The sequence below is a fragment of the Prescottella soli genome (assembly GCF_040024445.1).
Taxonomy (GTDB): domain Bacteria; phylum Actinomycetota; class Actinomycetes; order Mycobacteriales; family Mycobacteriaceae; genus Prescottella; species Prescottella soli.
In genome coordinates this window covers 4,001,926-4,058,493 of sequence record NZ_CP157276.1, presented here as the reverse complement: position 1 = coordinate 4,058,493, position 56,568 = coordinate 4,001,926, and the positions used below count along the sequence as shown (strand labels likewise).

At 68.9% G+C, this 56,568-nt stretch carries 56 protein-coding genes (2 of these 56 cut by a window edge); 30 read left to right on the top strand and 26 right to left on the bottom strand.

Annotated features, from left to right (window positions below; translation table 11 throughout):
* Window positions 1–90, bottom strand: partial view of a hypothetical protein gene (locus ABI214_RS18805; protein WP_348604027.1) — the 5' end (the start) only. The gene continues 720 nt to the left of window position 1, outside the view; the window shows 90 of its 810 coding nt (coding positions 1–90); it begins with the start codon at window positions 88–90; its stop codon lies off the left edge, out of view.
* 369 nt (window positions 91–459) lie between these two features.
* A complete protein-coding gene (locus ABI214_RS18800; RefSeq protein WP_348604026.1) occupies window positions 460–1,098 on the bottom strand; it encodes a vWA domain-containing protein in 639 nt (212 codons plus the stop codon).
* A gap of 187 nt (window positions 1,099–1,285) precedes the next feature.
* On the opposite strand from ABI214_RS18800, the gene ramB reads away from it, so the two are divergent.
* Window positions 1,286–2,695, top strand: a complete 1,410-nt coding sequence (gene ramB / locus ABI214_RS18795) for an acetate metabolism transcriptional regulator RamB (RefSeq protein ID WP_348604025.1) — start codon at window positions 1,286–1,288, stop codon at window positions 2,693–2,695.
* 11 nt (window positions 2,696–2,706) lie between these two features.
* Here the strand turns inward: ramB and ABI214_RS18790 are convergent, their stop codons facing one another.
* Complete coding sequence (locus tag ABI214_RS18790; protein WP_348604024.1) at window positions 2,707–3,558, bottom strand: patatin-like phospholipase family protein; 852 nt, start codon at window positions 3,556–3,558, stop codon at window positions 2,707–2,709.
* A gap of 282 nt (window positions 3,559–3,840) precedes the next feature.
* Between ABI214_RS18790 and urtA the strand changes: the two genes are divergently transcribed.
* The 6 genes from urtA to uca are packed head-to-tail and all read left to right on the top strand — an operon-like array spanning window position 3,841 to window position 12,250.
* The gene (urtA, locus tag ABI214_RS18785; RefSeq protein ID WP_348604023.1) at window positions 3,841–5,109 is read left to right on the top strand and encodes an urea ABC transporter substrate-binding protein; all 1,269 of its coding nucleotides are present in this window, start codon (window positions 3,841–3,843) and stop codon (window positions 5,107–5,109) included.
* A 33-nt stretch (window positions 5,110–5,142) separates the two neighbouring features.
* On the top strand, window positions 5,143–6,027 hold the full coding sequence (urtB, locus tag ABI214_RS18780) for an urea ABC transporter permease subunit UrtB (protein ID WP_348604022.1): 885 nt from the start codon (window positions 5,143–5,145) through the stop codon (window positions 6,025–6,027).
* Window positions 6,024–7,115 carry an urea ABC transporter permease subunit UrtC gene (gene urtC / locus ABI214_RS18775; RefSeq protein WP_348604021.1) on the top strand — a complete coding sequence of 364 codons (1,092 nt, stop codon included), beginning with the start codon at window positions 6,024–6,026 and terminating at the stop codon, window positions 7,113–7,115. The genes urtB and urtC overlap by 4 nt, the downstream gene beginning before the upstream one ends.
* On the top strand, window positions 7,112–7,915 hold the full coding sequence (gene urtD, locus ABI214_RS18770; protein ID WP_348604020.1) for an urea ABC transporter ATP-binding protein UrtD: 804 nt from the start codon (window positions 7,112–7,114) through the stop codon (window positions 7,913–7,915). Before urtC ends, urtD begins: the two co-directional genes overlap by 4 nt.
* Window positions 7,916–7,917: 2 nt before the next feature.
* Window positions 7,918–8,610 (top strand): urea ABC transporter ATP-binding subunit UrtE, encoded by a 693-nt coding sequence (gene urtE / locus ABI214_RS18765; protein WP_348604019.1) that lies wholly within the window; start codon window positions 7,918–7,920, stop codon window positions 8,608–8,610.
* Window positions 8,611–8,650: 40 nt separating this feature from the next.
* Complete coding sequence (gene uca, locus ABI214_RS18760; protein ID WP_348604018.1) at window positions 8,651–12,250, top strand: urea carboxylase; 3,600 nt, start codon at window positions 8,651–8,653, stop codon at window positions 12,248–12,250.
* Here the strand turns inward: uca and ABI214_RS18755 are convergent.
* Both ABI214_RS18755 and ABI214_RS18750 read right to left on the bottom strand, forming a co-directional pair.
* Window positions 12,240–13,886, bottom strand: coding sequence for a class I adenylate-forming enzyme family protein (locus ABI214_RS18755; RefSeq protein ID WP_348604017.1), 1,647 nt, complete (start codon window positions 13,884–13,886; stop codon window positions 12,240–12,242). The two genes, uca and ABI214_RS18755, sit on opposite strands and share 11 nt — an antisense overlap.
* 132 nt (window positions 13,887–14,018) lie before the next feature.
* The gene (locus tag ABI214_RS18750) at window positions 14,019–14,756 is read right to left on the bottom strand and encodes a TetR/AcrR family transcriptional regulator (protein WP_348604016.1); all 738 of its coding nucleotides are present in this window, start codon (window positions 14,754–14,756) and stop codon (window positions 14,019–14,021) included.
* A 187-nt stretch (window positions 14,757–14,943) separates the two neighbouring features.
* Between ABI214_RS18750 and ABI214_RS18745 the strand changes: the two genes are divergently transcribed.
* Window positions 14,944–15,513: a carboxymuconolactone decarboxylase family protein gene (locus tag ABI214_RS18745; protein WP_348611763.1), complete on the top strand. Its 570-nt coding sequence runs from the start codon at window positions 14,944–14,946 to the stop codon at window positions 15,511–15,513.
* A 66-nt stretch (window positions 15,514–15,579) separates the two neighbouring features.
* Complete coding sequence (locus ABI214_RS18740) at window positions 15,580–16,242, top strand: GTP pyrophosphokinase (protein ID WP_348611760.1); 663 nt, start codon at window positions 15,580–15,582, stop codon at window positions 16,240–16,242.
* Window positions 16,243–16,517: 275 nt separating this feature from the next.
* Here the strand turns inward: ABI214_RS18740 and ABI214_RS18735 are convergent, their stop codons facing one another.
* Window positions 16,518–17,375, bottom strand: a complete 858-nt coding sequence (locus tag ABI214_RS18735) for an SDR family oxidoreductase (RefSeq protein WP_348604015.1) — start codon at window positions 17,373–17,375, stop codon at window positions 16,518–16,520.
* 46 nt (window positions 17,376–17,421) lie between these two features.
* Between ABI214_RS18735 and ABI214_RS18730 the strand changes: the two genes are divergently transcribed.
* Window positions 17,422–17,883, top strand: a complete 462-nt coding sequence (locus tag ABI214_RS18730) for a winged helix-turn-helix transcriptional regulator (protein ID WP_408587160.1) — start codon at window positions 17,422–17,424, stop codon at window positions 17,881–17,883.
* A gap of 42 nt (window positions 17,884–17,925) precedes the next feature.
* On the top strand, window positions 17,926–18,792 hold the full coding sequence (locus tag ABI214_RS18725; protein WP_348604013.1) for an alpha/beta hydrolase: 867 nt from the start codon (window positions 17,926–17,928) through the stop codon (window positions 18,790–18,792).
* 19 nt (window positions 18,793–18,811) lie between these two features.
* Here ABI214_RS18725 and lpdA read toward each other — a convergent pair whose 3' ends face one another.
* Window positions 18,812–20,212, bottom strand: a complete 1,401-nt coding sequence (gene lpdA, locus ABI214_RS18720) for a dihydrolipoyl dehydrogenase (protein ID WP_348604012.1) — start codon at window positions 20,210–20,212, stop codon at window positions 18,812–18,814.
* 830 nt (window positions 20,213–21,042) lie between these two features.
* On the opposite strand from lpdA, the gene ABI214_RS18715 reads away from it, so the two are divergent.
* Both ABI214_RS18715 and ABI214_RS18710 read left to right on the top strand, forming a co-directional pair.
* Window positions 21,043–23,088 carry a prolyl oligopeptidase family serine peptidase gene (locus tag ABI214_RS18715; RefSeq protein WP_348604011.1) on the top strand — a complete coding sequence of 682 codons (2,046 nt, stop codon included), beginning with the start codon at window positions 21,043–21,045 and terminating at the stop codon, window positions 23,086–23,088.
* Window positions 23,089–23,153: 65 nt separating this feature from the next.
* Window positions 23,154–24,197 (top strand): alpha/beta hydrolase, encoded by a 1,044-nt coding sequence (locus ABI214_RS18710; RefSeq protein ID WP_348604010.1) that lies wholly within the window; start codon window positions 23,154–23,156, stop codon window positions 24,195–24,197.
* 83 nt (window positions 24,198–24,280) lie between these two features.
* Here the strand turns inward: ABI214_RS18710 and ABI214_RS18705 are convergent, their stop codons facing one another.
* A complete protein-coding gene (locus ABI214_RS18705) occupies window positions 24,281–24,406 on the bottom strand; it encodes a hypothetical protein (RefSeq protein WP_348604009.1) in 126 nt (41 codons plus the stop codon).
* A gap of 126 nt (window positions 24,407–24,532) precedes the next feature.
* Complete coding sequence (locus ABI214_RS18700) at window positions 24,533–25,366, bottom strand: alpha/beta hydrolase family protein (protein WP_348611757.1); 834 nt, start codon at window positions 25,364–25,366, stop codon at window positions 24,533–24,535.
* Between the two features lie 189 nt (window positions 25,367–25,555).
* Here ABI214_RS18700 and ABI214_RS18695 point away from each other — a divergent pair, with 189 nt between their 5' ends.
* Window positions 25,556–25,756, top strand: a complete 201-nt coding sequence (locus ABI214_RS18695; protein ID WP_348604008.1) for a PspC domain-containing protein — start codon at window positions 25,556–25,558, stop codon at window positions 25,754–25,756.
* 85 nt (window positions 25,757–25,841) lie between these two features.
* Here ABI214_RS18695 and groL read toward each other — a convergent pair whose 3' ends face one another.
* The 3 genes from groL to ABI214_RS18680 all read right to left on the bottom strand — a co-directional run bounded on the left by groL (window position 25,842) and on the right by ABI214_RS18680 (window position 29,138).
* Window positions 25,842–27,467 carry a chaperonin GroEL gene (gene groL, locus ABI214_RS18690; RefSeq protein WP_280758290.1) on the bottom strand — a complete coding sequence of 542 codons (1,626 nt, stop codon included), beginning with the start codon at window positions 27,465–27,467 and terminating at the stop codon, window positions 25,842–25,844.
* Window positions 27,468–27,726: 259 nt separating this feature from the next.
* Window positions 27,727–28,248 carry a DUF6764 family protein gene (locus tag ABI214_RS18685; RefSeq protein ID WP_348604007.1) on the bottom strand — a complete coding sequence of 174 codons (522 nt, stop codon included), beginning with the start codon at window positions 28,246–28,248 and terminating at the stop codon, window positions 27,727–27,729.
* 110 nt (window positions 28,249–28,358) lie between these two features.
* Window positions 28,359–29,138 (bottom strand): HAD-IIA family hydrolase, encoded by a 780-nt coding sequence (locus tag ABI214_RS18680; protein WP_348604006.1) that lies wholly within the window; start codon window positions 29,136–29,138, stop codon window positions 28,359–28,361.
* Between the two features lie 205 nt (window positions 29,139–29,343).
* Here ABI214_RS18680 and ABI214_RS18675 point away from each other — a divergent pair, with 205 nt between their 5' ends.
* From ABI214_RS18675 to ABI214_RS18665, 3 genes are all read left to right on the top strand, one after another.
* Entirely contained in the window at window positions 29,344–29,811 is a 468-nt protein-coding gene (locus ABI214_RS18675; RefSeq protein WP_348604005.1) for an SRPBCC family protein, read from the top strand.
* A 93-nt stretch (window positions 29,812–29,904) separates the two neighbouring features.
* On the top strand, window positions 29,905–30,618 hold the full coding sequence (locus ABI214_RS18670) for a phosphatidylserine decarboxylase (protein ID WP_348604004.1): 714 nt from the start codon (window positions 29,905–29,907) through the stop codon (window positions 30,616–30,618).
* 47 nt (window positions 30,619–30,665) lie between these two features.
* On the top strand, window positions 30,666–31,457 hold the full coding sequence (locus ABI214_RS18665; protein WP_348604003.1) for a CDP-alcohol phosphatidyltransferase family protein: 792 nt from the start codon (window positions 30,666–30,668) through the stop codon (window positions 31,455–31,457).
* A 158-nt stretch (window positions 31,458–31,615) separates the two neighbouring features.
* Here the strand turns inward: ABI214_RS18665 and ABI214_RS18660 are convergent, their stop codons facing one another.
* Window positions 31,616–32,503, bottom strand: a complete 888-nt coding sequence (locus tag ABI214_RS18660) for an endonuclease domain-containing protein (protein WP_348604002.1) — start codon at window positions 32,501–32,503, stop codon at window positions 31,616–31,618.
* A 227-nt stretch (window positions 32,504–32,730) separates the two neighbouring features.
* Between ABI214_RS18660 and ABI214_RS18655 the strand changes: the two genes are divergently transcribed.
* The 3 genes from ABI214_RS18655 to ABI214_RS18645 all read left to right on the top strand — a co-directional run bounded on the left by ABI214_RS18655 (window position 32,731) and on the right by ABI214_RS18645 (window position 37,638).
* Entirely contained in the window at window positions 32,731–34,905 is a 2,175-nt protein-coding gene (locus ABI214_RS18655) for an AAA family ATPase (RefSeq protein WP_348604001.1), read from the top strand.
* A 17-nt stretch (window positions 34,906–34,922) separates the two neighbouring features.
* On the top strand, window positions 34,923–36,239 hold the full coding sequence (locus ABI214_RS18650) for a hypothetical protein (protein ID WP_348604000.1): 1,317 nt from the start codon (window positions 34,923–34,925) through the stop codon (window positions 36,237–36,239).
* Between the two features lie 76 nt (window positions 36,240–36,315).
* Entirely contained in the window at window positions 36,316–37,638 is a 1,323-nt protein-coding gene (locus ABI214_RS18645; RefSeq protein WP_348603999.1) for a hypothetical protein, read from the top strand.
* Window positions 37,639–37,684: 46 nt separating this feature from the next.
* Here ABI214_RS18645 and ABI214_RS18640 read toward each other — a convergent pair whose 3' ends face one another.
* Window positions 37,685–38,107: an NUDIX hydrolase gene (locus tag ABI214_RS18640; protein WP_348603998.1), complete on the bottom strand. Its 423-nt coding sequence runs from the start codon at window positions 38,105–38,107 to the stop codon at window positions 37,685–37,687.
* Window positions 38,108–38,305: 198 nt separating this feature from the next.
* Between ABI214_RS18640 and ABI214_RS18635 the strand changes: the two genes are divergently transcribed.
* From ABI214_RS18635 to mnhG, 6 genes are read left to right on the top strand one after another with little or no spacing between them, the layout of a single operon-like run.
* A complete protein-coding gene (locus ABI214_RS18635) occupies window positions 38,306–41,140 on the top strand; it encodes a Na+/H+ antiporter subunit A (protein ID WP_348603997.1) in 2,835 nt (944 codons plus the stop codon).
* Window positions 41,140–41,697 (top strand): Na(+)/H(+) antiporter subunit C, encoded by a 558-nt coding sequence (locus ABI214_RS18630; protein ID WP_348603996.1) that lies wholly within the window; start codon window positions 41,140–41,142, stop codon window positions 41,695–41,697. Before ABI214_RS18635 ends, ABI214_RS18630 begins: the two co-directional genes overlap by 1 nt.
* A complete protein-coding gene (locus tag ABI214_RS18625; protein WP_348603995.1) occupies window positions 41,694–43,295 on the top strand; it encodes a Na+/H+ antiporter subunit D in 1,602 nt (533 codons plus the stop codon). The genes ABI214_RS18630 and ABI214_RS18625 overlap by 4 nt, the downstream gene beginning before the upstream one ends.
* On the top strand, window positions 43,292–43,864 hold the full coding sequence (locus ABI214_RS18620) for a Na+/H+ antiporter subunit E (protein WP_348603994.1): 573 nt from the start codon (window positions 43,292–43,294) through the stop codon (window positions 43,862–43,864). Before ABI214_RS18625 ends, ABI214_RS18620 begins: the two co-directional genes overlap by 4 nt.
* Window positions 43,861–44,121 (top strand): monovalent cation/H+ antiporter complex subunit F, encoded by a 261-nt coding sequence (locus ABI214_RS18615; RefSeq protein ID WP_280758276.1) that lies wholly within the window; start codon window positions 43,861–43,863, stop codon window positions 44,119–44,121. Before ABI214_RS18620 ends, ABI214_RS18615 begins: the two co-directional genes overlap by 4 nt.
* Window positions 44,118–44,459: a monovalent cation/H(+) antiporter subunit G gene (mnhG, locus tag ABI214_RS18610; protein ID WP_348603993.1), complete on the top strand. Its 342-nt coding sequence runs from the start codon at window positions 44,118–44,120 to the stop codon at window positions 44,457–44,459. The genes ABI214_RS18615 and mnhG overlap by 4 nt, the downstream gene beginning before the upstream one ends.
* 28 nt (window positions 44,460–44,487) lie before the next feature.
* On the opposite strand, the gene ABI214_RS18605 is transcribed toward mnhG, so the two are convergent.
* The 5 genes from ABI214_RS18605 to ABI214_RS18585 all read right to left on the bottom strand — a co-directional run bounded on the left by ABI214_RS18605 (window position 44,488) and on the right by ABI214_RS18585 (window position 48,843).
* Window positions 44,488–45,816: a phosphatase PAP2 family protein gene (locus ABI214_RS18605; RefSeq protein ID WP_348603992.1), complete on the bottom strand. Its 1,329-nt coding sequence runs from the start codon at window positions 45,814–45,816 to the stop codon at window positions 44,488–44,490.
* A 24-nt stretch (window positions 45,817–45,840) separates the two neighbouring features.
* Window positions 45,841–46,959 carry a glutamate--cysteine ligase gene (locus tag ABI214_RS18600; protein ID WP_348603991.1) on the bottom strand — a complete coding sequence of 373 codons (1,119 nt, stop codon included), beginning with the start codon at window positions 46,957–46,959 and terminating at the stop codon, window positions 45,841–45,843.
* Window positions 46,960–47,086: 127 nt separating this feature from the next.
* Window positions 47,087–47,797, bottom strand: a complete 711-nt coding sequence (sodC, locus tag ABI214_RS18595) for a superoxide dismutase[Cu-Zn] (RefSeq protein WP_348603990.1) — start codon at window positions 47,795–47,797, stop codon at window positions 47,087–47,089.
* A gap of 62 nt (window positions 47,798–47,859) precedes the next feature.
* On the bottom strand, window positions 47,860–48,432 hold the full coding sequence (locus ABI214_RS18590) for a LytR C-terminal domain-containing protein (RefSeq protein WP_348603989.1): 573 nt from the start codon (window positions 48,430–48,432) through the stop codon (window positions 47,860–47,862).
* An 84-nt stretch (window positions 48,433–48,516) separates the two neighbouring features.
* Entirely contained in the window at window positions 48,517–48,843 is a 327-nt protein-coding gene (locus ABI214_RS18585) for a DUF3263 domain-containing protein (protein ID WP_348603988.1), read from the bottom strand.
* Between the two features lie 236 nt (window positions 48,844–49,079).
* Between ABI214_RS18585 and ABI214_RS18580 the strand changes: the two genes are divergently transcribed.
* From ABI214_RS18580 to ABI214_RS18570, 3 genes are read left to right on the top strand one after another with little or no spacing between them, the layout of a single operon-like run.
* Complete coding sequence (locus ABI214_RS18580) at window positions 49,080–49,685, top strand: peptide deformylase (RefSeq protein ID WP_348603987.1); 606 nt, start codon at window positions 49,080–49,082, stop codon at window positions 49,683–49,685.
* On the top strand, window positions 49,672–49,917 hold the full coding sequence (locus ABI214_RS18575; RefSeq protein ID WP_408587168.1) for a GNAT family acetyltransferase: 246 nt from the start codon (window positions 49,672–49,674) through the stop codon (window positions 49,915–49,917). The genes ABI214_RS18580 and ABI214_RS18575 overlap by 14 nt, the downstream gene beginning before the upstream one ends.
* A gap of 14 nt (window positions 49,918–49,931) precedes the next feature.
* Entirely contained in the window at window positions 49,932–50,732 is an 801-nt protein-coding gene (locus tag ABI214_RS18570; RefSeq protein WP_348603986.1) for an exodeoxyribonuclease III, read from the top strand.
* Window positions 50,733–50,744: 12 nt separating this feature from the next.
* Here ABI214_RS18570 and ABI214_RS18565 read toward each other — a convergent pair whose 3' ends face one another.
* The 3 genes from ABI214_RS18565 to ABI214_RS18555 form a co-directional block, all read right to left on the bottom strand.
* On the bottom strand, window positions 50,745–51,089 hold the full coding sequence (locus ABI214_RS18565; protein ID WP_348603985.1) for a GNAT family N-acetyltransferase: 345 nt from the start codon (window positions 51,087–51,089) through the stop codon (window positions 50,745–50,747).
* A 90-nt stretch (window positions 51,090–51,179) separates the two neighbouring features.
* The gene (locus ABI214_RS18560) at window positions 51,180–51,539 is read right to left on the bottom strand and encodes a GNAT family N-acetyltransferase (protein ID WP_348603984.1); all 360 of its coding nucleotides are present in this window, start codon (window positions 51,537–51,539) and stop codon (window positions 51,180–51,182) included.
* A gap of 438 nt (window positions 51,540–51,977) precedes the next feature.
* Window positions 51,978–52,496 (bottom strand): GNAT family N-acetyltransferase, encoded by a 519-nt coding sequence (locus tag ABI214_RS18555; protein ID WP_348603983.1) that lies wholly within the window; start codon window positions 52,494–52,496, stop codon window positions 51,978–51,980.
* Between the two features lie 67 nt (window positions 52,497–52,563).
* Here ABI214_RS18555 and thiD point away from each other — a divergent pair, with 67 nt between their 5' ends.
* Complete coding sequence (thiD, locus tag ABI214_RS18550; RefSeq protein WP_348603982.1) at window positions 52,564–53,424, top strand: bifunctional hydroxymethylpyrimidine kinase/phosphomethylpyrimidine kinase; 861 nt, start codon at window positions 52,564–52,566, stop codon at window positions 53,422–53,424.
* 9 nt (window positions 53,425–53,433) lie between these two features.
* Here the strand turns inward: thiD and ABI214_RS18545 are convergent, their stop codons facing one another.
* From ABI214_RS18545 to ABI214_RS18530, 4 genes are all read right to left on the bottom strand, one after another.
* Window positions 53,434–53,619, bottom strand: coding sequence for a hypothetical protein (locus ABI214_RS18545; protein WP_348603981.1), 186 nt, complete (start codon window positions 53,617–53,619; stop codon window positions 53,434–53,436).
* A 71-nt stretch (window positions 53,620–53,690) separates the two neighbouring features.
* Window positions 53,691–54,560 (bottom strand): adenylate/guanylate cyclase domain-containing protein, encoded by an 870-nt coding sequence (locus tag ABI214_RS18540; protein WP_348603980.1) that lies wholly within the window; start codon window positions 54,558–54,560, stop codon window positions 53,691–53,693.
* 52 nt (window positions 54,561–54,612) lie between these two features.
* The gene (locus ABI214_RS18535) at window positions 54,613–56,070 is read right to left on the bottom strand and encodes a M20/M25/M40 family metallo-hydrolase (protein WP_348603979.1); all 1,458 of its coding nucleotides are present in this window, start codon (window positions 56,068–56,070) and stop codon (window positions 54,613–54,615) included.
* 104 nt (window positions 56,071–56,174) lie between these two features.
* A protein-coding gene (locus ABI214_RS18530; protein ID WP_348603978.1) for an ABC transporter permease crosses the window boundary here: on the bottom strand, window positions 56,175–56,568 show its 3' portion. It continues 359 nt past the right edge of the window; 394 of the gene's 753 nt are visible here — the last part of the coding sequence; the start codon falls outside the window, past its right edge; it ends in the stop codon at window positions 56,175–56,177.

Here is a 56,568-nt window from a genome sequence, read left to right as displayed (position 1 = left end):
CTCACCGGCTGGGGGCTCACCGGCGCGCGCCGTCGCGACGCCGGACTGTGTGGCCGTCCGGTCCGCCGTCGGGGCGGACGGAAAGAGCATCGGAGGCTGGAGGCCGCTACGGGAGCGACGCTTCGAGGTGAAGATCATCGTGACCTCTGACGAACCTGGTCTAGTACCGACCGCCGTCACCTGGACGACGAGCGACCACTGGGACTGGGGACGGACCACGCCCTGGTCAGGGGGGCGAGCGTGGGCCGGGAACTCCCGCCCGCCGGCGGGCGTCCACTTCTGTTCGCCCGGAGCGCGCGAGCCCTCGCCGCGCGCTCCAAACTGCCTCGCAATCAATGCTTTACACATATGAGCACTGACAGTTGCCAAGCTTTTGCCACCGTCACCGAGATGTCAAGACTTGTTCCGAAAACGTCATAATCGGTCTACTCGAGGCCGGTGTTCTGTCTGTTTACGCGATCATTCCGTCGTCGCCGAGCGTTGCGCATCGGTGAAGCCGTGGACCGGAGCGCCCACCACCGCTCGACGCTTCCTACTCACGTAGTCGGAGGTGACGAAGTACGCGGCCTCGACGTACTCGCCCTTGGCGTCGTAGGTGATGGACTTGTCGGCCGCGAACCCCATGTGCCGGCCCACGGAGACGGCGTCCATGTTGGCGCCGAGGAACACGTAGTCCCACCCGTAGACCTGTTCCTGGCGAGCGATCGCGTCCTTCACCGCAGCGAGCGTCCATTCGGTGCTCGAGTTCTCGTGACCGTCGGTGACGACCACCACGATGACGTGCCCGGGCCGCTCGGATTCCGGCCGCGCCGCCAGCTCCTCCCCGATCTCCGTGGTGAACCTTCCGATGCCGTCGAGCAGTGCGGTGCTTCCACGGGGACGCAGTTCCAGCGGCGGCACCTCCGCGATGGGCACGGCCGTGTAGACGCGCTCGTACTCGCGGTCGAACTGTGCGAGCGTGACTTCCGCGGCGCCGGGCTGCGCACGCTGCTCGGCGATGAACGCGTCGAAACCGCCCTCGGTGTCCGATTTGATCGAGTGCATCGAACCCGAGCGATCCAGCAGTACGGCGATGAGCGTGAGATCCGAATTGGTCATGCGAACTCCAACTGGTGCGTGAAGGGCGTTCTGCACGAACGCCGCCGACCGGTGGTCAGCATCGCAGTATGCGGAAAGGTACCGACAAGTTCGGATGTGCCGATCACCGCGGAACTTCATGGGCACGAGAACCCGAGTGCTAACGGAACCCTTTGCACGGTTAGCAACACGCTCGTACCCTGACTTCATGTCCAAGACCTTCGTCGGCGCCCGGCTACGACAGCTGCGGACCGAGCGCGGCCTGAGCCAGGCGGCCCTCGCGAAGACGCTGGAGATCTCCGCCAGCTATCTCAACCAGATCGAGCACGACGTGCGCCCGCTGACGGTGCCGGTGCTGCTGCGGATCAGCGAGGTGTTCGGGGTCGACACGACGTTCTTCTCGTCGCAGGACGACACCCGGTTGATCGCCGAGCTGCGCGAGGTCGCGCTCGACAAGGACATGGGCATCGACGCGGACGCGCAGGAGATCGCGGAGATGGTGTCGTCGCATCCGGGTCTGGCGAAGGCGCTGGTCAACATGCACCGCCGCTACCGCAACACCTCCGCGCAGTTGGCCGCGGCCACCGAGGACCGGTACAGCGACGGCAGCGGCAGCGGGTCGATCACGATGCCGCACGAGGAGGTTCGCGACTACTTCTACCAGCGGCAGAACTACATCCACGATCTCGATACCGCGGCCGAGGAACTCACCGCGCGCCTGCGGTTCCACCGCGGCGACATCGCGGACGGGATCGCGCGCCGGCTGGAGAACCTGCACGACGTCCAGATCGTGCGCCGCATCGACCTGGGCGAGAACGTGCTGCACCGGTACGACCCCGAGACCCGGGTGCTGGAGATCTCGCCCGCACTGTCCGGTGGCCAGCAGGTGTTCAAGTTCGCGACCGAGCTCGCCTATCTCGAGTGCGGCGACCTGCTGCGCAAGCTGGTGGACGAGGGCAACTTCACGTCCGACGAGGCCCGCTCACTCGCAATGCTCGGTCTCGCCAACTACTTCGCCGCCGCGACGGTGCTGCCCTACGGCCAGTTCCACGAGATCGCGGAGGACTTCCGCTACGACATCGAGCGGCTGTCGGCGTTCTACGCCATCAGCTACGAGACGATCTGTCACCGCCTGTCGACGCTGCAACGCCCGAAGCAGCGCGGGGTGCCGTGGTCGTTCGTCCGCGTGGACCGCGCGGGCAACATGTCGAAGCGCCAGTCCGCCACGGGGTTCCACTTCTCGTCGAGCGGCGGCACGTGCCCGCTGTGGAACGTGTACGAGACGTTCGCCTACCCGGGCAAGATCATGACCCAGATCGCGCAGATGCCCGACGGCCGCAACTACCTATGGGTCGCGCGGACCGTGGAGCGGCGTGCGCAGCGCTACGGCCAGCCGGGCAAGACGTTCGCGATCGGCCTGGGTTGCGAACTGCGCCACGCGCCTCGCGTCGTGTACGCGGACGGCCTGGATCTCGGCGGCAGCACCGCCACCCCGATCGGTGCCGGCTGCCGCGTGTGCGAGCGGATGAACTGCCCGCAGCGCGCGTTCCCGCCCCTCGGCAAGGACCTCGACATCAACGAGCACCGCAGCTCGGTGTCGCCCTACACGATTCGCTGAGCGCCGACGGTTCAGCCGGCCGCGTCCGGCCAGGCCTGTTCGAGGCGGTCGGCTTCGGCCCGCGCCTGCCGCTCGCCTGCCTCGAAGGCCGGCGTCCAGTTCGCGCGGCTGTGCAGATCACCGCCGAACACCGCGATGGACGGTTCATCCGGGGAGATCAGAATCGATTCTCCGGGTTGCGCCACCCCGAGTTCGGACTCGAGCTCTGCCGCCGGAAAGAGGTGAGCGAGAGGGTGAACGGCGACCAGGAGCCGCGCCCCGGCCGCCAGGTCCGCATTGGTCGACGAGTGCATGCCGCCGTCCATGAAGCGACGACCCCCGATGGTCATCGGCGGGTAGAAGCCCGGCATGGCGCGGCTCGCGACGACGGCGTCGGCCAGGGCAGCCCCTCCGTGCCTGTCGAAGACTTCGCGCCGACCTGAGAGGGCATCGACGGCCACGACCAGCAATGCGGTGTCCGGCCATTGCCGCGATCCGATCATTCTCTGCATCCGCTCGACATGCACCGGCTCATGCTCTGCGCTCATCTCGAGCGCGATCTGTCCGACACGTTGTCGCGCGACGTCCGGCTCGAGTTCCTTGTCCCCCAGTTCCGCGAAGACTCTGCCGATCGAACGGGGGTCCGGCGGTGGCAGCTGTACGTCGGTAGAAGCCGGCCGGGGTGGCTGCGCCAACTCGGCCGGATCCTGCCCGGTGGCGAGTACAGCGCCGACGATCGCGCCGGCCGATGTTCCGACGATCAGATCGGCCTCCGCCAGGTCGACCCCGAGACGCCGCAGGCCGGTCGCCAGGCCGGCCATCCAAGAAGTACCGACGACGCCGCCCGCACCGAGTACGACAGATCTATCCGGAAACTGTTGCATGTCAGCAACATTACGGCCTCCGATCGATGCATCCGCGCGGATCGCCGGGAAGACCCCAACAGGCTCGACGGCGCGAATCGATCGGAAACTCCCTTCATCGAGCCTCGTCCTCAGAGGTCGTGTGAGCTCCCGTTCACGCGTGCGTAACGCGCGACACGAACTCGTGATCCACAGACATTCCGGCGCAACAACTTCCGCCTACAGTCTCGGATCACGGATACAGCGTCGTATACGTACCTCTCCGCAGCTCAGCGTCATTCCTCTCGACGGAAAGGCTCGTTCATGCCCACGTTCTCGAAGCGTGCCCTCACCGCCCCCGCCACACTCGCGGTGATCGGCCTGGTCCTCACCGCCTGCGGCAGCAAGGCGTCGGACACCTCGGCCGCCGGTACGACGGCCGCCGCCTCCTGCGTCGACACGTCCGGCGACACCGTCAAGGTCGGCTCGCTCAACTCGCTGTCCGGCACGATGGCGATCAGCGAGGTCACCGTCCGCGATTCGATCGCGCTGGCGGTCCAGGAGATCAACGACGCGGGCGGCGTGCTCGGCAAGAAGATCCGGATCGTCGCCGAGGACGGCGCCTCGGAACCCACGGTCTTCGCCGAGAAGGCCGAGAAACTCATCAGCAGCGACTGTGTCGCAGCCGTTTTCGGTGGATGGACGTCGTCTAGCCGCAAGGCGATGCTGCCGGTGTTCGAGGACAACAACGCGCTGCTGTACTACCCCGTCCAGTACGAGGGCCTCGAGGACTCGCCCAACATCTTCTACACCGGCGCGACCACGAACCAGCAGATCGTGCCGGCCCTCGACTATCTGAAGGAGAAGGGCGTCAAGTCGCTGTACCTGGTGGGCAGCGACTACGTCTTCCCGCAGACCGCGAACCGCATCATCAAGGCGTACGCCGCGGCCAACGGCATCGAGATCAAGGGCGAGGACTACACCCCGCTCGGGTCCACGGACTTCTCGACGATCGTCAACAAGGTCCGCGCCGCCGACGCCGACGCCGTGTTCAACACGCTCAACGGCGACTCCAACGTCGCGTTCTTCCGGGAGTATTCGAACGTCGGACTGAAAGCCGCTGACATGCCCGTGGTCTCGGTGTCGATCGCCGAGGAGGAGGTGGGCGGCATCGGTGTTCAGAACGTCGAGGGCCAGCTCACCGCGTGGAACTACTACCAGACCGTCGACAATCCGGAGAACAAGAAGTTCGTCGAGGCGTACAAGGCGAAGTACGGCGCAGACAAGCCGACGTCGGATCCGATGGAGGCCGCGTACACGTCCGTCTACCTGTGGAAGAACACTGTGGAGAAGGCGAATTCGTTCGCCGTCCCGGACATCCAGGCCGCGGCCGACGGCGTCACCTTCCAGGCCCCCGAGGGTCTGGTCACGATCGACGGCGACAACCACCACATCACCAAGACCGCCCGCATCGGTGAGATCCGCAGCGACGGATTGATCTACACGATCTGGGAGTCCGACGGCCCGATCCAGCCGGACCCGTATCTCGAGAACTACGACTGGGCGAAGGGCCTGTCCGGCTCGGGTAGCTAGCCGATCGAGTACAACGAGGGAGGGCGGGTACCGATGGATGTCGTGATCGGGCAGCTGTTCACCGGCCTGAGTATCGGGTCGATCCTGTTGTTGGCGGCACTGGGCCTGTCGCTGACATTCGGGCAGATGGGTGTGATCAACATGGCCCACGGCGAGTTCATCATGGCGGGCTCGTACACCGCCTACGTGGTGCAGCAGGTGGTGTCGAGCACAGGTGCGTCGCTGCTCATCTCGCTCGTGGCAGGCTTCGTGGTGGGCGGTCTCCTGGGGGCCGCACTCGAGTCCACACTGATCCGGCGGATGTACCACCGGCCGCTCGACACCCTACTGGTGACGTTCGGAGTGGGTCTGGTGCTGCAGCAGTTGGCCCGCGACATCTTCGGCGCCCCAGCCGTCAACGTCGTCGCGCCGTCGTGGCTCTCGGGCGGCGTCGAGATCCTTGGTGCCGTCGTACCCCGGACCCGGATCTTCATCCTGGTCCTCGCGATCGCGGCGGTGGCGGCGCTGTCGTTCGCGCTGGCGAAGACGCCGATGGGCCGCCGTATCCGGGCCGTCGTGCAGAACCGCGACCTCGCCGAGACCAGCGGAATCTCCTCGCGGCGAAGCGATGTCACGACGTTCTTCGTCGGCTCCGGTCTGGCCGGCGTCGCCGGGGTGGCGCTGACGCTCATCGGGTCCACGAGCCCGACCGTCGGGCAGTCGTACCTGATCGACGCGTTCCTGGTGGTCGTCATCGGTGGCCTCGGCCGGCTCTCGGGTGCGGTGGTCGCGGCGTTCGCGCTCGGCATCCTCAACGCGTTCATCGAGTACTCGACCACCGCCTCGATCGCGAAGGTGATCGTGTTCGTGCTCATCGTCATCTTCCTGCAGGTCCGCCCGCAGGGACTGTTCGTCGCCAAGACAAGGAGCCTGGTATGACCGTGCTCAGTCGCTACCGGGCGTGGGTGGGGTTCGCTGTCGCCGCGGTCGTGCTGTTCGGGCTCGCCCCGGCCCTGTTGTCGGACTTCCGGCTCAATCTCCTGGCGAAGTTCCTGTGCTTCGCGATCGTCGCGGTCGGTATCGGATTGGCCTGGGGCCGAGGCGGAATGCTCACGCTCGGCCAGGGTGTGTTCTTCGGTCTCGGCGCCTACATCATGGCGATACACCTCAAGATCGCCGACGCGGAGCTCCGTGGCGACGCGGTACCGGACTTCATGCAGATCGCCGGCATCCGGGAGTTGCCCGCCTACTGGACCTCGTTCACCAACCCGGTCACGACCATCGTCGCGATCCTCGTCGTCCCCGCGCTGGTCGCGTTCCTGCTCGGCCTCGGCGTGTTCAAGCGGCGCGTCAAGGGCGCGTACTTCGCGATCCTGTCGCAGGCGCTCGCGGCGGCGTTCGCGATCCTACTCATCGGCCAGCAGTCGATCGGTGGATCCAACGGCCTCAACCGGTTCCGCACGTTCTTCGGGTTCAATCTGTCCGATCCGGCCAACAAGCGGATGCTCTTCTTCATCGCCGCCGCGGTGCTTCTGTTCGTCGTCGCCGCGACCCGGCAGTTGATGAACTCCCGCTACGGCGAACTCCTCGTCGCGGTCCGCGACCAGGAGGAGCGGGTCCGGTTCCTGGGCTACGACCCCGCGAACATCAAGGTCGTCGCCTACACGGTCGCCGCCTTCTTCGCCGGCATCGCGGGCGCACTGTTCGTTCCGATCGTCGGCATCATCTCCCCCGCCGACGTCGGCATCGTTCCCTCGATCGCGTTCCTCATCGGGGTCGCGATCGGCGGCCGCACGACACTGCTCGGCCCGGTGCTCGGCGCCATCGGCGTCGCATGGGCGCAGACGACGCTGTCGGAGAACTTCCCGTCGGCGTGGACCTACGCGCAGGGGCTGCTGTTCATCGTCGTGATCGGCTTCTTCCCCGCCGGCATCGCGGGACTCGCGACCCTGCTCCGACGTCGCACCCTCGTCACCCCACCCGATCCCGAACCCGAACCCGCGCGCGAAATGGAGGTGGCTCGATGAACGGTGCCCACACTCAACCGGCCATCGGCGGCAACGCCGGCATGTCGAGCGAGTACCTCGAGATCCGAGGCCTGCGGGTCACATTCGACGGATTCACCGCCGTCGACGGCGTCGATCTCACCCTGTTCCAGGGCGACCTGCGGTTTCTCATCGGCCCCAACGGGGCGGGCAAGACCACCCTGGTCGACGCCGTCACCGGCCTGGTCCCCGCGACCGGGTCCGTCACGAAGTCCGGGGCGGAACTGCTCGGTCGGAAGGTCCACCAGATCGCGCGACTCGGCGTGGGCCGCACCTTCCAGACGGCGTCGGTGTTCGAGGAGTTGACGGTGCTGCAGAACCTCGACATCGCGGCGGGCTCCGGGCGGTCCCCACTGACCATGCTGCGGCGCCGCAAGACCGTACTGCCGCAGATCGAGGAGGCACTCGAGACGATCGGGCTCGCGCACCTGCGGGACCGGCCCGCCGGGATCCTGGCGCACGGGCAGAAGCAGTGGCTCGAGATCGGCATGCTGCTGGTCCAGGACGCCGACGTGCTACTGCTCGACGAACCGGTGGCCGGGATGAGCCACGACGAGCGCGAGGAGACCGGAAACCTGTTGCGCCGCATCGGCGCCGAACGAACCGTCGTGGTCGTCGAGCACGACATGGACTTCATGCGAGCGTTCGCGACGTCGGTGACGGTGCTGGCCCGCGGCAAGGTCATCGCCGACGGCAGTGTCGAGGAGATCCAGGCCGACCCGATGGTGCAGCAGGTGTACCTGGGGACCGCCGCTGCCGTCGACGTACTCGAGGAGCACTGATCATGCTGGAACTCATCGACATCCGCACCGGGTACGGCCGCACCGAGATCATCCACGGCGCCTCGGTCGTGGTGCCCGACGAAGGCGTCGCCGCGGTCATGGGACACAACGGCGCCGGCAAGACGACACTGCTGCGGGCCGCGGTCGGGCTCGCGAAGACGACGTCCGGCACGATCCGGCTCGACGGCGAGGATGTCACGGGACTGCGCCCCAGCGCCCGCGTCGCCCGCGGTCTCGCGTACGTCCCGCAGGGACAGCAGTCGTTCGGGCAACTCACGTGCCTCGAGAACCTGCAGGTGGTTGCCGACGGACGCCGACGCGGCAAGGCCCTCGTCGACGAGCAACTCGCGCTGTTCCCGGCGCTCGAGTCGCTGCTCGACCGCCGCGCGGGACTGCTGTCCGGTGGTCAGCGTCAGCAGCTGGCGATCGCGCGGGCCCTGATCACCGAGCCGCGCGTCCTCGTGCTCGACGAGCCGACCGAGGGCATCCAGCCGTCGGTGGTCGCCGAGATCGAATCCACGATCGTCGAACTCACCCGACGCGGCAACCTCGGAGTCCTCCTCGTCGAGCAACACATCGGGTTCGCCCTGCAGTCCGCGCAGCGCTACTACGTCCTCGAATCCGGCCGCGTCACGTCGAGTGGTGCCGGAGGCCCGGACGCCGAGTCCGTCGTGCGCACCGCCCTCACCATCTGACCGGACGTCCGACACACCCTCCCATCGAAGGAGAACCCCCGTGTCCCCCGCTTTCGACTTTGCTTTCGACACCCTCCTCGTCGCCAATCGCGGCGAGATCGCCTGCCGCATCATGCGGTCCGCCCGCGCGCTCGGCCTCAAGACGGTCGCGGTGTACTCCGACGCGGACGCGTCGGCCATGCACGTCGAGATGGCCGACGCAGCCGTCCGCCTGGGCCCGGCCCCGGCGGCCGAGTCGTACCTGCGCACCGACATGGTCATCGAGGCCGCGCTCGCGACCGGTGCCGGAGCGATCCACCCGGGATACGGATTTCTTTCCGAGAACGCCGAATTCGCGACCGCCACCGAGCAGGCGCGGATCGTCTTCGTCGGCCCCACCCCGGAGCAGTTGCGGGTGTTCGGCAACAAGCACACCGCGCGTGAGGCCGCGCGGGCGGTAGGCGTGCCGCTGGTCCCCGGCAGCGGCCTGCTGACGTCGGTCGAGGAGTCGCTGGGCGAGGCCGAGCGCATCGGATATCCGGTGATGCTCAAGGCCGTCGGTGGCGGTGGCGGCATCGGCATGCAGGCGTGCTTCACTCCGGCCGCGCTGCGCGCAGCGTACGAGACGGTGCAGCGGTTGGCGGCGGCCAACTTCTCGTCGTCCGGGGTGTTCCTGGAGCGCTTCGTGGCCCGCGCCCGCCACATCGAGGTGCAGGTGTTCGGTGACGGGACCGGCCGCACCGTCAGCCTCGGGACCCGTGACTGCTCGTTGCAGCGTCGTAACCAGAAGGTGGTCGAGGAGGCGCCGGCGGCCGGACTCCCCGACGCGGTCGTCGAGCAGTTGCTCGCCGCTTCACGGAGTCTGTCGTCGTCGGTGGACTACCGGTCGGCGGGCACCGTCGAGTTCGTGTACGACGTGGACCGCGCGGAGGCGTCGTTCCTCGAGATGAACACCCGCCTGCAGGTGGAGCACCCGGTGACCGAGGAGGTCACCGGCGTCGACCTGGTGGCATGGATGCTGCGACTGGCCGGCGGGGACGCGTCGATGCTCGACGGCCTGCCCGACTCGGGCCCCGCGATCACCGGGCACGCCGTCGAGGCACGCGTGTACGCGGAGGATCCGGGCCGGGACTACCGGCCCAGCGCCGGCACCCTCACCGCCGTGCAGTTCCCGCCCGACGCGCGAGTGGAGACGTGGGTGGACACCGGCACCGAGGTGAGCGCGCACTACGATCCGATGCTCGCGAAGATCGTCACCCGCGGCGCGACCCGGGAGGAGGCGCTGGCGAGACTGGGCGGGGCGCTGGCCGACACCCATCTCTACGGTGTGCAGACCAATCTTCCTCAGCTACGGCACATCTGCGCACAACCACTCACCGAGCACACGACGTCGTCGCTCGCCGACATCCCGGCCACCGGACCGCGGATCGACGTGCTGCGGGCCGGCACGATGACGACGGTGCAGGACCTGCCGGGCCGGATCGGACTGTGGGAGGTCGGCATTCCCCCGTCCGGGCCGATGGACGACCTGTCGTTCCGGCTCGCCAACACGGCGGTCGGCAATCCCGTCGGCGCGCCCGGACTCGAGTGCACGCTGCAGGGTCCGCGGCTGGAGTTCTCGACGCTCGCGGTGGTGTGCGTAACCGGTGCCGACGTCCCCGTGACCGTCGACGGTCTCGCCGCACCGATGTGGGAGCCGATCGAGGTGGCCGCGGGCTCGGTCCTCGACATCGGTTCCCCCGCCGACGCCGGGCTGCGCACGTATCTCGCGGTGCGCGGCGGCCTGGACGTTCCCCTGTTCCACGGCAGCGCTTCGACGTTCACGCTCGGTGGGTTCGGCGGCGTCACCGGCAAGGCCGTCGCGACCGGCGACGTGCTCGGAATGCCGGCGGAGACCGAGGCGCAGGCCGATCCGGCGCCCGTCCCCGCCGACGCCCGCCCCGAGTTCACTCACACGTGGCATCTCGCGGTCGCGGAGGGCCCGCAACCGGCGCCGTCGTACTTCACCGACGCCGACATGACACAGTTCTACGACACCACGTGGACCACGGCGAGCCACGCCAACCGCACAGGCATCCGACTCGACGGGCCGAAGCCGACGTGGTCGCGTCCGGACGGCGGCGAGGCCGGACTGCACCCGTCGAACCTGCACGACAACCCGTACAGCGTGGGCGCGCTGAACGTCTCGGGCGACACCCCGATCCTGCTGGGCCCGGACGGCCCGAGTCTGGGCGGCTTCGCGTGCCCGCTGACGGTGGTGAGCGCGCACCGCTGGAAGATGGGGCAGATCCGGCCCGGTGACGCGGTCCGCTTCGTCCCCGTGCCCGACGCCGACGGCGACACGCTGCGCCGGTCCGACGCCGACCGCGCGAAGGACGTTCCGGCGGTGCGGGTCTCGCGCGGTGACGGTGGCGCGCTGGGCCGCATCGACGCCGCCGACGACCGCCCGGCGGTGGCGTACCTGCGCGGCGGCGACGACAACATCCTCGTCGAGTACGGGCCGATGGCGCTCGATCTGGGCCTGCGGATGCGGGTGCACGCCCTGTCGGAGGCGTTGACGCAGCTGAAGGTGTCGGGGCTGGTGGACGTCACCCCCGGCGTGCGGTCGCTGCACCTGCACTTCGACCCCGAGGTCCTGCCCCAGCGGCGACTGCTCGGGTTGCTGCAGGAACTCGAGCAGGACCTGCCCGCCACGCACGACCTGGTGGTCCCCAGCCGAACGATCCGGCTGCCGCTGTCGTTCGACGACCCGTCGATCGCCGATGCCCTCGACCGGTATCGCAGCGGCGTGCGCGACACCGCGCCATGGCTGCCGTCGAACACCGAGTTCATCCGCCGCATCAACGGACTGGGCAGCGTCGACGACGTCCGCGACACCGTGTTCGACGCGGAATACCTCGTCCTGGGACTGGGCGACGTGTATCTCGGTGCTCCGCTCGCGGTTCCGCTCGATCCACGGCACCGACTGGTCACCACCAAGTACAACCCGGCCCGCACGTGGACGCCGTCGGACGCGGTGGGCATCGGCGGCAAGTACCTGTGCGTGTACGGCATGGAGTCGCCCGGCGGCTACCAACTGGTGGGGCGAACGGTGCCGATCTGGTCGGGCTACCGGCAGCGACCGCCGTTCGAGACCGGTAAGCCGTGGCTGTTCCGCTTCTTCGACCGGATCGTGTGGGAGCCTGTGACCCCCGAGCAGCTCGAGGAGGCGCGGGCGGAGTCCCGCGCGGGCCGCCTCGACGTCGAGATCGGCGAGGGCACGTTCGCACTCGCCGACCACTTACGGTTCCTCGCCGAGTACGCCGACTCGATCGCGGCGTTCGAGGCGCGGCAGACCGCGGCGTTCGAGGCGGAGAAGCAGGCGTGGCACGCTGCCGGCGAATTCGACCGCACCGAGACCGCGCCGACCCTCGCGGTCCAACCCTCGGCCCTGGACGTCCCGCCGGGCGCAGTGGTGGTCGAGGCACCCATGGTCGGCAACGTGTGGCGGGTGGAACTCGAACCCGGACAGCAGGTCTCGGCCGGGGAGCCGGCGGTGATCCTGGAAGCGATGAAGCTCGAGATGCCGGTCCCCTGCCCCGGTTCGGGGACAGTGCTGCAGGTCCTCGCGGAGCCGGGCGCCAAGGTAGCGCCCGGGACCCCGTTGGCCGTCATCGGCTGAGGCGTTCCTCGGCGAGCGCCTTGACCGACCCCTTGGCGACCTTCCCGCCCGGCGCCAAGGGGAGCTCATCGACGGTCAGGACGCGCTCGGGTATGTACTCGCGGGTGACGCCCTGCGCGGTGAGCCACGCCGACAACTCGGGCGCGGTGAGCTCGCCGCCGTCGGTGGTCACGACCACGGCGCACACCTTCTCGCCGAACAGTTCGTCGTGGACGCCGACCACGGCGGCGAGGGTGACGGCCGGGTGCGTACGTACGAACTCCTCCACCTCGACCGCGGAGATGTTCTTGCCGCCGCGAATGATGATGTCCGCCTTGCGCCCCACGACGCGGACCCGTCCGGCGGCGTCGACCTCGACGATGTCGCCCAGCAGCATCCAGCCGTCGTCGGTGTACAACTCGGCGTCGGCCTCGGGGTCGTCCCAGTAGCCCCGACACATGAGCGGACCGTTCACCCCGGGCTGTCCGCGGCGCTCGTCGCCGACGACTTCGGCACCGCTGTCGTCGAACACCCGCACCCGCATGTCGTCCAGGAGATGCCCGCACGTGCGCAGTCGCGTGTCCGGGTCGTCGTCGACGGTGGTGACGCTCACCGCGCCGGTCTCGTTGGAGCCGTAGAACTGCAGCACCGCGGCACCGGTGCGCTGCTCGAACGCGAGCGCCTCCGAGTACGGCACCGCCTCGCCGCCGGTGAACATCGCCCGCAGCGCGGTCAGATCGGCCGTGCGGGCCCGCTCCGACCGCAGCAGCATCTTGAACTGCGTACTGACACAGTTCAGTACGGTCACCCGCTCACGCTCGAGCAGGTCGATCATGGTGTCGACGTCGAACCGCTCGAACACCACGACGGGGATTCCGAGGAACGCGGGCAGGAAGTGCGCGGTCCACAGCCCGAAGCCGAACGGAGCCGGTACCGCGCCGAAGAACACGTCGTCGCCGGTGATCTTCCCGGCGCAAACGGCCACCTCCGAGAAGCCGATCCAGCGCCGCTCGGTCTGTGTGACCAGCTTCGGCAGTCCGGTGGTTCCGGACGTCGAGTTGAGCATCGACACGTCGTCGATACCGAACCGAGGGCTGGTCGCGTCGAAGCACCGATCGGTGATCTGCACCAGGTCACCGGCAGCGTCCTCGACCTCGACGGAGCCGAGGTCGTCCACGTAGATCACGTGATCGGGGCCGCCGGTGCGCTCGCGCAGCTCGGCGACGAGGACCGCGGTGTCCTGGCCTCGCAGCGTCCGTGCGGTGATCAGCGTCCGGCACCCGGCACGCGTGCTCAGGTGCGCCACTTCCTTGACGCCCGAGCGTGATCCGATGCCAACCGCAATCCGCCCGGTACGGTATGCGGCGCACAGCGCGGCATGGAAGATCATCGTGTCGGGCAGGTACACCGCGACAGGATCGGGTTCGGCCCCACCGAGCGTCGCGAGCGCGGAAGCGATGCGGTCGGCGGCCGCGTCGTAACTCGCCCACGAGATGCGGGCGTCGGGGGTGATGAACGCGATCCGGTCAGGTGTGGTGAGTGCCCAGTGACGCACCATCTCGCTGACGCTCAGGTCGGTGAACTTCTCGGGTGCGGTGCTGAAGTCGCCCACTGCGATGTCGAGTGCCCCCGCCGCGGCGCTGCTTCCGATCCCCACAACCGACTCCTGTCTCGCACCGTCCGACTCGCGGTCAATCAAGCAATTGCTTGACTGACTGCGTCCGGGCCAGAGTATGCCCCCGGTCACACACCAAGTCAACGCCGGCGCCCGGCCCGTCGGCCGCGCCTATCAGCCGCCGCGGAGCGCGCGCAGTTCGCGGATCGCCTCCTTGAGTTCGCGGACGTCACGGCGCAACTCGGCGATCTCCGAAACGTCGACGGCAACGGCGCTTTCGTCGGCCGGACCCGACCCGGACGGCGACGCCGCCGGGATCGGCGCCGACGCCACCCGCCCACCGGTCGCACAGCCGTCGAGGAACACGGCGATCAGGTCGTGGCGCAGGCGTTCCGCGTCGGCGGCGAGCGTCGCGCGGTTGAAGCGCACGGTGGACCACACCGACTCGCGGAGCATGCGGTGGAACTGCCGGGGATCGAGGTCACCGCGGAACTCGCCCGATGCGACGCCGCCGTCGATCGCGTCGGCCCAGTAGTCGTTGGCGCGGCGCACCGCGTTCGCGATCCGCCCGTCCCCGAACTGAGCCCCGAGCGCACACTCGTTCTGATAGATCTCGGTCGCGAAGGGATGATCGACGGCCGCGTCGAACGCGACCGTGACCATGCGGTCGAGGCGTTCGCGGCCGGATTCCCCTGGAACCAGCGCGGCCTCGTAGCGCTCGTTGAGGTCGTCGACGTACGCGAGCACGATCTCGCAGACGATCGCATCCTTGGACCCGAAGTAGTGATAGAGACTGCCGGAGAGGATGCCGACCTCGTCGGCGATGTCCCGCACGGTGGTCCCCGCGACGCCTTTTTCGCTGAACAGCTTCGCGGCGTGGAACAGAATCTCTTCGCGCCGGGTCGATGCCACCTTGGGGCCTCCCCCTGCTCGTGCCTGTCCTGAAACCAATCTAACGCTTGCTAGAGGTGGGGATGCTACACGGACTCTCGCTTTCCCCGACAGATCCGACCGGCGATGTTAGCGTCCCTCCTACCACTCGGTAACCGAGGGTGGGGCAGTCTCGATGACCGGAACGAACGGATGGGTGGAGTCCGAGTTGGCCGCACACGACGAGAAGACCGGCGACGGCACCGCGCCGCGGATCAGGCCGGGGCGGTTGAAGGAACTCGGTCCGATCAACTGGGCTGCGTGGCGGGTGCTGTCGCTCGGTTCGCGCACGAGGGACGCACAGCTGTTCAGCACCCTCGGCCGCACCGGTGGACTGTTCCGGGGCTGGCTGCACTACTCGGGTGTGCTGATGTTGCTGCCAGGCACCAAACTGTCCCGGTTCGAGATCGAACTGGTCGTCCTGCGCGTCGCGCACCTGCGGGAATGCCGGTATGAGATGGAACACCACGTCCGTCTCGGCCGCCGCGCCGGCGTGACTGCGCATATCCTCGACCGCGTGCTGACCGGGCCCGACCATCCCGACTGGAGCCCGCGGCACCGCGCCATGATGGCGGCGACGGACCAGCTGGTCAGGACCGACGACATCGACGATGTGACGTGGTCGACACTGGCCGCGCACCTCGACGAACGTCGCCTGGTGGAGTTCTGTCTGCTGGCCACGCAGTACGACGGTCTGGCCACCACGATCGAGACCCTGAGAATCCGATCCGACTTCTGATCAGGAAGCGGTGGCACACTGGAGGCCGTGGACCCCGAGCAACTTCGAACCGATTTCTCCCGTTTCATGATGTCGTACCGGTTCGGAATCACTCAGCTGCTGACGAAGGTGAACATCCTCAAGGACGAGTTCACGCACATCAATCTCTACAGCCCGATCGAGCACGTGGCCTCCCGGCTGAAGTCACCGGAGAGCATCCTCCGCAAGGCACACCGCATCGGCTGTCCGCTCACACTCGACGACGTCAGCGAGCAGATCCTCGACATCGCCGGGGTGCGGATCACGTGCAGCTTCATCTCCGACACCTACCGCATCGCCGAGATGATCACGAGCCAGCCGGACATCGAGGTACGCGAGGTCGAGGATTACATCGCGAACCCGAAACCGAACGGCTACAAGAGCCTGCACCTGATCGTCGAGGTGCCCGTGTACCTGAGCGACCGGGTGCAGCGGGTGCCGATCGAGCTCCAGATCCGCACCATCGCAATGGATTTCTGGGCGAGCCTCGAGCACAAGATCTATTACAAGTTCAACCGGGAGGTGCCGGCCGAACTGCTGGCCGAACTCACCGAGGCCGCGGAGACCGCGCACCGGCTGGACGTGAAGATGGAGCGGCTCAACGACGAGTTCGCGAAGATCAAGGCCCGGCCGGGACTTCCCGACGACGGCGCCGAAGTAACCCTCCCGCCGCAACTGCTCGACGCGTTACGGATGCGACTGCCTGAGTAGGGCGTTCGCACGACACCGCCGGACGGGGCATACGCTCCGTCCGGCGGTGTGACGGCGTCAGCGTCCGCCGAGCGAGCCGGTGATCACCCCCGACAGCAGGCTCGACAGCGATCCCGCCCGGTCCGGTCGGGTCGGTTGGTCCGGTCAGAAAGGGCAACATGCCCGCCGAGGGCGCGGTCGGCATGCACTGATCTCCCCCTCCCCCTCGGGAAGCTGAAGGGTCCCTTCGTGCGCTGCCAGCGCGTGAAGGGACCCTTCAGCTGTTCGCGGGAGCGTCAGAGCGCGGCGCGCAGCACCGTCTCGAGCGGGGTAGACGGGCGTCCGATCAGCCGCTGCAGGTCGCCGCTGGTGACGTCGAGGACGCCGGTCGCGACACCGGCGTCGGCGTCGGCGAGGACCGCGGCCACCGGCGCGGGCAGGCCGACGGACTCGAGCACGCCCTGGTACTCCTCGACCGGCAGGTTCCGGTACTCGACGCGCTTGCCCGTGACGTTCGAGATCGCCTGGGCCAGTTCAGGATATGACACGTGCTCGTCGCCGCCCAGTTCGTACACCTTGCCCGCCTGGTCCTCGGCGGAGGTGAGGACGGCGGCGGCCGCCTCGGCGTAGTCGGCGCGGGCGGCACCCGCGACCCTGCCCTCCCCGGCGCTGCCGACGAGGACGCCGCGCTCGGCGGTGCCGGCGAGGTCGTTGGTGTAGTTCTCCCAGTACCAGCCGTTGCGGAGCAGCGTGTGGTCGATGCCGGACTCGGCGAGCAGACGCTCGGTGACCTGGTGCTCCTGCGCCAGCTGGAGCGTGTTGTTCGGGGCGTCCGGGATGGACGTGTACGCGATGAACCCGACGCCCGCGGCCTGTGCGGCGTCGATGATGTTGGTGTGCTGGGGCAGGCGGCTTCCCACCTCGCTGCCGGAGATGAGCAGCAGCTTGTCCACGCCGGCGAGCGCGGTCTCGAGCGCGCCGCGGTCGGCGTAGTCGGCGGTGCGGACCTGCACACCCTGGTCCGCAAGGTCGGCGGCCTTCTCGGGGTTGCGGACGACGGCGACGATGTCGGACGCGGGTACGCCGCGGCGCACCAGGGCGTCGACGGCCAGACGGCCGAGGTGTCCGGTGGCGCCGGTGACTGCGATGGTCATGAGAACTCCCTGTGTTGAACCTTCAACTCTTCGTTCGCCCTCCATAATGCACTTATTTTTCGTAAGTGCAATCCCTGTAGTCAGTGCTGCGCGTTCGGACGGTAGTAACCTCGACGTCGTGAGCACCTCCGACCAGCCCATCGACGACCCGACGCTCGAGGCCGACGTCTTCGCGCGCGACTGCCATTCCCGCGACGCACTGCTCAACGTCACCGGACGGTGGGGCACGCTCGCGATGGCCGCCCTGGCGGAGGGCCCTTACCGGTTCGGTGCGCTGCGCCGACGGGTGGACGGGGTGAGCGAGCGGATGCTGGCGCAGACGCTGCAGCAACTCGAGCGCGACGGCTTCGTGCATCGGGAGGTTCGCGAGACCATCCCGCCGAACGTCGAGTACAGCCTCACCCCGCTGGGCGAGGAGATCGCCGAACGTCTCGCCGGCCTGATCGACCTGCTCGAATCACGCATGCCGGACATCGCCGCGGCCCAGAATCGGTACGACGCACGCTGACCGTGACGACGACGGGGGTGGCCGATGCCGAGCCTGACCAGTATGGCCATGCCGTTGGCGATCGCACTGCTGGGCCGACGCCGACCGAGCGCCGACGACATCCGCCGGGAGATCGCGGCGCTGCAGGCCAAGCCCAAGTCGTTCGCGCCGCCGGCGTCGCTCAGGCGCACACTCGACGTCACCGCCACCACTTCGATGGCGGGCTGGCCGGTGTTCACGGTGACCCCGCGCGGGGTGACGCCGTCGTCGCGCGTGCTGTATCTGCACGGCGGCGCCTACATCCGGGAGATCACCCGGCATCACTGGAAGTTGGTGGGACAGTTGGCGTCCGCGGGTGCGGCGGTGACGGTGCCGATCTATCCGGTGGCGCCGCGCGGGACGGCGTCGCACTTGGTGGCGGCGTCGGCCGACCTCGCCGAACGGTTGGCGACGCGCGGCGAACCACTGGTGGTCGCGGGTGACTCCGCGGGCGGCGGGCTGGCCCTGGCTGTCGCGCTCGCGCTCCGCGATCGCGGTATCACCTCCCCAGCGCACACCGCGCTGATCTCGCCGTGGCTCGACGCGACCGGGTCGCACCCGGAGATCCGCGAGATCGCCCCGCGTGATCCGTGGCAGCATCCGGACAGCCTCACGGTGGCCGCGGACGCCTACCGCGGCGAGCTGGATCGGGAGCACCCGTGGGTGAGCCCGCTCAACGGCGATCTCACCGGGCTCGGCCCGATCACCCTGTTCACCGGCACCCGCGACATCCTCAACGTCGACGCCCGCCGCTTCCGGCCGCTGGCATCCGCGGCCGGGGTGTCACTCGACCTCCACGAGGAGCCCGAGATGATCCACGTCTACCCGCTGCTCCCGATCCCGGAAGGCAAGAAAGCCCGCACAATCCTGTGCGGGCTTCTTGCGGACTAGCTCTTCCGGCGGCGAACCGTCAGAAGTTGATCATGTGGCCGGCGAGACCGTGGATGGCCTCCTGCAGCGCCTCACTGAGCGTCGGGTGCGTGTGGACATTGCGCGCGAGCTCGTTGACCGTGAGATCCCACTTCTGGGCCAGGGTCAGCTCGGGCAGCAGCTCCGAGACGTCCGGACCGATGAGGTGGCCGCCGAGCAGCTCGCCGTACTTCTTGTCGGCGATCAGCTTGACGAAGCCGTTGGGGTCGTTCAGGCCGTGGGCCTTGCCGTTCGCGGTAAACGGGAAGGTGGCGACCTTGACGTCGTAGCCCTCGGCCTTGGCCTGCGCCTCGGTGAGGCCGAAGCTCGCGACCTGCGGCTGGCAGAACGTGGCGCGCGGCATCATCCGGTAGTCGCCCAGTTCCATGGTCTCGGCGCCACCGATGGTCTCGGCGGCGACGACGCCCTGCGCCTCGGCGACGTGCGCGAGCTGCAGCTTGGCGGTGACGTCACCGATCGCGTAGATGCCCGGGACGTTGGTGCGCATGCGCTCGTCGATCGCGATGGCGCCACGCTCGAGCTGGACGCCGGTGTTCTCGAGGCCGTAGCCCTCGACGCGCGGCGCGAAGCCGACGGACTGCATGACCTTGTCGACGTTGACCGTCTCGATCTCGCCGGACTTGTTGTCCTTGATCGTGACGGTGACGTCGGAATCGTTGTCCACGATCGACTGGACGGCCGCACCGGTCTTGATCTTGACGCCGAGCTTCTTGTAGTGCTTGGCGATCTCCTTCGAGACGTCCTCGTCCTCGTTGGGGAGCGCACGGTCGAGGAACTCGACGATGGTGACGTCGACACCGTAGTTGGAGAGGACGTAGCCGAACTCCATGCCGATGGCGCCGGCGCCGACGATGACGATCGAGCCCGGCAGGTCACGGGTGAGGATCTGCTCCTCGTAGGTGACGACGTTCTCGCTGAGCGAGGTGCCCGGCAGCAGCTTGGTCACGGAACCGGTCGCGATGATGACGTTGTCGAAGGTCACCGTGTCGGTGCCACCCGCGCTGAGCGCGACGGAGATGGTCTTGGCATCGACGAACGTGCCCCGACCGTCGTACTCGGTGATCTTGTTCTTCTTCATGAGGAAGTGCACGCCCTTGACGCGACCGTCTGCCACCTTGCGGCTGCGGTCGAAGGCTGCGCCGAAGTCGAACGACACGTCTCCCGACATGCCGAACGCCTTGGCCTCCTTGTGGAAGATGTGTGCCAGTTCGGCATTGCGGAGAAGCGCCTTCGAGGGGATGCAGCCCACGTTCAGGCAGACACCGCCCCAGTACTTCTCTTCGATGATGGCGGTCTTGAGGCCCAGCTGTGCCGCGCGGATAGCAGCGACGTACCCACCGGGACCGGCTCCGAGGACAACGACGTCATAGTGTGAGGTCACGAGCGCCTAGCCTAGTCCCGCCGCGATTTCGTGTCCCGGGTTGGTCCCTACTCGAAAGTAAGGTCAAGGCGCCGTCGCGACGTACTGCGGCACCCCCTGCACACACCTGTGACCCCAGCCGCAGTGCGACTGGGGTCCAGGTGCGATTGCTTAATGCTTAGCTGAACGAGATCGAGCTCCCAACGTCTCCGATGGTGCTTCCGCCGAAGACGCTGCCCCGACTGAGGCTGAGGAGAAGGTCGAGCACGCTCGACATGGAACCCGCTGCAGCCCCGGTCAATGAGCCGGCGTCGATGACGTTCGCATTCATAGCAGTCGCCTTTCTTAGTTCGCCTGAAACCTCAGAGTCAGGAGAGCTCGTTGGTCGAACCGAAGTTGATGAGCGAGCCGATGAGGATCTGGATGAGGCCCAGGATGTCGTTGTTCATTGTTTCTCCTACTTTCGTGGTGGTGTGTATTGCTCGTGATTACTGCGTGATCTCTCCCGCAGCAGGTTCCGGGAGTTTCGCCGACCGGGGGACCCCGCTACCCCGGATGCATCCGCTCCCTGTTCATCCCGTCCGCTTGGCATAGGTTGCGGTGTGACCGTGGTGTGCCACCCCGCTGCCTCCTGGCCGGGAAGCCGGTCGGGTTAATTCGACCGTGATTGGAAACATAATCTAGGTCACATCCGCTTGTCTGCGGTTTCGTAACCAAAACTGGTCGACTGTCCAGGGTCTTCGGAAATTCACCCTGGCCCTCACCCTCGAGCAGTCACGGGGACCCGATACCGAGAACCAACCAAATACGGGCACCGACGTCCTCCGCCACGACCGACCACAATGAAACCCATGACGCACACCTCCCCCTCCCCCACGCCGGCCGACGACCCGAACCTGTGGCTCGAGGACGTCACCGGCGACGAGGCGCTCACCTGGGTCCGCGAGCACAACGACAAGACGGTCGCGGAGTTCGCCGGAACCGGCGACTTCGAACAACTCGAGGCGAACGTGCGCGCGATCCTCGATACCGACGCACGCATCCCCTACTCGCGGCGACGCGGGAAGTACCTCTACAACTTTTGGCGCGACGCCCAGCACGTCCGCGGCCTGTGGCGCCGCACCACGATGGACGAATACCGTAGCGACACAACGGAATGGGAGATCCTCGTCGACGTCGACGAGCTCGCCGAGCGGGAGGGCGAGAACTGGGTGTGGTCGGGCGCGCAGGTACTGCGCCCCGAGCAGGACCTCGCACTCATCAGCCTCTCCCGGGGCGGCGCGGACGCCGTGGTCGTCCGCGAGTTCGACCTCACCACCCTCAGCTTCGACGACGGCGCCACCAGCTTCCGCGTCGAGGAGGCCAAGACCGACATCGGGTGGATCGACTCCGAAAGCATCTACATCGGAACGGATTTCGGCGACGACACCCTCACCGACTCCGGCTACCCGCGCCTGGCGAAGCGGTGGCGTCGCGGCACCCCGCTGACCGAGGCGGTCACCGTGTTCGAGGGCGAGCAGACCGATGTCGCGATCTCCGCCTGGCACGACAACACCCCGGGCTTCGAGCGCAGCTTCGTCGAACGCGCCGTCGACTTCTACACCTCGCAGCGCTTCCAGCTGCTGGGCGACGACAGCCTCGTCCGCATCGACACCCCCGAGGACGCGCGGATCTCCGTGTACAAGGAGTGGCTGCTGGTCCGCCCGCGCTCGCCGTGGACCGTCGGCGACACCACCTACCCGGCCGGCGCGCTGCTGGCCGCCAGGTACGACGACTACCTCGCCGGTTCACGCGAGCTCATCACACTGTTCCTGCCCGACGAGCACACGTCACTCGAGCAGTACTCGTGGACGCGGAACCACCTGCTGATGGTGACGCTCTCCGACGTCCAGTCCCACGTGTACGTCGCCACCCCGGGAGAGAACGGTTGGGAGACACGCCCGCTCGAGGGACTGCCCGAGCTGACGTCCACCGAGATCATCGACACCGATCCGCGTGAGAGCGACGACTTCTTCCTCAACTCCAGCGGCTACCTCACCCCCGCCACCCTGTTCTCCGGGACGGTCGGCGGTCCGCTCGAGGGGCTGAAGTCGGCGCCCGCGTTCTTCGACACGACCGGCCTCGCCGTCGCGCAACACTTCGCCGAGTCCGTCGACGGCACCCGCGTCCCGTACTTCGTGGTGCGACGCGAGGGCGTCCCGGCCGGACCGACGCTGCTGTACGGCTACGGCGGATTCGAGAACTCGCTCACCCCCGGCTACAGCGGCATCAACGGCACGGCGTGGCTGCAGCGCGGCGGCACCTACGTGGTGGCGAACATCCGCGGCGGCGGCGAGTACGGGCCGCAGTGGCACACCCAGGCCGTGCGCGAGGGCCGGCACAAGGTCCACGAGGACTTCGCCGCCGTCGCCCGGGACCTCGTCGCCCGCGGCATCACCACCCCGGCACAGCTCGGCGCGCAGGGCGGCAGCAACGGCGGCCTGCTGATGGGCATCATGCTCACCAAGTACCCGGACCTGTTCGGCGCCATCGTCTGCCAGGTGCCGCTGCTCGACATGAAGCGCTACCACCTGCTGCTCGCCGGGGCGTCGTGGATGGCCGAGTACGGCGACCCGGACAACCCCGACGACTGGGCGTTCATCTCCGAGTACTCGCCGTACCAGAACACCGACGCCGAGGCGGCATACCCGCCGATCCTCATCGCCACCTCCACCCGGGACGATCGCGTCCATCCCGGGCACGCCCGCAAGATGACGGCTCGCCTGGAGCAGGAGGGCCACACCGTCCACTACTACGAGAACATCGAGGGGGGCCACGGCGGTGCGGCCGACAACGCGCAGGCCGCGTTCAAGTCGGCTCTCACCTACACGTTCCTGTGGGATCAGCTGGCTCGATGACACCCACCGGCCCCGTCCCTGGGCTACCATGCGCCGGAAGCGAACGACCGAAAGTGAGCTGCCACATGACATCCCACGCGACCACACGCCCGTCGCTGCGCCGTCTGGGAGTGAGCGCCCTCGTCACCGCCACCACGGTGGGCGCGCTGCTGAGTGCCGCACCGATCGCGGCGGCGGGAGGCATCGCGAACTCGGCTGCGGCGCAGACGGCTCCTGCCTCGCCCGACGGCGCCTACATCACCCGCGTGGAGAACATCACCGACCGGTGGGTGCGCGTGTTCGTGTACTCCCCGGCGATGGGGGCGGAGCAGGAGGTGCAGGTGCTGCTGCCCCGCGACACCTCCGTGCCCCGCCCCACGCTGTACATGCTCGACGGCCGCTCGGCGGCGCCGGGCATGAGCAACTGGACCACCCAGGGCGGCGCCGTCGAGTTCTTCGAGGACAAGCCGGTCAACGTCGTCATGACCACCGGCGGCCGTGCCAGTTACTTCACCGACTGGGACCGGCCCGACCCGACGCTCGGCAACTACAAGTGGGAGACGTTCCTGACCAAGGAACTTCCCCCGCTGATCGAACAGCGCTTCGACGGCAACGGCATCCAGTCCATCGCCGGCCTGTCGATGGGCGCGCAGTCGGCGATGATGCTCGTGATGCGCTCGCCCGGCCTGTACCGCGGCGTGGCCGCCTACAGCGGCTGTTACGAGACGACCGGGGAGCTGGGCCAGGCCCAGATGAACGTGGTGGTGTCGAGCTACGGCGGCAACATCGAGAACATGTGGGGCCCGTCCACCGATCCGCAGTGGGCCGAGCACGACGTGCTCCTCGGCGCCGAAAAGCTACGCGGCACCGCGATGTACATCTCGACGGCCACCGGACTGCCCGGCCCCAACGAGAATCTGAACAACCCCGACCTCGTTCCGCTCGTCACCCAGGGTGGGCCGATCGAGGCCGTCACCAATTTCTGTACCCACCAACTCGACGACCGCTTGCGGTCGCTCGGCATTCCGGCGACCTTCGTCTACAACCCGGTGGGCGTCCACACGTGGGCGTACTGGCGTGCGGAGCTGCCCAAGTCGTGGCCGACGCTCGCCGCGTCCCTCGGCGTCTGAGCCGGGACAGCGCCGAACATGACAAAGGGCGGTGACGGTGCAATTGCACCGTCACCGCCCTTTGTGACGCTCCGAGGCGAGTCTCAGCTGAGCGTGCTCAGCGAGCCCGAACCGCCGGTCGCGCCCGAGCTGGCGGTGCCCAGGACGTTGAGCGCGTTGACGAGGGACGAAAGAGCACTGAGGACGGTGAGGATCTGGGAAGAACCCATGGAAAGCTCCCTGTATTCGGTGTGGTGTAGCGCCCCGAAGCGAAAGCGCCTGCGGTCAATATAACGGTGCGGACACGGCCCTGCACCGGATTGACGATCATCTCGGGATGAAAACAAGGGTGAATGTCAGGCGTGGTCGTGAATCCAGTCGGCGATCCGGTCGACCGTGCTGTCGGGTGTCCGGATCCAGCCGTTGTGCCCCAACGCCTCCGGTTGGTGCCACGTCGTCACCTCCGAACCGGACAACTTGCCCAGAAGGTTACCCGACGCACTGCGGGGCGCAAGGTCGTCGCCCTCGATCGAGATCGACAGCACCGGCAGCTTCAGCCGCCCGATGCGTTCCTCGTAGTCGATATCGGCTCCAGTCGGCTCGATGCGCCCGCTACGTGCGAACCGTGACCAGTCGGAGATCAACACCCTCGACTGCCGGCCGAATCCGCCCACGTCCAGACGATCTCCGGGCCAGAACCCGGCGACGCTCGCCGTGATCGACATCGCGGTCGAACCCAACAGCACGCCCGACGACCGCGGTCCCGGAAAACCTCGGTAGTACGGCGAACCGGACGCCACGAGGACGAGTCCACCGAGCCGACCCCGGATCCGTGCCGCGTACATCACCCCCAGCTGTCCGCCCATGCTGTGCCCCAACAGGAACGGGGTGCTCGCGTCGAACCGCTCGCGCACCACCTCGAACATCGCCGGCAGATCGACCGACACCAACTCCTGATAGCCGAACGTGCTCGCACCACTGGGCCGGGGACGGCTGTCCCCCTGCCCGCGCAGCTCGCAGGTGGCCGCACAGAAGCCATGCCCCACAATCGAATTCGCGAACCGGTCGTAGAACGCGCCGGGAATCCCGAGCCCCGGGACGATCACCACCACCGGCGCGCCCTCCGGTCCGGGGAACAGCCGCACCGGCGTCGTAGTCCCGTCGGGCATCTGGATCGGCACGGTCTCCACCACGCCATCGAGCCTATGCCCACACAGTGCGCGAAACTCGGAAATCGGCGCTCCGACTGCGGTGCCGCATTCGCGCCGGTCATCGCCGGGGTGCGGGCGCCAGAGGGGCACCCCGAGGGCAAAGATCAGGGTCGGAATCCGGGGGAATCCCGATGGTGTCGGGCGCGGCCGGAAACCAGAATCGATGTCATGACCTACAGCGACTCGCCCCGACCGTTCGTCCGTTCCCGCAACCAGCGCATGCTCTCCGGAGTGTGCGGCGGCGTCGCCGAGTACTTCGGCGTCGACGTCAACCTCGTCCGCGTCGCGGCCGTCATCGGCGCGTTCGTCTCGTTCGGCACCGTCCCGCTGATCTACCTCGCGGCCTGGATGCTCATGCCCAGCGAGTGACCCACACATGCGAGAAGCCCGGGACACCGTGAAGGTGTCCCGGGCTTCTTCGTCTTAGCTGAGCTCAGGCTTTCCGATCGTCAGATCAGAAGTCCATGCCGCCCATGCCACCGGTCGGGTCGCCCATCGGAGCAGCGGCCTTCTCCGGCTTGTCGGCGACGACAGCCTCGGTGGTCAGGAACAGAGCCGCGATGGACGCAGCGTTCTGCAGCGCCGAGCGGGTGACCTTGACCGGGTCGTTGATGCCCGCGACCAGCAGGTCCTCGTACTCACCGGTGGCGGCGTTCAGGCCGCTGCCGGCGGGCAGGTTGCGGACCTTCTCCGCGACGACGCCGGGCTCGAGGCCGGCGTTGAACGCGATCTGCTTGAGCGGAGCCTCGAGGGCAACCTTGACGATGTTGGCACCGGTGGCCTCGTCGCCCTCCAGCTTCAGGTCGTCCAGGACCGGAGCGGACTGCAGCAGAGCCACGCCACCACCGGCGACGATGCCCTCCTCGACGGCAGCCTTCGCGTTGCGGACGGCGTCCTCGATGCGGTGCTTGCGCTCCTTGAGCTCGACCTCGGTCGCAGCGCCGGCCTTGATGACGGCGACGCCACCGGCCAGCTTGGCCAGGCGCTCCTGCAGCTTCTCACGGTCGTAGTCCGAATCCGACGCCTCGATCTCGGCGCGGATCTGGTTGACGCGACCGGCGATGGCGTCGGCGTCGCCGGCACCCTCGACGATGGTGGTCTCGTCCTTGGTGACGACGACCTTGCGGGCGCGACCCAGCAGCTCGATGCCGGCGGTCTCCAGGGACAGGCCGACCTCTTCGCTGACGACCTCGCCACCGGTGAGGATGGCGATGTCGGCGAGCTGCGCCTTGCGGCGGTCACCGAAGCCCGGAGCCTTGACGGCGACGGACTTGAAGGTGCCACGGATCTTGTTGACGACCAGGGTCGAGAGGGCCTCGCCCTCGACGTCCTCGGCGATGATCAGCAGCGGCTTGCCGGCCTGGATGACCTTCTCCAGCAGCGGCAGCAGGTCCTTGACCGTCGAGATCTTGGAGCTGACCAGCAGGATGTACGGATCCTCGAGGACCGCTTCCTGACGCTCGGCGTCGGTCGCGAAGTACAGCGAGATGTAGCCCTTGTCGAAGCGCATACCCTCGGTGAGCTCGAGCTGCAGGCCGAAGGAGTTGGACTCCTCGACGGTGATGACGCCTTCCTTGCCGACCTTGTCCATGGCCTCGGCGATGAGCTCACCGATGGTGGAGTCGCCAGCCGAGATACCGGCGGTGGCAGCGATCTGCTCCTTGGTCTCGACCTCCTTGGCGGTGTCGAGCAGCTTGGCGGTGACGGCCTCGACGGCCTTCTCGATGCCGCGCTTCAGACCCAGCGGGTTGGCGCCGGCAGCGACGTTGCGCAGGCCCTCACGGACGAGCGCCTGAGCGAGGACGGTGGCGGTGGTGGTGCCGTCGCCAGCGACGTCGTCGGTCTTCTTGGCGACCTCCTTGACCAGCTCGGCGCCGATCTTCTCGTAGGGGTCCTCGAGCTCGATCTCCTTGGCGATGGAAACACCGTCGTTGGTGATCGTGGGGGCGCCCCACTTCTTCTCCAGCACGACGTTGCGACCCTTGGGTCCCAGCGTCACCTTGACGGCGTCGGCGAGGCTGTTCAGGCCACGCTCGAGGCCGCGACGTGCCTCTTCGTCGAACGCGATGATCTTGGCCATTGCGAAGTGATCCTCCGGATTGGGGGTGACACACGGAGGCGATCGCTCGTCGGATCGCCCCATTTACGCTTCCGGCCAGGCTCGGTGCCCGCGACGGACGACCAGGGGTGTCTAGGTACCCGGTCTCACCGTCCCGACCTGGCACTCACGTATCGCGAGTGCCAAGTGCCTTTTTAGCACTCGACGGGGGTGAGTGCAACGTCGCGCGGGGGTCTCCGCCCATGGCGAACACCCCCACCGCGCGACCCTGTTCCGTTCCCTAGCCGAGGCAGGTCTGGCCGGTCTTCAGATTCCACGCGAACGACAGCGGACCCATGCAGTCGACGCCGCCCTTCTCGGCCGTCGCACCCGAACCCCAGCCCGCGATCGCGAACGTCGCGTAGCCGTCGTCGGCCCACGAGTGCGCGATGCCGCCACCGATCGCCAGCGCGAGCGACTGACCGTTGCCGCGCGACGCGCTCAGTGCCGTGCCGAAACCGGTCGCGAGGCTGTTGGACGAGCCGAAGCCCTCCGCGACCGACACGGCCGTGCCACTGTCGGTTGCGGCGGACCGCGACACACCCTGCTCGAAGGCCTGCGCACCACAGCTCGCGTACTCCGAGATCTGGATGTCGTTGGGCGCAGTCGGCGACACGCACATCACCGGTGCGGCCGACGCGGCGCCCGCACCGAACAGCGAAACCCCAGCTGCCACACCAATTCCCGCCGCCGCAACCATCGCAGTCCGTGTCATCCGTCGACCGAGGCTCGAGATAGCACGCATACGGGAAATAGTCGACATTCGGACTCCTTCACGGACAAAAGGGAGAAGTAGGGAGAGCGCCCGCGAGGTTACCCGTTCACGGCTTCGGAACGAGGCATTTCGATAGGTATCCGAAGTAGCTCGGCGCGTCACCCTCGATCGGCCAACAACCCGGGCAGATCGGCCACCGAATCGAGCACGTGATCGGGCCGGTCCACCGCGAGATCGAGGATGGGCTGACGGAACTTCCCCGTCCGCACCAGCACCCCCGTCATGCCCACCCGCTGCGCCGGCAGCACGTCGCCGCGGAAGTCGTCGCCGACCATCACCGTCGCCGCCGGATCGACACCCATCAACTCGGCCGCCGTGAGGAACCCCGCGAGCGACGGCTTGCCCACCGACACGATTCGCGAACCCGACGCATCCTCGAGACCCGGAAGATACGCACCCGTGTCCAGCCGCAACCCGTCGGACTCCGACCACATCAACGCCCGGTGCATCGCGACCGCCGGCACCCCCGCCACCATCAGGTCCAGGACCCGGCTGAGCGCGTCGTGCGTGAACTCCGGACCCGCGCCCCCGATCACGATCACCTCGGGGTCGACGGCGTCGAACTGGATGCCCTCCATGTCGGCGCGGACGTCGCCGTGATTGAGCAGCATCACCCGAGCGCCCGGATACGTCGAACGCAGGTACTCGGTGGTGAGCCGCACCGCGGTGACGATCTCCTCGGGCCGGATGTCGAATCCCGCGGCCCTCAGCACCGACGCGATCGCGTCGCACGTCCGGGATGTCGTGTTGGTCAGGAACCCCCGCACGCCCCCGCGGCGGCGCATCTCGTCGAGCGCCTCCACGGCCCCGGGGACCGGCCGCCACGACGTGACCAGCACCCCGTCGATGTCGTACAGCACACCCTCGACCCGGGTCATGGGTTCGAGGGTATCCGCCGCCACGTGCCGCTGTCGGGCTATCCGAGCGGAAGCACCGGGGTACCCGGCGAAGTCGACGATTCCCGGGAGTGCGCCGTCCGGGTCCCGAATCGTGACCTGCCGCACACGGATCGGGAGGGCGGGCCTACGATGACCCGGTACGCGTGACCTCCTGTACCACCTAATTCGAACCGGAGAGCCGACCGTGACCAACACCCTCGAAGCCAGCATCGAGATCGCAGCCACCCCGCAGGACGTGTGGACGATCGTGTCCGACCTGAAGCGGATGGGCGAGTGGAGCCCGCAGTGCCGCAAGATGCGCGTCTCCGGTGAGGTCCGGGAGGGCACCAAGACCTTCAACCTCAACCGCAAGGGCCTGCTGGTGTGGCCCACCACGTCGAAGGTCATCCGATTCGAACCGAACAAGGCGATCGCGTTCCGCATCAACGAGAACCGCTCCATCTGGTCGTACACGCTCGAGCCGACCGAGACCGGCACCCGCGTCGTCGAACGCCGCGAAGCCCCCACCGGAACCAGTCAGCTGTCGCAGTTCCTGATCAAGACCGTCCTCGGCGGCGCCGACGCCTTCGAGACCGAGATGATCGCCGGCATGAACGCCACCCTCGCGCGCATCAAGAACGAGGCCGAGGCACTCGTCGTCGGCCGCCGCTAGCACATGGCGACCCGACGGTTCTCGTCAGTCACGTAACCTGTGATAGCTCGAGCGGCGAACATCGCCGCCCAATCCGACCGGTAAGAGGAGCTCGTGGCACGCCGACCGACACCCCCTGGTACCCCCCAGCCCACCGGCGTCGGCCACGTCATCGGCCTCGTCAAGGCTGCCGTCCCGCCGCTACACCCCGCGGGTCTGCCGTTCGTGCTGACCCCGCTCGCGGTCGCGGCGCTGGGACGCAACCGCAAGTGGGTGCGCCGGGCCGGGCTCGCCTCCGCCGCCGCCTGCGCGACGTTCTTCCGTCACCCGCACCGGGTTCCGCCGAACCGCCCCGGTGTCGTCGTCGCGCCCGCCGACGGTGAGGTCGCGCTCGTCGACACCGCCGTCCCGCCCGCCGAACTCGGCATGGGCGACCAGCCGCTGCCGCGCGTGAGCATCTTCCTGTCGGTGCTCGACGTCCACGTCCAGCGCGTCCCGGTCGCCGGGCTGGTCAGGAAGGTCGTCCACCAGCCGGGACAGTTCCTGTCGGCCGACCTCGCCGACGCCAGCGAGGTCAACGAACGCAACAGCATGCTCATCGAGACCAACGACGGCCGCGAGGTGGCCGTCGTGCAGATCGCAGGCCTGCTCGCGCGCCGCATCGTGTGCGACGCCAAGGAGGGCGACAAGCTCACCATCGGCGACACCTACGGCCTCATCCGCTTCGGTTCCCGGGTCGACACGTACTTCCCGGCCGGCACCTCGCTGCTCGTCGAGCGCGGCCAACGCACCATCGGTGCCGAGACCGTCCTCGCACAGCTACCGTGAGGCCGCCCCGCCCCAGCCGGCAGCACGCAGTCCGATTACTGCCGAGCATGATCACGATCCTCGCGCTGTGCGGCGGCCTGTCCGCCGTCAAGTTCGCGCTCGACGGCGAGCTCGGCACCGCCCTCGCGATGATCGGCGCGGCCGCCGTCCTCGATGCCCTCGACGGCCGCCTCGCCCGCATGCTCGACGCCACCAGCAAGATGGGCGCCGAACTCGACTCGCTCGCCGACGCCATCTCGTTCGGTGTCGCGCCCGCACTCGTGCTGTACGTGACGCTGCTCGACGGCAACAGCTTCGGCTGGATCATCGCGCTGCTGTACGCGGTGAGCATCGTGCTGCGGCTGGCGCGGTTCAACACGCTGCTCGACGACGACACCGTCCCCGCGTACGCGAAGGACTTCTTCGTCGGCGTGCCCGCACCGGCCGGGGCCCTGATCGCGCTCACCCCGATCGCCGCCTACGTCCAGTGGGGCGACGGCTGGTGGTCGTCGCTGGGCGTGGTCACCGCGTGGACCCTGTTCTCGGCGACACTCATCGTCAGCCGCGTCCCCACGCTGGCGATGAAGACCGTGTCGGTGCCGCCGCGCTTGGCCGCCGGACTGCTCGCGCTCGTCGCGCTCGCGGCCGCCGCGCTCGTCACCTACCCGTACGTGCTGCTGATCGTCCTGGTGTTCGCGTACCTCGCACACATCCCCTTCGCGATCCGGTCGAAGCGCTGGGTCGCGGCGCGCCCCGAAACCTGGGACATCAAACCGTCCGAACGGCGCGCCATCCGCCGCTCCCCCAACGGCCACCGACGCACCTCCGCGGCACGGCTGGGCCTGCGCCGGCCGCGCTGACTCCGCTCCCCCGTTTCGCGCACTTGTCGCGGATTCCCGGGCCCCGTTCCCGCGTTTTGCGCACTTAGCGCGGGGACGGGGCGCTGGTTCCCGCGTTTTGCGCACTTAGCGCTGGACGGGGCGCGGGATCCCACGTTCTGCGCACTTGTCGCGACGGATCAGAGGTGGCGGGGTCGTGTGCTCCGTGCGCGCAGCACGGCGCCGTGGATCTCGTCGATCACCGCGTCCGGATTCGCCATCATGTCCTTGGTGACGAAATGGATCTGCCAGCCGGCCTTCCGGAGCGCGTTCTGACGGACCCGGTCCCTCGCCAGCGCCGACCGCTGCCCGTGCCACTGACCGTCGTACTCGACGGCCAGCCGTTCCGCCTCGAACCCGAAATCGACCCGGGCAACGAACTTGCCGTCCGCGTAGATGCACAGTTGCGGCTCCGGACGCAGACCCGCGAGATGCAATCGCACCCGGAGTTCGGATTCCGGCGGCGACTCGGCGCGCGGATCGACGAGCGCGAGCGCCTCCCGTGCCCGCACGATCCCGTGGTCGTGGCGTCCCTCGAGATACGACGCCATGCGGCCCTGGGTCGTGAGCTTCGCTCGCAGGATTCGGTCGACGTCGGCGACCGCGCGAAGCAGCGGCCCCGTCGAGAGCACATCGAACGTCATTCGTTCGGGGCTAGCGATCGCGATCTGCTCCCACGGGTGGTAGTCGCCGGCGTCGATCGCCACACGCCGAACGTTCAACCCGGGGCGCCGGTTGACCCGGCAGTTCGGTAGCGCGATCACGTCCACCGGGTCCGACGCCGATGCCAGGTCGACACCGCGCACGGCTGCCGCTGACCGGCCGGTGAGCACCAGCGCACCCTCCCCGGTGAGGGCGGCGGCTCGACAACGCAATTCGTGGCTGACTCGCACACCGGTCGGGCAGTAGACGCCGCGGAACAGTCGGCGCACCCGCGGCCCCCGCAGGTCCGCAGCGGTGAGAGCGCCGTCGCGCACCGCGTCGCGCCCGACGAACACGTCGGGTAGCTCCGGTCTCTTCCTTCTCATGACCGGTCACGGTGCCCTACCGTGGCGATCGATCGGCCGTCCGACCACCGAGTTATCCACAGTCGCAGAGGTTCTTCACAGCCCCTCGCCACCGCGTTTTGCGCACTTGCCGGGACGGCGCGGCCCGAATCTCCGCGACAAGTGCGCAAAACGCGGAGTGGAGGGAGGTGCACGCGCGTCAAGTGCGCGAAACGTAGGTGGGGGTGCCGATCACTAGGCTGGCGGACGTGACATCACCCGAACTGACGCTCACGGTCCGGCTCAACACGTCCGCCGCGGATGCCCGCCGCGGAGTGGTGCGCCTGCACCCCGAGGCGCTGGCGGCGCTGGGGTTGCGGGAGTGGGACGCGATCGCGCTGATCGGTGCCCGCCGCACCGCCGCGGTCGCGGGTATCGCGCCGGCCGGAACCCCCACCGGCACCGCCCTGCTCGACGACGTCACCCTGTCCAACTCCGGTCTGCGCGAGAACGCGACGGTGGTGGTCGCACCGGCCACGGTGTACGGCGCCCGCGCGGTCACGGTGAGCGGTTCGGCGATGGCGCAGCAGTCGATCTCGGACACGACACTGCGGCAGGCACTGCTCGGCAAGGTCCTCACCGTGGGTGACGCCGTGTCCCTGCTGCCCCGGGACCTGGGACCGGGCACCAGTACGACGTCGGCGACGCAGGCGCTGTCGCGCACGTTCGGCGTCACCTGGACCTCCGAACTGCTGACCGTGACCGGTGTCGATCCGTCGGACGGTCCGGTCAGCGTGCAACCCAATTCCGCGGTGAGCTGGGGATCCGGTGTGGCGCATGCGAGCCCCGCCCAGACGGCGGTGGCCCCCACGATCACCGAGCCCCGCGCGTCGGACGTCGTCCCCGTCGAGGATCTGGTCGGCGCGCACGCGCAGGCCGCGAAGCTGTCCGAGTGGCTCACGCTCGCGCTCGACGAACCCGAACTGCTGCAGAAGCTCGGGGCCTCACCGCATCTGGGCGTGCTCGTCACCGGACCCGCCGGTGTCGGCAAGTCGATGCTGGCCCGGTCCGTTCTCGCGAAACGACGGGTCGTCGAACTGGACGGCCCGGGAGTCGGCGCGTCCGAGGCGCAGTCGCGGCTCGAGCGGGTGACCGCCGCGGTGGACGCCGTCCGCTCCGGCGGGGTCCTGCTCGTCACCGACGTCGACGCGCTGCTGCCCGCCGTCCGCGAACCGGTCTCGACGCTGATCCTCGACCAGTTGCGACGCGCCGTGGAGACCGAGTCGGTGGCGTTCGTCGCGACCACCGCCCATCCCGAGGGGCTCGACGACCGCCTGCGCGGCCAGGACCTGTGCGACCGCGAACTGTCGCTGTCGCTGCCCGACGGCGCGGGTCGCCGCCAGCTGCTGGAACTGCTGCTCCGCAAGGTTCCCACCGCGGACCTCGAGCTCACAGAGATCGCATCTCGGACACCCGGATTCGTCGTAGCCGACCTGGCGGCGCTGTGCCGCGAGGCCGCGCTGCGGGCCGCGTCGCGGGCGAGCAGCGCCAAGTCGGAGCCGCGGCTCACCCAGGAGGACCTGCTCGGCGCCCTCCACGTGATCCGCCCGCTGTCCCGTTCGGGCACCGAGGAACTCGCGATCGGCAGCGTCACCCTCGACGACGTCGGCGACATGGTCGAGACCAAGCAGGCCCTCACCGAGGCGGTGCTGTGGCCGCTGCAGCACCCGGATTCGTTCGCGCGCCTGGGCGTCGATCCGCCGCGCGGTGTCCTGCTGTACGGGCCGCCGGGCTGCGGCAAGACGTACCTCGTTCGTGCCCTGGCCAGTTCGGGACAGCTCAGCGTGCACGCCGTCAAGGGCGCCGAGCTGATGGACAAGTGGGTGGGTGCGTCCGAGAAGGCGGTGCGCGAGCTGTTCCAGCGCGCCCGCGACTCGGCGCCGTCGCTCATCTTCCTCGACGAGGTGGACGCCTTGGCCCCGCGCCGCGGGCAGAGCTCCGACTCCGGCGTTTCCGACCGGGTCGTGGCCGCGCTGCTCACCGAACTCGACGGCGTCGAACCCCTGCGCGACGTCGTAGTGCTCGGCGCCACCAACCGGCCCGACCTGATCGATCCCGCGCTGCTGCGCCCCGGACGCCTCGAACGCCTGGTGTTCGTGCCGCCGCCGGACGCGGACGCCCGCAAGGAGATCCTGCGCACGTCGGGCAGGTCGGTGCCACTCGCGGACGACGTCGACCTCGATGCCCTGGCGCAGGACCTCGAGGGTTACTCCGCAGCCGACTGCTCGGCCGTGCTCCGGGAGGCAGCACTCGCGGCGATGCGGCGCAGCGTCGACGCCGCCGATGTGACTGCGGAAGATGTCGCCGCGGCCCGAGAGAAAGTGCGGCCGTCGCTGGACCCCGACCAGGTGGCACACCTGAAGGCGTACGCCGAGAACCGGTGAGGGGCTAGCGTCGGAACGTGGCCCCGACCGTCCGTGAGTGGGTACCCGCCGTAGCCGCATGGTTCGCGGGCACCCTGGCCACGTTCGTGCTCGCCAACCCGCCGGAGTGGCGCGGGACGATCAACGTGACCGGCCGCCAGCTCGAGTGGTGGCTGGACGCGCTGCCCACCGGATCCGTGATCGGCACTGCCCTCGCGGTGCCCACCTACGTCGCGTTGCGGCGCCCGCGATCGGCGCGGCCGGCGTGGATGGCCGCTGTCGTCGCGTCGTGTGTGCTGATCGCGGCCCGGATCGCGGTCCCCGGCGTGCACGGGCTGGCCGAGGTGACAACCCTGCACTACGCCAAGTGCGTGGCCGGCGGGCTGCTGCTCGGTGCGGCCGTCGCCGCAGTGTGGGTACGTCCCCTCTCGCGTTTCGCCCTGGTCGCCGCGGTCGCCTCCACATTCGTCGTCGCACACACCGCGCACGCCACCGGGGAAGCGAGCGTGTCGACGTTGGGCCCGCCGTTCTGGTGGTTGTTGATCCCGTCGCTCGTCCTCGCCGCGGTGTGCGCGGTGATCGATACTGCCGACGTCACGACCGCCACGCCGGACCGGATCCTGGTCCAGGTGATCGCGGCCGCGGTCACCCTCGCCATCGCCCACCGCATGCTGGGCGCGTGGATCGACGGGCAGACCGCCGACTCCGAGCTGCAGGTGTGGAGCTTCATCGGTGTCTGCCTCGTGCTGGTGATGGCCCTCACCGAATTCTGGGCCCGGCGCCTCGACAGCCCGTTCCTCCTCGCGGCGACCGCGGTGGCCGCGGCTACCGCGGTCGTCACGCCGCAGGTTGCCCGGCAGTTCACGCTCGAGCCGTGGCTGATGGTGGTGGTCGGCGTCGCGGCGGTGGTCGGCGGGCTGGCCGTCGCGGTCCGGCGTCCGTCCCTCCCGCTCGGGCTGGCGCTGCTCGCTGCGATCCCGCTCCTGACCGCGCTGGATCCGGACCTCGGCGACGGCCGCTCCTGGCTCCTGGCACGACTTGTGGTGCTCGGGCTCGGCATCGGGCTCGCTCTCGGCTCGACCCTGCCCGACGACGGTGCGCTCGCGTCGCTCGGTCTCGCGGTCCCCCTGCTGTCGCTGGTGTTCACCTACGTCGCGCAGTCCGACGGAGCAATCGCCATCTACAGCGGCGCGCACGAGCCTCCCTCGAGCACCCCGGGCGGTCAGTTCGGGGCCACCGCCGCGACCCACGCGCCCGGCAGCCGCCTCGCGGGCATCGCGCTCCTGCTCGTCGTGCTCTACTGTGCCCTCGCCATCCGCCGACTGCGCACCCGTCCCGTCCCGCGCGCGGACTGACACCCCCGCCCCGAACCTGGTGGCACACCTGAAGGCGTGCGCCGAAAGCCGCTGAGCTGCAGGTAACGTCGGGCCGATGACACCGAACGCCCGCCTGTCCCTGTCGGCCGTCGCCACCGCGTTCGCGGGAGTGCTGGGGACGTTCGTCCTCATCAGCCGCCCCCAATGGGGACCGCTGTTCAGTGCATCCGAGCGCCAGTTGGACGACTGGAACGCCACCCTGCCGACCGGTGTCGCCGTCGGCTGCGTCGTCGCGGTACTCGCATACGGGGCGCTCCAGCGCGGCGGTTCGGCTCGACCCGCGTGGATCACGGCGGTCGTGGCCACGGCCGTCCTGATCGCGGCGCGCCTCGCGGTGTCGGGCGTGAGCGATCTCGATCAGCTGACGGTGCTGTACTACGCCAAGTGCGTGGCCGGCGGCGTCCTGCTGGGTGCCGTCGTGGCCGCGGCGTGGTCGCGGGCCGTCCCCCGCCTCGCCCTCACGATCGCAGTCGCCGCGACGTTCGTCGTCGCCCACACCGCGGACTCCGGCTGGACACCGAGCACGTCGATGCTCGGCGAGCCGTTCTGGTGGGTGCTGGTTCCCGCGATCGTCCTCGCGGCCGTGTGCGCCGTGGTCGACACCGAAGCACCCGCGCGTGCCGACGCCGGGACGATGCGCGAGGTGATCGCGGCGGTGCTGACGCTGGCCGTCGGGCACCGACTGCTCGGTGCCTGGATCGCCGGCCAGAGCGGGTCACGGTTCCGGCTGTGGATCGTCGTCGGGCTGTGCCTCGTGGTGGTCGTCGCCCTCACCGAGTTCTGGGCGCGGCGCCTCGACGCTCCGTTCCTGCTCGCCGCGACGGCGGTAGCGGCATCCGCGGCTCCCGTGGGGACCCTGCTCGCCCAGGAGCACCTGCGACTCCAGCCGTGGATTCCGGTCACCGTCGGCGTCGCCGCCGTCGTGGCGGGGGCAGCCGTGGCCTGGCGACGACCGTCACCCGTAACGGGAGTCGCCGCGCTGACCGTCATCCCCCTGTGGATCGCGATCGATCCGACGACCGGAGACAGCCGCGCACTCCAGCTCGTCCAACTCGCAGTGCTCGGTGTCGGCATCGGACTCGCCCTCTGCTCCACCCTCCCCGACAGCGGAGCGGTCGCTGCACTGGGACTCGTCGTGCCGCTGCTGTCGCTGGTGTTCACCACCCTGGTCGCCGCCACGACCTCGTTCGTGATCTACAGCGGGAGCTACGAGCCGCTGCCGGACGTCCCTCTGGCGAGTGGGACAGTCGACGTCTCGTTCGACAGCCCCGTCCACTTCGACCGCGGCGCCGGCGTCGCACTGCTCCTGGTCGTGGTCTTCTGCGCGCTCGCGATCCGTGGGCTGCGAGCCCAGCCGTCCGTCCCGCCCGCGCATTGACGCCCCGCGCGCACGATGGTGCGCGCGGGTGACGAGTCTGCGCGCGTCAGTCCACGAGGCCCAACTCTCGCAACCTTGCGAAGACGAGCCGCGACCCGGGCGCGGTCTCGGGCATGGCGGCGTACTCGGCCTCGGTGAAGTAGCGGATCTCGGCGACCTCGCTGGTGGCCTGGGGCTCGTCGACGAGGTCGGCGAGGTAGCACGTCATGTGCAGTCGGGTCCCCGGGCGGTGCCCGAAGGCGGGCGCCTCGAAGACGCCGAGTTCGCGGAGACTCTCGGGGGCGATGTCGGTGTCGAGTTCCTCGCGGATCTCCCGATGGAGGGCCTGTTCAGGCGTTTCGCCCGGATCGATCTTGCCGCCCGCCATGTAGAACGCGGTCTTGCCCGCGGACCGGGCCTGCAGCATGCGGCGGTCCCGAATGTGGGCGAGCGCGGCGGTTCTGATCACGATGGGGTTCTCGTCGGACACCCGTCGAAACGTACTCCCGCCCCGATACCGCCGCAGACCTAGCCACAAATGTCCGGTTTGCACCGATTGCGGACCAGTTCGAGCCACTCAGTAAGATGTACCCCGTAGTCCGGTTTGCTAGTTAAGCGAACGGCCTGCCCGACTCTCGGCTCGCGCCGATTCGTCACCCCGCCGCCCCACAACCCGACGGAGTGCCATTTGCTTGTCATATTGATCGCACACGCGATAGCTGCCGTTCTGGCTCCGCTCGTCGTGCGATCAATAGGGCGCAATGCGTTCTTCCCGCTCGCACTCGTTCCGCTCGCGAGCCTCGGCTGGGTGATCGCGAACTGGGGCACCGAACAGAAACTGCAGATCCAGTGGGTGCCCGGGCTGTCGATGAACATCGACATGCGGTTCGACTCGCTGGCCGCGATCATGTCCGTGCTCGTCCTGGGCGTCGGGACGCTGATCCTCGTCTACTGTGCGCGGTACTTCACCGACGACGAACCCCGCCTCGGCATGTTCGCCGCCGAGATGGTCGCGTTCGCGGGCGCCATGTTCGGCCTTGTGACCAGCGACAACATGCTCATCCTCTACACGTTCTGGGAACTGACGACGGTCCTGTCGTTCCTGCTCGTGGGCCACTACGCCGAACGCGCGACCAGCCGCCGCGCGGCGACGCAGGCGCTGCTGGTGACCACCGCGGGCGGCCTGGCGATGCTGGTCGGCATCATCATGCTCGGCCAGCTGGTGGGCAGCTACAACCTCTCGGACGTCGTCGCGAACCCGCCGAGCGGGTGGCTCGCGAGCGTCGCGATCGTGCTGGTGCTGATCGGCGCGCTGTCGAAGTCGGCGATCGTGCCGCTGCACTTCTGGCTGCCGGGCGCAATGGCCGCCCCCACCCCGGTCAGCGGCTACCTGCACGCGGCCGCAATGGTCAAAGCCGGCATCTACCTCGTCGCCCGGATGGCCCCCGGTTACGCCGACTCCCCGCCGTGGCGGGTCACGATCATCTCGCTGGGTCTGGCGTCGATGCTGCTCGCGGGCTGGCGGGCACTGCGCTCGTTCGACCTCAAGCTGGTGCTCGCGTTCGGCACGGTCAGCCAGCTCGGGTTCCTGATGGTGCTCGTCGGTGTCGGCTCCCGCGACGCCGCCCTGGCCGGCATGACGATGGTCGTCGCGCACGCGATGTTCAAGGCCGCGCTGTTCATGGTGGTCGGCATCATCGACCACACCACCGGAACCCGCGACATCCGCAAGCTCGCGCGCCTCGGTCCGAGCGCGCCCTGGTTGGCCACGATCGCGGCGCTCGCGGCCGCGTCGATGGCCGGACTGCCACCGTTCCTCGGGTTCGTCGGCAAGGAGGCTGCACTCGAATCGATCCTCGACGCGGACGTGCTCGAGCCGTGGGCGCGGACGACGATCGTCGTCGCGATCGCGCTCGGCTCGATCCTCACTGTCGCGTACAGCATCCGGTTCGTGTGGGGCGCGTTCGGCCGCAAGCGCCAGCGCCAACCGAGCCCGGCCGTCGCGAACATGCACGCCCCCAGCATGCTGTTCCTGGCCCCGCCTGCCCTGCTCGCGGTCGCGGGCCTGGTCGCCGGCCCACTGTCGCCGCAGCTCGAGAAGCTACTCACGCCGTACTCGACGACGCTGCCCGCCGGCCCGCACCCCGACTACCACCTGGCGCTGTGGCACGGGGTGAACACTCCGCTGCTGCTGACCGGCGCGATCGTCGGCTGCGGCGCGCTGCTGTTCGTCGCGCACCGCTGGGCCGTCCAGCGCCTGCGGTTCCAGACGCCGCCGCTCGGCAACGCCGACCGCGCCTACGACGCCACGCTCCGCGCGATGGACACGCTGTCGATCCGCCTGACAGGCGTCACGCAGCGTGGATCGCTGCCGCTGACACAGTCGACGATCCTCGCGACGCTGGTGCTACTGCCGGTGATCCTGCTGGCGCTGCGCACCGACGTGTGGGCCGAGATCCGGCTGTGGGAGTCGCCGCTGCAGTTCACCGTCGGACTGATGATGATCGCGGCCGCGCTGGCGGCCACGGTGATGCGCAACCGCCTGACCTCGGTGATCCTCGTCGGACTCAGCGGCTACGGCTGCGGCGTCATCTTCGCGCTGCACGGCGCACCCGACCTGGCACTCACCCAGTTCCTGGTCGAGACGCTGACACTGGTGATCTTCGTGCTGGTGCTGCGGAAGCTGCCCGCCGAAGTCGACGAGCGGCAGGCCATAGGCTTCAAGCTGCCGCGCGCGATCCTGGCCGTCGGCGTCGGCGCCGCGGTCACCACGCTCGCCGCCTACGCGATGAACGCACGCAGCTCGACGCCGATCTACCACCAGTTGCCGGAGGCCGCATACGCCCTCGGCAACGGGCGCAACGTGGTCAACGTCCTGCTCGTCGACATCCGCGCGTGGGACACCCTCGGCGAGATCTCGGTGCTGCTGGTCGCGGCCACCGGTGTCGCCAGCCTCGTCTTCCGGCATCGCCGGTTCGGCACCGCCCCGCGCGTCGCCGACGCCCCGACCCTCGCGCTCGACGCGGCGTCGGCGAGCACCGAGACGACGTGGCTGCGCGGCGGCGACCTGATCGACCCGCGGCACCGGTCGCTGGTGCTCGAGGTGACCACCCGCCTGATCTTCCCGACGATCATGGTGCTGTCGGTGTACTTCTTCTTCTCCGGCCACAACGCGCCCGGCGGCGGCTTCGCGGGCGGTCTGACGGCGGGCCTGGCGCTGGTGCTGCGGTATCTCGCCGGCGGCCGCTACGAGCTCGGCGAGACTGTGCCCATCGACGCCGGGAAGATCCTCGGCCTGGGCCTCGCGCTCGCCGCCGGCACCGCGCTGACGTCGCTGTTCCTCGGCGCCCCGCCGCTGTCGTCGGCGGTGTTCGAGCTGACGCTGCCGCTGCTCGGACACATCAAAGTCGTCACCGCACTGTTCTTCGACCTGGGGGTGTACCTGATCGTGGTGGGCCTCGTGCTCGACGTGCTCCGCAGTCTCGGGGCCCGACTCGACGCGCAGGAGGAGGTGAACGCCTGATGAGTGCCGATCTCGCGTCGCTGATCCTCATCGGCGTGCTCACCGCGGCGGGTGTCTACCTGCTGATCGAACGCAGCATCACCCGGATGCTGCTGGGCCTGCTGCTCGTCGGCAACGCCGTCAACCTGCTGATCCTCACCATCGGCGGACGGTCCGGCAACCCGCCGATCGTGGGCCGCGAATCGGTGCACGAGGAGATGGCCGATCCGCTCGCGCAGGCGATGATCCTCACCGCGATCGTCATCACGATGGGAATCGCCGCGTTCGTGCTGGCCCTCGCCTACCGCTCCTACAAGATCACCACCGCGGACCGCGTCGAGGACGACACCGAGGACACCAAGGTCTCCAAGCGCCGCAGCCCCGCAGAGGCCCCGGACCGCGACCGGTCCGACGACCCGGTCACCGGCGCGCCGTCCAAGAGCGGCGACGCCTTCGACTCCGCGGGCAACCCGATTCCCGTCGACCTCCTCGAGGACCCCGAGGACTACCAGTCGTACGAGGACCTGCACGAGGGACACGGGGAGATCGAGTCCGAGATGCCGGGAGGCCGACGATGACGCTCTCGGCCGACCTCATCGGCACCCTCGCCCCGCTGCCGGTCCTGATCCCGATGATCGCCGCGGCGGTCACGCTGATCGTCGGCCGCCGGCCCACCGCGCAGCGCTGGATCACCATCACCGCGCTGGTCGGCGTCACTGGTGTGTCCGCGATGCTGCTGTACCTCGCGGACCGGTTCGGCACCACCGCGATCCAGGTGGGCGGCTGGGACACCCCGATCGGTATCACGCTCGTCGTCGACCGGTTGTCGGCGCTGATGCTGCTGGTGTCGTCGATCGTGCTGCTCGCCGTCATGGTCTACGCCGTCGGCCAGGGCATCCGTGACGGGCAGGAACACCAGCCGGTGTCGATCTTCCTGCCCACGTACCTGGCGCTGACGGCCGGCGTGTGCAACGCGTTCCTCGCCGGCGACCTGTTCAACCTGTACGTCGGGTTCGAGGTGCTGCTCGCGGCGAGCTTCGTGCTGCTGACGCTGGGCGCGAGCGCCGACCGCGTCCGCGCCGGCGTCTCGTACGTCATGGTGTCGATGGTGTCGTCGCTGATCTTCCTGTGCGGGATCGCGTTCGCGTACGCCGCCACCGGCACGCTCAACCTCGCGCAGATGGCCCAGCGGTTCGACGACGTCCCCGTCGGCACCCGCATGGCGATCTTCGGTGTGCTGCTGGTCGCGTTCGGCATCAAGGCGGCGGTGTTCCCGCTGTCGACGTGGCTGCCCGACTCCTACCCCACCGCCCCGGCCCCGGTCACCGCGGTGTTCGCGGGCCTGCTCACCAAGGTCGGCGTGTACGCGATCATCCGCGCGCACACACTGTTGTTCCCGCAGGGCGAGCTCGACAACGTCCTCATGGTGTGCGGCCTGCTGACGATGATCGTCGGCATCTTCGGTGCGATCGCGCAGAGCGACATCAAGCGTCTGCTGTCGTTCACGCTGGTCAGCCACATCGGCTACATGATCTTCGGTGTCGCGCTGTCGACGCAGGCCGGTCTGTCCGGTGCGGTGTACTACGTGGCGCACCACATCATCGTGCAGACGACGCTGTTCCTGGTGGTGGGCCTGATCGAGCGGCAGGCCGGGTCGTCGTCGCTGCGCCGCCTCGGCGGTCTCGCGGCGGCCAGCCCCCTGCTCGCGATCGTGTTCCTCGTTCCGGCGCTCAACCTCGGCGGCATCCCGCCGTTCTCGGGCTTCATCGGCAAGATCGCGCTGCTGCAGGCCGGTGTCGCGCACCCGAGCGCGCTGTCGTGGATCCTCGTCGCCGGCGGCACCGTCACCAGTCTGCTGACGCTGTACGTCGTGGCGCGCGTCTGGACCAAGGCGTTCTGGCGGGCCCGCGCCGACGCCCCGGAGGGTGAGCTCGCGGACGTCAGCCCGTCGGCGCTGATCGACGAGTCCGAGGAGGACATCGCGTTCGTCGACCGCGAGGACGTCGGAAAGATGCCGATGTTCATGCTGTTGCCGACGATCGGCCTCGCCGCCGTCGGCCTGGCGCTGACGGTCTTCGCGGGCCCGATGATCGGGATCAGTGACCGCGCCGCGCAGGACCTGCAGAATCGGGACGTCTACATCACTGCCGTCCTGGGCGAGGGAGGTGGCCGATGACCCGCGAACGCGTACTCCGCGTCGGCGTCCTCGCGTGGCTGGCGCTGGTGTGGATCCTGCTGTGGGGCACCTTCAGCATCGCGAACCTGGTCGGCGGCCTCATCGTGGGCGTGCTCATCATGTGGCTGCTGCCGCTGCCGCGGGTGCCGGTCGAGGGCCGGGTACACCTGCTGTCGATGGTCAAGCTCGCCTGGATGATCATCTTCTACGCCGCGCAGTCGAGTGTGCAGGTCGCATGGCTCGCGATCCGTCCCGGACCGCCGCCGGTCACCGGGGTGCTGCGCTGCAAGCTCGGCATCAAGTCGGACCTGGTGCTCACCCTGTGCATCGACGTGCTCAACCTGATCCCCGGCACCATGGTGCTCGAGGTCGACCAGGCCCGACGCGCGGTGTACGTGCACGTCCTCGACGTCGGGACGACCAAGTCCGTGGACCAGTTCTACCGTTCGGTGCGGCAGCTCGAGCGGCTGTTCATCGCGTCGTTCGAGCGCGATTCGGAATGGCAGCCGGCGCCGTGGCATCTGCGCGACTACGAGTACCACGAAGAGGGCAGGGAGGATCGAGCATGACGGCCGTGATGATCATCGCCGGAGCAATGCTGGTGGTGGCGGCGCTGCTCACCACCTACCGACTGTTGGCGGGGCCCGGCAGCCTCGACCGCCTGGTGGCGATGGACACCCTCATCGCGACTGCTATCTGTGGGCTGTCGATCTGGGCCGCCTACAGCGGCGACACCACGATCGTGCCCGCCATCGTCGCGCTCGCCCTGGTCGGCTTCGTCGGCTCGGTGAGTGTGGCCCGATTCCGGGTGAGTGACGACTCGTGAACACCTTCCTCGAGGTCCTGGCCGCGATCTGCATCCTGACCGGATCGCTGCTCGCGCTCACCGCCGCGATCGGCATCGTCCGATTCCCCGACACCCTCTCCCGCATGCACGCCGCCACCAAGCCACAGGTCGTCGGCCTGGTGCTGGTGCTGGTCGGCGCGGTGATCCGGCTGCACGGCAACGTCGACATCTGGATGCTCGTGCTCATCGGCCTGTTCACGCTGCTCACCGCGCCCGTCATCGCGCACAGCGTGGGTCGCGTCGCCTACCGCGAGCAGCGCGGGCGCGACGGACTGCTCATGGACCAGCACGACGACACCCCCGGCACGTTCCGCTAGCGTCTCCCCACCCCCGCGTTTTGCGCACTTATCGCGCCGACGCGGCGTCCTCCGGGAGCGACAAGTGCGCAAAACGCGGGGAGACCGGGCGGTAGAAGGTGCGCCAGTACGCGAAAGCGAACAGTGCCGGGACGCCCAGCAGCAGCGGCGTCGCCACGATCGGGTACTCGGCGATCTCCACGGCCAGGTACCGGTAGCTCAGCAGCAGCGCCGCCAGCAGCACGGCGCCGCCGGCGACGAGCCGGATCCGGAACCCGCCCCACCCGCGCTCCGGGGCGCGCAGGGCCGACTCGAGTGTCAGCGTCAGCACGACGCCCGCGACCAGATCGACGCCGTAGTGGTAGCCGAAGCCGAGGGTCGCCGACAGCGTGCACACGAACCAGAACGCGCCGCCCCAGCGCAGCCACCACGGTCCCTGCCGCGAGTGGATGAACAGCGCGAGCGACCACGCGGTGTGCAGGCTGGGCATGCAGTTGCGGGGGGTGGCGTCGTCGAACGGCATGGACGACGGCGTCACGTCGAACGGCACGACGCTCGGCCAGAAGTCGCCGACCTGGAAGCCGTTGCCGTCGGCGCCGAACGCGAAGATGGGCCCGACCACCGGGAACAGGATGTAGAAGACCGGCCCGATCAGCCCGATGAGGAGGAAGGTGCGCACCAGGTGGTGCGACGGCCAGCCCTTGCGCAGCTGGTAGAGCGCGATGACGATCGCGGCGACCGGCAGTTCGATGTACACCCAGTGCAGGACGCCGTAGCCGATCGAGCCGAGGGCGTCGACCACGTTCCCCATCACCCACGACGGGTTGCCGAGGGCGTGGTCGGCGAGCTGGACGTACTGGTCGAGGACCATCGGGCGGGCGATGACGGTGATCTGCAGCCACACGTCGCCGAACTTGGTGGCGACGATCAGGAGGGCACCGAGCCCGACGCCCATGAGGGCACTGCGTCGCTGCTCGCCTTGCCATTTCGCGCCGGCGTACACGCCGATCGAGGTCAACACGATCACAGCACCGTTGCCGACGGTCAGCGGTCCGCCCGCGAGGTAGCGGATCGCGGCGATGACGACGTCGATCCCGGCCGCGCTCGACAGCGCGATCACCCGCTGCCGGTTGGTGAGCCCGACCATCGCGAGGGCGAGCCCGGCCCACGGCACGGACGCCGACTTGGGGGTGCCGACGAAATCGTGGAGCAGGCTCTCGAGCGGACCCTGGAAGCCGCGCGAGGAGGCGAAGATCTGCAGCCCGGTGAGGACGAGGACGACGGCGGCGACACCACCGCCTACCAGGACATTTCGGGTTCGATCGGTGAGCCGCACTGGCTCCGTACGCGCGCCACCGTCCACCAACACGCCGTCCATAGTAAACGGCGAGTGAATGTGACCTTACGTGTCGAGTTCGTCGACGAGCGAGCTGACGACGGCGCGCACGTCGCCGCCGGTGGCCGCGGCGACCTTGCGCTGGCGTTGGTACGACGCCCCGCGGCGCGGGATGTCGGCGACGCGGGCGAGTTCGTCGGCGCACCCGAGCCGGGCGGCGGTGGGGGCGAGCTTGTCCAGCAGGTCGTCGAGGTCGTCGGTGACGAGACGTTCGCTGTTGTCGGCGCCCAGGATCACTTCGGCGTCGAGCCCGTATCGGGCTGCGCGCCACTTGTTCTCCTGCACGTGCCACGGCGGCATGGACGGCAGCGTCTCCCCCGCCTCGAGCCGGGTGTCGAGGTCGACGACGAGGCAGTGGACGAGCGCGACGAGGGCGCTGAGTTCGCTGCGGGTGGAGATGCCGTCGCAGACGCGGACCTCGATGGTGCCCCAGCGGGGCGCGGGGCGGATGTCCCAGTGCAGCCCACCGAGATTCTCGATGACACCGGTGGTGAGCTGGTCGTGGACGTAGCCCTCGAACTGGGTCCAGTCCTCGAACTGGAACGGCAGCCCCGCGGTGGGTAGCTGCTGGAACATCAGCGCGCGGTTGCTGGCGTAGCCGGTGTCGACGCCGGCCCACATCGGGGACGAAGCCGAAAGAGCAAGCAAATGCGGATATTTCAGCAGAAGCGAGTTCAGGATCGGGAACACCTTCTCCTTCGCGGAGATCCCGACGTGCACGTGCACGCCCCAGATGAGCATCTGCCGCCCCCACCACTGGGTGCGCTCGATCAGCTCGTCGTAGTGCGGGGTCCGGGTGAGCAACTGGGTGGACCACTGCGCGAACGGGTGGGTGCCGGCGCACATGAGGTCGACGCCGAGCGGATCGGCGGCCCGACGCACCAGCGACATCGTCTCGGAGAGGTCGTCGATGGCCTCGCCGACGTTGTCGCAGATGCCGGTGACGAACTCAACGGTGTTGCGCAGCAACTCCTTGGTGACCCGCGGTTCGTCGGCCAGCTCGCCGACCGCGTCGAAGACGGCGGCGGCAGTGTTGGAGAGATCGCGGGTGGTCCTGTCGACCAGCGCGATCTCCCATTCCACCCCGAGGGTCGGACGCGGCGAACCGGCGAACGGGACTCCCACGGTTCCGATCCAACCACAGCGTCCGAGAGCCCGCAGGATGCCCGACGGCGCGGCGTCCGACGGCCCGCGGGACGCGAAACGGCGGGGCCTGATGGCCCCGCCGTCGCGGTGGTGCTGTGCCGGGTCGTCAGCCTCCGATGACGCCGCAGGCGACGCGGCCGCCGGCGTCGCCGGTGGTCAGCGTCTGCTGGTCCGGCACGGGTGCGTTGTCGGGCAGCGTGTAGCGGCCGGGGATGTTGGCGAAGTTGTCGGCGTCCGCGTGGATCATCAGCGCGGTGCCCTTGCCGCCGTTCTTCAGGTCGTCGAGGGTGAAGGCGCTGGTGGTGGTGACGAGGTAGGCCTTGCCGTCCTCGCGCACCTCGAGGGAGGTGAGGTCGCCGCTCGCCGGGTGACCGGTGTGGCCCGCGACCTGGTAGTGACCGCCGGCGGAGAGGAAGTTGCCGGGCTCGCCGCCGGTGGGTGCGACGGAGTTGGGCTCGCACTTGCCGACCGAGTGGATGTGGAGGCCGTGGAAGCCGGGCTTCAGGCCCTGGGCGTCGACGGTGATCTGGACGTAGCCGCCGGTCTCGGCGAGGGTCGCGGTACCGACCTGCGTGCCCTTCGCATCCTTGAGCTGCACCGAGACGTTGTCGGCGGAGGTCGAGGTGGTGACGTGCTCGGAGCCGGCCTCGCCGTGCCCACCCGCGGGAGCCGGGGATCCGGTCCACACCGGCGGGGTGGTGCCGGGCTGGTTGCTGGGCCCCTCGCTGTTCGAGCAGGCGGTGAGGCCCAGCGCGGCGATCGCGACCAACGGGGTCACGACGCGCCAGGACTTGCGACGGGTGGATTGCGAGGCCATCGAACCGCTCCTTCGAGGTGGTTGAAATCTGCCGATGATCATAACGAGCAGGGCCCGCCCACTCACTGGGAGGTGACGATCACGATCACTCCGGGCGAGGCGCTGGCGATGCCGGTGAAGCGCGGCTCGGCCGAGACGCCCAGTTCCGCCGCGATGGCCTGCGCGGCCTGCTTCTCGGCGGCGGTGTTGCCGTAGTAGACGGTGGTGGTCTGGATCAGGCCGTAGCTGTAGTTACCCGTCTCGGAGACGTTCCAGCCGCTGGACGTCAACTCGTTCGCGGTCTGCGCGGCGAGACCGGACACGCTGCTGTTGTTGAACACCCGCACCGGCACCGACTTGTCGACCGGGCCGGATGCCGCGGCAGCGGCCGTGGTGGTGGGCGCGACCGCCGAGGTGGTGGTCGTGACGGCGGGAGCGGCAGTCGTGGTCCGTGCGGCCTGCGCGGCGGCGGTCGTGGTGGCGGTGGCCGTGCTCGTCGGTGCAGCGCTGGTCTCCGCGACGGGCGCCGATTCGCTCGAATCCGAGCCGCCCAGGGAGGCCGCGCCCAGTCCGGCGAAGAGGATCGCGAGGGCGATCAGCACCATCGCGATCGCGCGCAACGGGGGGCCTGACGACTCGGGATTCGGGTTGGTCACTGTTCCGACCTTAATCGGCGCGCCGGACCCTTCCGGTAACGAGGTGACGACGGCCGGGGGTTTGATGACTGCTGGGGAAGCGGACTATGTGGGGATGTCGAAGCCGAGCCGGCGAGCGGCGCGGGCCTTCTGCCGGCTGGCCCGCAGGCGACGCAGCCGCTTGACCAGCATCGGGTCGGCGGCCAGGGCCTCGGGGCGATCGACGAGCGCGTTCAGCACCTGGTAGTAGCGGGTGGCCGACATCGCGAAGAGTTCCTTGATGGCCTCCTCCTTGGCGCCGGCGTACTTCCACCATTGCCGCTCGAAGGAGAGGATGTCGTGCTCGCGGCGGGTGAGTCCGTCCTGGCCTACCTCGTGCGCCGACGTGCCGTCGCTGTGTTCGGATTGGTTCCGCGCTGCTGCGCCGTCCATCTCACTCCTCGACTGCTCGATGATTTCTCGATCCCGCTCGACCTCAGCGAAACCTCCGCGCCCCGTGGACCCGACAGGATCAGGCCGAGCAGTGCGCTCGGACACTGAGACATCGCTCGGGACCGAGCACGAATTACACCGATGTTCTTCCTGGTCATTGAATCACGATCGGGGCGTCCGGCACCGGGTTCCAGCGGGGCGCGCCGCGAAATCCACGCCCATTATCCTTGGTGACCATGGCAATTCTTCCGATCCGGATCGTCGGCGACCCGGTCCTGCACGAGGCGACCAAGCAGGTGACCGAGTCACCGGCCGAACTCGCCGATCTGATCCGCGACATGTACGAGACGATGGACGCCGCCAACGGCGTCGGTCTGGCGGCGAACCAGGTGGGTGTCGCTAAGCGCCTGTTCGTCTACGACTGCCCCGACGTCGACGAGAAGGGCAAGTCGGTCCGCCGCCGCGGCTGCGTGATCAACCCGGTGCTCGAGACGTCGGAGATCCCGGAGACCATGCCGGATCCGGACGACGACGTCGAGGGCTGTCTGTCGGTCCCCGGCGAGCAGTTCCCCACCGGCCGCGCGGACTGGGCGAAGGTCACCGGCACCGACGAGGACGGCAACCCGATCGAGATCGAGGGCCGCGGCTTCTTCGCCCGGATGCTGCAGCACGAGACCGGACACCTCGACGGCTTCCTCTACGTGGACGTCCTGATCGGCCGCAATGCGCGCGCCGCGAAGAAGACGATCAAGCGGGAGGGCTGGGGCGTGCCGGGCCTGAGCTGGACGCCGGGCACGGTCGACGACCCGTTCGGTCACGACGAGGACGATGACGAGGACTGAGCCTTCGCTCGGTGACCGGGTGGTGGTGCGGTATCGCCTGCCACCCGGTAGCTCGCACCCGCTCACCGACGTGATCGGCACGCTCGAGCAGCTCGAGCCGACGGTGGTGGTCCGCACCGCCGACGACCGGGTGGTCGAGGTGGAGCGTGCCGACGTGGTGCGGCTCAAGGCACTCGGCCCCAAGCCGGTGCGCCGGCGCGGGACCGGGTCCGACGACTGTCCGAGCAGCTGACTACCCTCACGGGTGTGCGACTCGCGACGTGGAATGTGAACTCGGTCCGTGCCCGAACCGACCGGATCCTGGACTGGCTGGCCCGCACCGACACCGATGTGTTGGCGATGCAGGAAACCAAGTGCAAGGACGAGCAGTTCCCGTACGAGCGGTTCACCGAGGCCGGCTACGAGGTGGCGCACGTCGGCCTGAGCCAGTGGAACGGCGTCGCGATCGCGTCGCGCATCGGGCTCGACGACGTCCAGGTCGGGTTCGCGGACCAGCCGGGGTTCAACAAGGATCCCGAGGCCGAGGCCGCGCAGGAGGCCCGCGCGATCGGCGCGACGGTCGGTGGAGTGCGGGTGTGGAGCCTGTACGTGCCTAACGGCCGGGAGCTGACGGACCCGCACTACGTCTACAAGCTCGAGTGGCTGGCGAAGCTGCGCGCGGACGCGGAGGGCTGGCTGGCCGGGAACCCGGACGCGCAGATCGCGCTGGTGGGCGACTGGAACGTCGCGCCCACCGACGAGGACGTGTGGGACCCGTCGTTCTTCGAGGGCAAGACGCACACGTCGCAGCCGGAGCGGGACGCGTTCGACGCGTTCGCCGAGGCCGGGTTCGCGGACGTGGTGCGCCCGCACGCGCCGGGCCCGGGCGTCTACACCTACTGGGACTACACGCAGCTGCGCTTCCCCAAGAAGCAGGGCATGCGCATCGACTACGTGCTGGGCTCGCCGGCGTTCGCGGCGCGCGTCTCCGGCGCGCACATCGATCGGGACGAGCGCAAGGGCAAGGGCGCGAGCGATCACGCCCCGGTGGTCGTCGACCTGGACTGAGCGCGCGCGGAGCTAGTCGTCGAGGAGGTCCAGGTACTCGGTGTGGGTGCCGAGGTAGCGCTTCACGTAGGTGCACACCGGGCGGATCCGGGTGCCCTCGCGGTGGGCGCGGTCCAGGACCTCGCGCACCAGCACGGCCGCCCACCCACGGCCGCCGCGGTCTTCCCGGACGACGGTGTGCAGCAGCGTCAGCACGTCGCCCGACGCGCCGGTGGTGTCTCGCCGATATCCGAGGATGCCGACCAGCTCGCCGCGAACCCACAGCTCGTAGCGCTCGTGGGGCGGGCTGTCGACGACGCGGACCGGAGCGTCGACCGAGCCCGTGGTCCCCGGGGATACGGAGTTCACGTTTCCCATGAAACAGGGCGAAGCGCCGGCCAGGGCCGGATTCGTGGCCGGTGCTGCGGTTCGATGCCGATCCTTGACCACGACGTGGCCGCGTGTCGATCAGTTGAGCGACATCGCGTCGGTCGACGCGATCGGCGCCATGAGGTCGAGATACTCCGGGTGTGCCTCGACGAACCGCTGGACGTAGGTGCACACGGGACGGACCTTCCAGCCGTACTCGCGCGCCTGATCGAGCGCACGACGCACCATCACCGCGGCGAGACCGCGATGCCCGAAGTCTTCGACGACGACGGTGTGCATGAACGAGACGACCGGAGTGAACTTCCGCGCGCCACGGTTCCTGGCCGGCGAGGTGTCGTAGTAGCCGACGATCCCCACCAGGTCCCCGTTGAGCCGCAGTTCGAAACGGTTCTGGTCGGTGTTGTCGGTGACGTCGGCACTGGGCGAATCGGCGAACACGACACCTCCTCGGGACGCTGTCATTACATCGATGTGATCCACGCCACTATTAGTACAGGCGTCCAGTGTCACCTGTCAGGCATTTGACCGAATGCTCTGCATTCGATTTCCGCCGGACGAAACGGGACGACCAACCGGTTCACAACGGCGCGGCCGCCGCCACCCCACGCGGCGAACCGCACACGACCGCAATCACGGGCGTCGACGGCCCCGGGACATCGCGAGACCACCCCCGCCTGCCCCAAACTCTTCTTGCTACAGATGAATTCGACACAACTTCCCGACTTCTCCTACCGCAGAACACTTTTCGTACCGGCACGGATCGAGGAGAAGTTCCCGGGAATCGGCCGCCCGGTCGCCGTTCCGACCAACCGTCATCCGACCTCGTCGATGCGGCTGTGGCCGAGTGGATTCCAACCCGCTGACCTCGTATCGCGATCAGACCCCGAACGGCTCCGCGTACCGCACCGTGCCCGTCGGCAGATCGGCGTCGCCCAGGGCCGTCACCATCAGCGAGTCGTCGGGCACCTCGAACGAGACCCGGATGCCGTGATCGGACGCGCGAGTGAAGCCGAACCGCGGGTAGTAGTCCGGGTGGCCGAGCACGATCACGCTCGGCTCCCCCTGCGCGCGGGCCGCATCCAGCACCGCCCGCGTCACGGCCGCACCCAGTCCCCGGTTCTGGTACTCGGGCAGCACGGACACGGGCGCCAAGGCGAGGGACGCGACGCCGTCGACATGACAGCGAGTGCACAACGCGTGCGCGGCCACGGTGCCGTCGCTCAGGACCGCCACCCACGACAGTCCGTCGATCCACGCCGGATCGGACCGCAGGTTGTCCACCAGGTCCGCCTCGTCCGGTCCCGGGAAGGCCGCGAGCACGACGGACCGCACCGCCTCGGTGTCGTCGGTTCGTTCCGGGCGCAGAAGGTATTCGGGTGCGGCGGTGTCGCTCATGCGGCGAGCACACCACGACCCGAGCGTGGCGACAATCGAGTTTTCACGGCTGGGTAGGCTCGAGGCCGTGGACTACCTGCCCCTGACGCCGACCGGCCAGACCCCGATCCGCGCCCTCACCATCGCCGGCACCGATTCCGGCGGCGGCGCGGGCATCCAGGCCGATTCGCGCACCATGGCCATGTGCGGCGTGCACGCGTGTGTCGCGGTCGCCGCGGTGACGGTGCAGAACTCGGTGGGCGTCAGCGGATTCCACGAGATCCCCCCGGAGACGGTGGCCGCGCAGGTGCGCTGCGTGGTGGAGGACATCGGCGTCTCCGCCGCCAAGACCGGCATGCTGGCGTCGACCGCGATCATCGAGGCCGTCGCGCAGGTGTGCACCGAGGTCGGGATCGGCCGCGACCAGGCGGTGCCGCTGGTGGTGGATCCGGTGTGCGCGTCGATGCACGGCGATCCGCTGCTGCACGCCGAGGCGCTCGACGCCGTCCGCAACACACTCATCCCCATCGCGTCGCTGGTGACCCCGAACCTCGACGAGGTGCGGCTCATCACCGGCATCGAGGTGGTCGACGACGCCAGCGCCCGCCGCGCCGCCGAGGCCCTGCACGCGCTGGGCGCGCAGTGGTCGCTCGTCAAGGGCGGGCACCTGCGGTCGTCCACGTCCAGCACCGACCTGCTGTTCGACGGCGACACCTTCCACGAGTTCACGAGCCCGCGCATCGACACCGGCAACGACCACGGCGGCGGCGACACGCTGGCCGCGGCGGTCGCGTGCGCGCTCGCCAACGGCTACGCGATGCCCGACGCGGTCGCGTTCGGCAAGGAATGGGTCACCCGGTGCCTCGCGGCGTCGTACGACCTCGGTGCCGGACACGGCCCGGTGTCGCCGCTGTGGCGGCTGGATCCCGAGCGGTCACAGAACGCCTGATCGACGGGGTCAGCGCGAGTAGTCGCGCAGCGTCATGACGAAGCCGACGGCCACCACCGGGACCGCGACGATGTAGACGGCGACGCGAAACCACGTGGGCCCGTAGTAAGTCACCGCGATCGCCGCCGCCAGCGCCGCGATGATCATCAACACCCCGTAGAAGGGTGTTCGTTGTGGATGCTCGGACTCGGCCACGTCCTCAGTGTGCGCGCCGCGCGTCTGCCCCGGCAACCGTTCCCGAAGTGGTCCGATTGTCCGCCAGGACGTCACCCCGGGGCGGGCGCCGGCCGCAGCAGGTAGATCCGCAGGTTCTCCGGCACCCCGCGCTGCGGCGCCGCCAGCAGCCCCCGCCGGTATCGTTTCGCCACCAGACCCAGCTCCGCGAGCCGCTCCTCGCCGATCGCGTCGTGCGTGTTGCCGGACATCACGACGTGACCGTTGCCGCCGAGCTCCATCATGCGGGCGGCGACGTTGACGTCCACCCCGAACCAGTCCGCGCCGATGGGTTGCGGCGCCCCGGTGTGCAGGCCGACGCGCATGCGCGGACGGTAGCCGTCGTGGTCGACGGTCGCCAGCGCCGCTCGGGCCGCGAACACCGCCTCCACCGCCTTGTCCGGGTGGTCGAACACCACCATCAGCCCGTCGCCGAGTCGCTTGACCACGTGGCCGCCGCGCTCGATCATCGGCGGCTCGATGGTCGCGGCGACCTCCCGAAGCAGCCCCAGGGTCGGGCCGTCGCCCACCTGCAGCGACCAGCTCGAGAAGCCCACCAGATCGGTGAACACGATCGTGACCTCGCCGTTCGCGGGGCTCCCCCACGTCTTCTCGAGCACCGCCTGCAGCACCTGCAGCGCCGCCATGCTCACTTCACGGGAAGCGCCCGACCCGGTATCGATCATCCGCGCGGCCGCGCGCGCCCCGCCCGGGCCGGTCGTCGACAGCGGATCACCGAAGGCGGGATCCCCCGGCAACGCCCGTCGGATGCGCCGGACGGCGTCGACGAGCTGTGGCTGGCGGTCCGCGTCACGCATCCACTTGGCGACCGATCCGGTGACCTTGGCAGGCGCACTCTCGGCGCCGGAATCCGCCTGAGGCAGTTCCGGGGTGGCGCCGTCGCCCTGCGGGTCGTCACTCACCCCGGCAAGAGTAATCGCGGGTGCGGCATCTCGCAGAAGTGCCGGGTACCGCCTACTTCCCGGTTCCGGCGCGGGCCCCGGAGCGCGCGTCACCCGCCGCCGGCACCCCGTTGGGACCGTCGATCGACTGCGCGTAATGCCCGATTCCATACCCCACGGCCTCGGCGTTCACGCCCAGTGCGGTGCGGTCCACGTTCGCCAGCGTGTCCTGCGCGCTGTGGTAGTTCGGATCGAACCCGGCGCCCGCTTCCCCACCCCACTTGCCGGCCTGAACTGGGGTTTTGACCTCCTCGGCGCCGGTGAACAGTCCACCCGCCGGAATGCCCGCCGCGATGAACGGCCCGTAGTCCGAGCGCCCGTCGAAGTCGGTGCCGTCCGGCGAGACGCCCAACTGCAGCAGGATCGCGTCGAACGTGCGCTCGATGCCCGCCGAGCCCTCGGGGCCCGGACCCTCCCCCACCCGGTCCGAATCGTCCCCGTCGTACACGAAGTAGCCGGCGTTGTGCGAGCCGACCATGTCGAAGTTCAGATACATCGCGATGTCGGCGCGGGCCGCGTCGTCGAGGCCGTCCACGTATGCCGTCGAACCGTCCAGCCCCACCTCCTCAGCGCCCCAGAACGCGAACCGCACCGCGTTGGTGACGTTCGGTGTCGCACCGAGTTGCCGGGCCGCCTCGAGCAGCGTCGCCACCCCCGAGCCGTCGTCGTTGACACCCGGACCCTCGGGCACCGAGTCCAGATGCGCGCCGACCATGACGACGTTGTCCGACGCGCCGGTCCGCGTCTGCGCAATCACGTTGCGGGACTTGACCGATTCGACGGTCGTGTCGAGCGTGAGTGTCGCGTCACCACCCTGCCGCAGCGTCGCTCCGTCCGCCTTGCCGACGGCACCGGTGGGGATCCTGGCGTCGTCCTTGCTACCCAACGTGCCACCGGTCAGGTCCCCGTCCACGTTGTCGGCGACGAGGATCGCCGCGGCGCCACGCTCGGCCGCCACCCGCTGCTTCTGCGCGAACGGGCAGGCGCCGCGATCGACCAGCACCACCGCGCCCGCCACGTCCAGGCCGCCGTAGTCGGTGTCCTCGCAGCCCGGGGTGTCGTCCGACGGCACCGGCACGAGCCGCGCGGTCAGCCCGCCCGCCGGGGTGGGCGGCGAGTACGTCAGCGCCTTCACCGGCACCTGACGCCCCGACACCTGCAGCGTCTGCGTTGTCGCGTGGAACAGATCGACGGCGAATTCGGGTGTGTCGACGTCGAATCCGGACTGCTCGAGTTGGTCGACGACGTAGTCGACGCTCGCGTCGTAGCCGGGAGTGCCGGCCGCGCGATTGCCGCCGTTGTCGTCCGCGATGCGTTGGAGCTGGGCGAGGTCGCCGATCACCGCGTCGGTGTCGATCGCGGCGGCCAGGCTCGGGCCGTCCACCGGCGGGCCGACGTCGTCGGGATCACTGCACCCCGACAGCACCAGCGCTCCGGTCAACGCGGCGACGAACCCCACCGTCATGCGCATGCGGCGAGCGTAACCGATGCCGACGCCCGCGGCCGCGGACCGAACACAGCCGAAACGCCCGGCCGGAAGTCCCGGCCGGGCGTTTCGTGTGCCGTCGTCGGCGCTCAGGCGTCGCGCTTGTTCACCGCGAAGAGCGCGGCTCCGAACACGATCGCGACGAACGCCGCGAAGTACAGCAGGGAACCCCAGGGGCCCCAGTGGAAGTCGAAGCTCGCCCCCGACCCGAGGAAGTGCGACACGTTGTTGAAGGGGCCGAACTCGCCGATGTACTTGCCCACCTTCGGGATCATCGTCGCAAACCCCTCGATCACGAGCGGCCACATCAGCAGCAGCGAGATCGCACCCGCCGACTGACGGATCAGCGTGCCGACGCCGACCGCGAGGACCGCCAGGAGCGCGAAGTAGATCGGGATGCCGAACAGTTCACGAGCGTTGCTGTCCGCGCCGAGGTCCAACGTCACCCCGGCCGTCGCCTGCGCCACGAAGTACGACGCCAAC

Coding starts and splice junctions, on each gene's coding strand:
- ABI214_RS18790 (WP_348604024.1), bottom strand. CDS start 3,558: ATGCAACAGTTTCCGGATAGATCTGTCGTACTCGGTGCGGGCGGCGTC.
- ABI214_RS18695 (WP_348604008.1), top strand. CDS start 25,556: ATGACCTACAGCGACTCGCCCCGACCGTTCGTCCGTTCCCGCAACCAG.
- ABI214_RS18725 (WP_348604013.1), top strand. CDS start 17,926: ATGGCCATGCCGTTGGCGATCGCACTGCTGGGCCGACGCCGACCGAGC.
- ABI214_RS18705 (WP_348604009.1), bottom strand. CDS start 24,406: ATGGGTTCTTCCCAGATCCTCACCGTCCTCAGTGCTCTTTCGTCCCTC.
- urtD (WP_348604020.1), top strand. CDS start 7,112: ATGAACGGTGCCCACACTCAACCGGCCATCGGCGGCAACGCCGGCATG.
- ABI214_RS18580 (WP_348603987.1), top strand. CDS start 49,080: ATGGCAATTCTTCCGATCCGGATCGTCGGCGACCCGGTCCTGCACGAG.
- ABI214_RS18625 (WP_348603995.1), top strand. CDS start 41,694: ATGACGCTCTCGGCCGACCTCATCGGCACCCTCGCCCCGCTGCCGGTC.
- ABI214_RS18735 (WP_348604015.1), bottom strand. CDS start 17,375: ATGACCATCGCAGTCACCGGCGCCACCGGACACCTCGGCCGTCTGGCC.
- sodC (WP_348603990.1), bottom strand. CDS start 47,797: ATGGCCTCGCAATCCACCCGTCGCAAGTCCTGGCGCGTCGTGACCCCG.
- groL (WP_280758290.1), bottom strand. CDS start 27,467: ATGGCCAAGATCATCGCGTTCGACGAAGAGGCACGTCGCGGCCTCGAG.
- ABI214_RS18715 (WP_348604011.1), top strand. CDS start 21,043: ATGACGCACACCTCCCCCTCCCCCACGCCGGCCGACGACCCGAACCTG.
- urtE (WP_348604019.1), top strand. CDS start 7,918: ATGCTGGAACTCATCGACATCCGCACCGGGTACGGCCGCACCGAGATC.
- ABI214_RS18800 (WP_348604026.1), bottom strand. CDS start 1,098: ATGACCAATTCGGATCTCACGCTCATCGCCGTACTGCTGGATCGCTCG.
- ABI214_RS18685 (WP_348604007.1), bottom strand. CDS start 28,248: ATGTCGACTATTTCCCGTATGCGTGCTATCTCGAGCCTCGGTCGACGG.
- ABI214_RS18665 (WP_348604003.1), top strand. CDS start 30,666: ATGATCACGATCCTCGCGCTGTGCGGCGGCCTGTCCGCCGTCAAGTTC.
- urtB (WP_348604022.1), top strand. CDS start 5,143: ATGGATGTCGTGATCGGGCAGCTGTTCACCGGCCTGAGTATCGGGTCG.
- ABI214_RS18645 (WP_348603999.1), top strand. CDS start 36,316: ATGACACCGAACGCCCGCCTGTCCCTGTCGGCCGTCGCCACCGCGTTC.
- ABI214_RS18605 (WP_348603992.1), bottom strand. CDS start 45,816: ATGGACGGCGTGTTGGTGGACGGTGGCGCGCGTACGGAGCCAGTGCGG.
- ABI214_RS18555 (WP_348603983.1), bottom strand. CDS start 52,496: ATGAGCGACACCGCCGCACCCGAATACCTTCTGCGCCCGGAACGAACC.
- ABI214_RS18730 (WP_408587160.1), top strand. CDS start 17,422: ATGCACTTATTTTTCGTAAGTGCAATCCCTGTAGTCAGTGCTGCGCGT.
- ABI214_RS18615 (WP_280758276.1), top strand. CDS start 43,861: ATGACGGCCGTGATGATCATCGCCGGAGCAATGCTGGTGGTGGCGGCG.
- urtC (WP_348604021.1), top strand. CDS start 6,024: ATGACCGTGCTCAGTCGCTACCGGGCGTGGGTGGGGTTCGCTGTCGCC.
- ABI214_RS18660 (WP_348604002.1), bottom strand. CDS start 32,503: ATGAGAAGGAAGAGACCGGAGCTACCCGACGTGTTCGTCGGGCGCGAC.
- ramB (WP_348604025.1), top strand. CDS start 1,286: ATGTCCAAGACCTTCGTCGGCGCCCGGCTACGACAGCTGCGGACCGAG.
- ABI214_RS18620 (WP_348603994.1), top strand. CDS start 43,292: ATGACCCGCGAACGCGTACTCCGCGTCGGCGTCCTCGCGTGGCTGGCG.
- ABI214_RS18680 (WP_348604006.1), bottom strand. CDS start 29,138: ATGACCCGGGTCGAGGGTGTGCTGTACGACATCGACGGGGTGCTGGTC.
- ABI214_RS18575 (WP_408587168.1), top strand. CDS start 49,672: ATGACGAGGACTGAGCCTTCGCTCGGTGACCGGGTGGTGGTGCGGTAT.
- ABI214_RS18740 (WP_348611760.1), top strand. CDS start 15,580: ATGATGTCGTACCGGTTCGGAATCACTCAGCTGCTGACGAAGGTGAAC.
- ABI214_RS18710 (WP_348604010.1), top strand. CDS start 23,154: ATGACATCCCACGCGACCACACGCCCGTCGCTGCGCCGTCTGGGAGTG.
- ABI214_RS18630 (WP_348603996.1), top strand. CDS start 41,140: ATGAGTGCCGATCTCGCGTCGCTGATCCTCATCGGCGTGCTCACCGCG.
- urtA (WP_348604023.1), top strand. CDS start 3,841: ATGCCCACGTTCTCGAAGCGTGCCCTCACCGCCCCCGCCACACTCGCG.
- ABI214_RS18585 (WP_348603988.1), bottom strand. CDS start 48,843: ATGGACGGCGCAGCAGCGCGGAACCAATCCGAACACAGCGACGGCACG.
- ABI214_RS18565 (WP_348603985.1), bottom strand. CDS start 51,089: ATGGGAAACGTGAACTCCGTATCCCCGGGGACCACGGGCTCGGTCGAC.
- ABI214_RS18535 (WP_348603979.1), bottom strand. CDS start 56,070: ATGCGCATGACGGTGGGGTTCGTCGCCGCGTTGACCGGAGCGCTGGTG.